Consider the following 57201-nt stretch of genomic DNA (forward strand, 5'->3'; position numbering starts at 1 on the left):
ATTTATCAGTAGCAACTAAATCTGGTCAAATTAAAACTGGTTCATTGAGCCGAAGTGAAAGAGTCGCGAAATATAATCAATTACTTCGTATTGAGGATGAGTTAGGCAGTCAAGCGACATATGCTGGACTTATTGGATTGGGACCTAGAGGAAGCTTTAAGAGTTGATTGTCACTATTTAAAGCTTTTTCTTCCTTGAAAATTATCTAATCGACTTTCGCTTCTCATCTTAAATTTTAATTTAATCCAGCTTATAGCTATTGGAAATCCAATACTTATTGGTATGAGAAATAGAAAAGGTCTACTAGTTGAAGCTAGTAAAGCTGAGGATATTGCAAGTGAGCCTAGAAGAACAGAATTACCTAATGATTGCTGAGCATTAATCATTCTTCTTAGTTGTCTATCTGATTCACCCATTCGCACCTGAAGTTGCAAGTCACCTTGCTCCAATCTTTCTAGATTTTCATCCAAGCGTTTTGGCAATCCAACAGCTTTACTGCCTATTTCAGTAACTTGTCTTCCTAATTCATTAAACAAGTCGTTAGAGTCTGGATTCTTTGAAGTCATAAGAGGTAGAAGGAAGGGTTTTGCTATTGCTATTAAGTTAAATTCAGGGTCTAAATATCTTCCAACTCCTTCAAAAGTTGATAATGCTCTAAAAACAAAAATCAACTCAATTGGAATTCTAAAGGGTTTTCCATAAGCCAGTTCAGATATATCTCCAGAGAGCTTTTCTATAATTTGAGAATCAAAAGGAGGTGTTAGGGCTTCGTTTAACATTATTCTTATTAATCTTCTAACTGGACCTATTTCCACATCTTTTTCTATTAGTCCAGCTATTTGTAGTTCTTTGACTAGTCCATTAACATCTCTCAACGCTGCGGCTTTGATCATTGAATTGAGCCTGCCTCTAATGCGCTCAGAGACAAAACCCATCATCCCAAAATCATAGTAAATAAGAGAACCGCCCTTAGAAACAGCTAGATTGCCGGGATGAGGATCAGCATGAAAAAAGCCATAATTAACCAACTGTTTTAAATAACTTGTGGCTCCAATCTTTGCGATTAAAGAAGTATCAACATCATTACTTTTAAGAGATTCAATATCATTTATCTTAATTCCTGGTAAATACTCCAAGCATAAAACTTTATTGGTACTCAAATCCCAAAAAACACTTGGAATTAAGATATCTGAGTCATCTATAAATTGTTGTTTAAATCTTGCAGCATATTGAGCTTCAATTCGAAAATCTAGCTCTCTGAGTAATACTCTTTTAGACTCCTTCGCAATGCCTACCCAGTCATTACCTCGACTTAAAGACTTTATCCTTTGAACTACTTTTGCAACTTGATTCATTACATCTAAGTCAAGCCTGAAAAATTTCTCTATGTCTGGCCTTTGGACTTTAAAAATAACATTTTTTTCATTGATTAATCTAGCTTTATGAACTTGAGCAAGCGAGGCTGAGCCAATTGGAGTCTTATCAATACTTATAATTTTTTGATACTTATCTCCAAGTTGCTTTTTTAATATTTGTTCAACTTTATCATATGCAAAAGGTGGAACTCTATCTTGTAAAGACATAAGCTCATTTACCCATGTAGAGGGAATAACATCAGCTCTTGCAGATAAAAGTTGTCCTAATTTTATAAATGCTGATCCTAAATTAACTAGCTCTTTTGTAAGCCACTTTGCTCTTAAAGTATTTCTTTTCTGTCTTCTTGTAGAGTTGTATCCTTTTAAATAAGTCCATTTTTTAGAATCAAACCATAAATAGAAAAGTAGACCTAATAATATTATCCAAATCCTAAGCCCTCTACCAAATCTTTGAAGTTGACTAGCTAGAAATATCAATTTTTCCCCTCAAGATCTTTATTAATATCAATAACCTTTGATCTGAGATTATCTATTTTTATTTGAATTGAATCTTCTTTAGTTAATTGTTCCTTAGAACTTTTTTCTTTTGATGCAGTAGTCTTTTTTTCTAGACGTTCAGATTCTTCAAAAACCTCTTCTTTAAAGCTAGACCACTCATTTTGGAGTTTTTGAGGTAATTCGTCAGCAATTTCAGTGAATTCTTGGGCAGATTTGAGCACCTTCTCAGTTATCCGAACTGCTATTCGGTTCATAGCTGCTTTTAGTAGTATTTCTGGGTCGCTCAATGTTTTAATTAATCCATTTACACTTTAGAAGATCTAGGGTTTTTTGTGTCTTCAGATTGAAACTGGATATATGCAGATTTGCTCTTAATCAATTAAATCTATTTAGAAGATTGTTTGTTATCACTCAACCTAGAAAATTTTCATTAGAGTTGAAGAATACAAACTTTTGATTTGATTTGGGGTTAAAGTTTAATCTATTAACTCAAGTGATTTCAAAACATCATTATCTCTTTTTGAAAGAGATCAAAACCTAACCAAGAGATTTTCCATTGGAAACCATTGAAACTGATGTTGTCATAGTTGGTGGTGGGCCTGCTGGTTGCAGTTGTGCGCTCTACACTTCCCGAGCAGACTTAAGAACAGTAATTCTCGATAAGAATCCCGATGTAGGTGCGCTAGCAATAACACATCAAATTGCCAATTATCCAGGAGTTTCTAGTGAAATGAGTGGCGAGGCCTTGTTGAAGTTGATGAGAGATCAAGCTACTCAGTATGGGGCTGATTATCGTAGAGCCCAGGTTTTTGGAATTGATGCTGGCGGCGACTGGAAAACTATTTACACTCCAGAGGGGACTTTTAAAGCAAAGGCACTTGTCGTTGCTAGTGGTGCAATGGGAAGGCCAGCATCATTTAAAGGTGAAGCTGAATTCCTTGGTAGAGGAGTCAGTTATTGTGCCACTTGTGATGGAGCTTTTTATAGAGATCGTGAAGTCGCTGTTGTTGGTATTAATAAAGAAGCCATTGAAGAAGCAAATGTTCTTACAAAATTTGCTTCCAAAGTCCATTGGATTACATCGAATGATCCAAAACCAGATGATCTTCACGCACAAGATCTTTTATCAAAACCTAATGTGAATCATTTGAGTAAGACGAGATTAATGCAGATTGAAGGCAATGATTCTGGGGTTACTGGTATTAAGGTGAAAAACCGATCAATTGATACTCATCAATATTTAGCTCTTGAAGGGGTTTTTGTTTATATGAGTGGATCTAAGCCTATTACAGATTTTCTTGGAGATCAGGTTGCTTTTAAGGAGGATGGAGGAGTTCTTGTAGATGACTTTATGTCGACAACAGTTGAAGGGGTTTGGGCTATAGGTGATATCAGAAATACACCTTTCAAGCAAGCTGTGGTTGCAGCATCTGATGGCTGTATAGCGGCTATGGCAATTGATAGATTTTTAAATAGTAGGAAATCAATTCGTGTTGATTGGGTTCACGCTTAGTTCGAGCACTAAGAAGTATTTTTTAAAGCGGGGTTGCTTCTGAAACATAGGCAAAACCTCCGTAGTAACTTAAAACAGTTTTTATGTTGTCTCGAATTTTATCAATTATCTCTTGCTCACAAAAAATAATTACATGAGCATTGGATCCAAATCCAGTAAATTCCATATCTTCAGTGACAACCCTTTCTGGTCCTCTTCCTGTTGCATGTTTCATAACAGTGTAACCAGGAACTTCAGCTTTTTCTAATGCAGAGAGAACGTCATCCAACTCCCTTTCGCTAAAGATTAAATCAAGTCTTTTCATAATATTCAGTTATCCAATTTGAGGAATCATTGTATTAACTAAGCCCATATAAACAGGTATTCCAAAAATTATGTTAAAAGGGAAAGTTAATCCAAGAGTTGTTGAAATGTAATAAGCAGGTTTAGCCTCAGGAACAGTCATTCTCATAGCGGTTGGTACAGCTAAGTATGAAGCACTAGCGCATAGAACTACAAATAAAAGAGCATTGCCTGGATCCAAATTTAGAAATCTAGCAACTACTGATCCTAGTACTGCATTAACTATTGGCATGAATATTGAAAACATTATGAGAAAGGCACCAGTCTTATTTAGTCGGGCGAGTCGTTGGGCAGCTACGATCCCCATGTCAAGAAGGAAAAAACATTCTGCGCCATAGAACAATTCAGCTGTGAATGGTTCCATTTTTTTTATGTCAGATGGATCAATAGCGGATGTTAAAAAACCAATTAGAAGGCTGCCAAGTAACAAATAGACAGAACCATTTAACATTGACTCATGAAGAATTGATCCCCATTTCATTTTCCTTTTGATAGGCCTATCTTTTTTGGGCGCCCCAAATTTGACTAATAGAAGACCAATGATTATTGCTGGAGATTCCATAAGTGCTAAAGCTGCAACCATAAAACCATCAAAAGGTATATTTTGACTTTCGAGAAAGCTTTCAGCAGTTATAAATGTCACTGCACTTATTGATCCATATGCTGCTGATATTGCTGCTGCATTAAAAACATCGAATTTAAATCTCAGTATTAAAAAGCAAATAAGTGGTATTAAAAGGGACATTACTATTGCTGCTATCACAGTTGGAAGAACTGGATAACCAAAGCTACTTTTTTGAAGCTCAATCCCTCCTCTGAAGCCTATAGCAAGCAAAAGATATAAAGAAAATAATTTTGGTAAAGGAGCAGGGATCTCAAAATCAGATTTTAATGCGTATGCAATTGCACCCAAAAAGAAAAATAATATTGGCGGGCTTAAAGCATTTTGGATGAAAAGGTTTTGTCCCATTTCTTGTTAGTTCTTAAAGCAAGCAATCAGAAGAAAATATTGATTATCAACCACTGAGGCTGTCAATTGCAGCTGAGAGGGCTTCTTTTCTTGTACCAATTACATCAACTCCAAATTTAGCCAGTCTGTCTTTTACTTTTCCTGTTGCACCAGCAACATATGCTTTTCTTGAGTTGTTTAGCGCTTCCTGAACCATATCTTCTATTGCGAGAGTTGCAGTAACTCCAAGCCTAGGAACATCAGTTATGTCAAGGATTAGAACTTTATAGTTTCTTACAAGCATCATTCTTTCAGTAATTCCTTTTGCTGCGCCAAAACTAAGTGGCCCTTTTAATCTGAAAAGCATTACTTCTCCAGCACAACGATCTAAAAGTGCTTTTTCATCTGAAGGGAGTTGTGCATTTGCTGCATTATTATTGGATGCTGAATTAAATGGGTTATCAGCTTCCATTCCCTCCAATTGAGTCTCTGTAATTGAATCAATAGTGAGCATATTGGCTATGAATACCCCAACTAGGACCGCCCATATCAAGTCCCAAAAAACTGTCATCAAGAGGACTCCATACATCACACTTGCAGTTTTCAGCGAAAGTCTATGAGCTCTTAATAAAAATCCCCAATCAATAATGTCTAAGCCAACTTTGATTAAAATTCCTGCAAGAAGAGCTGTAGGAATCTGAGCGGCTAGAGGACCAGCACCAAGTAAAACAAATAGTAATACAATTGAATGAACCATCCCTGAGATAGGAGTGGAACCTCCCGATTTGACATTTATTACTGTTCTCATGGTTGCACCAGCTCCAGGCAAACCCGTAAAAATACCTGCTACTGCATTTCCAATACCTTGTCCAATTAGTTCTCTATCAGAATTGTGCCTAGTTTGAGAAATATTATCTGCTACAAGAGATGTAAGAAGGGAGTCAATAGCACCAAGAACAGCAAGGACTAATCCAGCTTTAAGAATTATTGGGAAAAAATTATCAAAGCTTGGATCTGGGAGACTTAAAGAAAGACCACCTTCTGGTATTGCACCTATTCGGTCTATTGAACCATCGTCAAAAAGAAGTATTGATAAAGGAGTGACTATTAATAATGCTAAAAGAGGAGACGGGACCCATTGACTTATTTTGCGGGGAGTCAGAAACACTATCGCAAGTGTCATCACTGCAACTGCTATTGCAGCCCCATTTGGCTCGAAATTATTAACTAAAGTTGAAAGAGACTCTAATACTCCACCTCTAGTTGATATCCCAAGTAAAGGACCTAATTGAAGAGTAATTATGATGACTCCAATTCCAGACATGAAGCCTGAAACGACTGAGTATGGAACAAGTGTGATGTATTTACCAAGCCTTAGTAGACCAAATAAAATCTGAAACAATCCTCCAATGACAACCGCAGCCATTACTAAAGGAAGAATTTCGCCAGCAGATAAATCTCTGGGTACTCCTACAGCCGCCAAGCTAGCAACTACTCCAGCTACTGTTACGCTCATCGGTCCAGTTGGACCACTTACTTGAGCAGGAGTTCCACCAAATAATGCGGCGAGAAATCCAACTACGACTGCTCCGTAAAGGCCATAAATAGCGCCTCCAGGGCCAAGTGCAGCGTTACCAAACGCTAAAGCTAGTGGTAGGGCTACAACCGCAGCAGTTAAGCCGCCTAATACATCACCTCTAATATTTTTTAGGTGAAAGCCATTAATTAGCGCCAATCGACTCTCCTTACTTGATTTGACTTGAATAAGCCTATCTCTTCAAGGTTCCATTAAGTTCTGGGATCTCTACTTTTAAATACTTATATTGAATAAAAATCATTGAAAAGATTGATTTTTACTAAGAAGGCAGCGTGATTTTGATGGCATCAAATGGTTTTAAGGATTATTTCAAAATCCTTGGCGTTAGTAGAAATGCTACCGAAAAAGAAATTAAAAGTGCATTCAGGAAACTTGCTAGAAAATTTCATCCTGATTTACATCCACATGACGAGAGGGCTGAGTCCGAGTTCAAAGAAATAAATGAAGCTTATGAGATTCTTTCAGATTTGGATAAAAAAAAGTCTTATGAACAATTTTTAAATTATTGGTTCAAAAATAGAGACGGAAAGTCGAGAGATTTTTCTGGAGAAAATAATGATCAGCGCTTTGATGAGTATCTAAACTTTGATGATTTTTTGGGTGATTTAATTGAAAGATTTAGTGAGGTTGGTAAAGAAATTTACTCAAACATATCTTCAGATAATAATGCTCAATCATTAAATCTTGATGCTGATTTTAATTTGCAGATTAGTTTTCTAGAGGCTTTGAATGGAACAAAAAAGAATCTTTTAGTTAATGATGAACCTATCGAGGTGAAAATCCCAAAAGGAATTGAAACAGGATCAAAAATACGTATTAAAAACAAGGGTAATATTCAGTCCGGGAAAGGGAAAAGAGGAGATTTATTGATTGAAGTCAGTATTAAGTCTCATCCAATTTGGAAAGTGAAAGGTTTAGATGTGTATGCAGATTTACCTATCTCTTTAGATGAATTAGCTTTGGGAGCAAATATTTCGATTGCATCCCCCCAAGGAGATACATATTTATCAATACCTTCTGGAAGTTTACCTGATCAAAAATTGATATTAAAAGGTCAAGGATTACACAACTTAGATACCCAAGGAGATTTGTTTTTGACTCTAAAATTAAAGCTCCCTGAAAACTGGTCAGATGAGGAGTTGAGACTTCTTGAAAAGCTTAGATCTGTTCGAATAGATGAACCTCGTTTAAGTTGGTTCGATCAGGCTAGGACTTAAAGGAAGTAAAATGTAGTTATCTCTTATGTAGTTATCTCTATTGGTCAATATGGATCTTACTTATCGGCCCCGTCGTCTTCGTAGAACAAACTCTTTAAGAGATATGGTTAGAGAGCATAGTGTCTCTGCCTCTGACTTTATTTATCCTCTTTTTGTTCATGAAGGTTCAGATATTCAAGAAATTCCAGCTATGCCAGGTGCCTTTCGCTGGTCAATGGATGGCTTGGTTGATGAAGTTAAACGTGCGTGGGATTTAGGTATTAGATGTGTCGTGCTGTTCCCAAAAGTTCCAGACGAGCTAAAAACAGAAGATGGAGCTGAATGTTTTAATGAAAAAGGTTTAATACCAAGGGCTATTGAAAGATTGAAAGTTGAGATGCCTGAAATGTGTGTCATGACTGATGTCGCTTTAGATCCTTATTCTTGTGATGGTCATGATGGAATAGTTAGTAATCAAGGAATAATTTTGAATGATGAAACCGTTGATTATTTATGTAAACAAGCACTAGTCCAAGCACAATCTGGAGCAGATTTAATTGGACCTAGTGACATGATGGATGGAAGAGTGGGAGCTATAAGAGAAGCCTTAGATGATGAAGGTTTTGAACATGTAGGAATAATTAGTTATACCGCAAAATATTCGTCTGCCTATTACGGCCCTTTTAGAGAAGCTTTAGATTCTGCTCCTAGATCATTATCAAATAAACCTATCCCGAAAAATAAAAACACCTATCAGATGGATCCAGCCAATGCTAGAGAAGCCATAACAGAAGCTCAACTTGATGAACAAGAGGGATCGGACATCTTAATGGTTAAACCTGGTTTGGCTTACTTAGATATTATTTATCGCTTAAGGGAAGAATCAGAATTACCAATCGCTGCATATAACGTTAGTGGAGAATATTCAATGGTCAAAGCTGCTGCTCAAAAAGGATGGATTGATGAAAAGGCAATCGTTTTAGAAACTTTATTGAGTTTTAAAAGAGCTGGAGCAAATCTAATCCTTACGTATCATGCGTGTGATGCCGCAGGATGGTTAAAAGAACAATAGAGTTAGTTAAGAAAATCATTCAAAATTTCAATTTTCAATTAAAAGTAATGCCAGAAAAACAGTCAAACTTAAATATTGAAAGAGTTCATCGGCTCGGCCATGTAGCTATAAGAGTAGATGATGTTGATAGGGCTAAAAATTTTTACTTGAGTTTGGGCATGAAGCTTGTTTGGGATGATCCTGATTGGTGTTACTTAGAAACAGGAGACAATAAAGATGGCCTTGCTTTGCTTGGTCCGGGCTATAAAGCTGCTGGTCCGCATTTTGCATTTCATTTCACTAATAAAGATGAAATAGATAGAATTCATACTTCTCTAAAAAATCAAGGTGTAAAGGTTGGCGCTTTACATGATCATCGAGATGGAACTTCTTCTTTTTACTTGAAAGATACAGAAGGTAACTGGTTGGAAATGCTTTATCACCCATCGACAGGAATTCCAACAAACCAATAGAATTTAGGTAGACGAATGGGATTCACAATAAATCGTGATGATTCTGAAAAAACACAAATAATTCCAGAATCATTAGAGTTGCTTGAATGGCCAACTGTTTGTAGCCATTTGTCAACATTCGCAGTTACTCAACAAGGTCGTAATCAATGTAAAAGCTTTGATTTGCCATTAGAGATATCTCTTAGCCAAGAGCTATTGCTCCAAACGTTAGAAATTGGATCATTAGATATTTCTCTTGATGGAGGAATTTCTTTTGAAGGTGTTCATGATTTGGAAAATATTCTTTTGATATGCTCAAAAGGTGGTGTCGCAATAGGTGAGGATTTATTAAAAGTTGCTGATACTTTAAGAGCTGCTAGAAAATTACGAAAACTAATATTTGATCAATTTATACGTCCACGACTCTCTGCATTACTCAAAGATATTGCAACTTTGCCTGATTTGCAAAAACTCCTTGAATTTGGCCTGGATGAAGGTGGACGAATTGCAGATCGTGCTAGTCCAAAACTTTCTGAACTACGACGCTACAGGAATTCGGTACGTCTTCAAAGAAAAGATATTCTTCAAGATATTATCCGGAAACATGGTGGATTACTTCAAGATAATATTATTTCAGAAAGGTATGGAAGACCTGTTTTAGCATTTAAAGCTGGGAGTTCCGATAAGATTAAAGGAATGGTTCATGATAGTTCAGCTTCAGGAAATACGATTTATGTCGAGCCACAAGTTGTCATATCAATAGGGAATCGTTTAGCTAAAATAGATTCTGAAATCTCAGATGAAGAGAGGAGACTTTTAACTAATTGGAGTAAAGAGGTTGGTTTTAATGCAGATGTATTAGCTCATTTAGGAGAGATTCTTTTACAGATTGAGTTTGCATTGTCACGAGCACGTTACTCTAAATGGCTTAATGGAGTACCAGCAATTCTTGATGAAAAGGAAAATACACCATTTGAGATTAAAGATTTTCGTCATCCTTTATTAGTATGGAATGATTTTCATGAGAAAAAAAATACAGTAGTTCCAACTAGTTTTGATGTTTTATCTAATTTAAAAGTTGTTGCAATTACAGGTCCTAATACTGGAGGCAAAACAGTAGCGTTAAAAAGTATTGGTCTAGCAGTTTTAATGGCAAAAGCAGGAATACTTTTACCATGTACTGGTTCACCAAGATTACCTTGGTGTAAAAATGTTTTAGCTGATATTGGTGATGAGCAGTCTTTACAGCAAAATTTATCTACATTTAGTGGACATATTCTTCGTATAAGTCGAATACTCGATGCCATAGCTTCTTCCCCTGGTACGACTCTCGTTCTGTTAGATGAGGTTGGAGCAGGAACTGATCCCTCTGAAGGTACAGCTTTAGCTATGGCTCTATTAAAGATAATGGCGGATAGAGCACGATTAACTATTGCAACTACTCACTTTGGAGAATTAAAAGCCCTGAAATATAGTGATTCAAGATTTGAAAATGCTTCAGTTTCTTTTGATAGTGAAACAATAAAACCAACCTTTCATTTGCAATGGGGAATTCCTGGTAGGAGTAATGCAATTGAGATTTCAAAAAGACTTGGTCTTGATTCGGAAGTGATAAAACGTGCTCAAGAGTTTATTAATCCTGCAAGTGTTGATAATGTTAATCAAGTTATTAAAGGCCTAGAAAAACAACGTGAGCGGCAACAATCAGCAGCTGAAGATGCTGCTGCTTTATTAGCTAAAACTGAATTATTGCATGAAGAATTACTTAATAGTTGGCAGAAACAACGCCAACAATCGGAAGAGTTAAATGAACAAGGAAGGTTTAAATTGGAGTTATCAATTCGTGAAGGTCAAAAAGAAGTTAGACATTTAATAAAACGCTTGCGCGATCAAAATGCTAGTGGTGAGACAGCAAGAATTGCTGGTCAAAGATTACGGCAATTGGAAAAGGGATCTCGAGGCAATAAGCGAATCAAGCATGTTCAGAGTTGGGACCCAAAGATTGGGGACAAAGTTAGATTGACGTCTATTGATAAAGCAGGTGAAATAATTTCTTTTTCAGAAGATGGAATGCAATTAACAGTGCTATGCGGTGTATTTCGTAGCAAAGTCAGTTTAACTGAGGTAGAAAGTCTTGATGGTCAAAAGGCGGAAATAAATCCACTTGTGCAAGTAAAAACTTCGCAGGTAAAAAAGAATTTATCCTTAGTACGTACTAAAAAAAATACCTTAGATGTAAGAGGTTTAAGGGTGCATGAAGCCGAGGGGGTAATTGAAGAAAAATTGAGAAATTGTTCTGGAGCTTTGTGGGTTATTCATGGAATTGGTTCTGGAAAACTGAAAAAAGGTTTGAGGAAATGGTTGGGTTCACTCTCATATATTAAAAAAGTAGCCGATGCTGAACCTCATGATGGCGGACCTGGATGTAGTGTTGTATGGATGGTTGATTAAATTTAAGGTGAAAGTTATAAACAGTTTTTCAACTCTTTCATTTATCAAGGATCAATTTAAGAATTATTATTTATTTTATTGATCATATATAGTCCTAATGTAGTCCTAAATGCAATTTATTGATCAGGCCATTATTGATGTCAAAGCAGGTTCAGGTGGTGACGGTATCTCTGCTTTTAGAAGAGAAAAATATGTTCCAGCAGGTGGCCCTGCGGGAGGAGATGGAGGACAAGGAGGAAATGTTGTTTTAGAGGCTGATGATAATTTGCAAACTCTTTTGGATTTCAAATTTCAAAAATTAATTTCTGCTGAGAATGGTCAAAGGGGTGGTCCTAATAAATGCACTGGAGCATCAGGAAAAGATACTGTACTTAAAGTTCCATGCGGAACAGAAGTAAGACATCTCTCTACAAATATTATTTTTGGTGATTTAACTCACAAAGGCCAGCAACTTATTGTCGCGTTTGGTGGAAAGGGAGGTTTCGGTAACGCTCGCTATTTATCAAATAGCAATAGAGCCCCAGAAAAATTTACTGAAGGGGAAGATGGGGAAGCATGGTCATTTCAATTGGAATTGAAATTGCTAGCAGAAGTAGGAATTATTGGCTTGCCAAATGCAGGTAAAAGTACGTTGATTTCTGTACTTTCTTCAGCAAGGCCAAAGATTGCTGATTATCCATTTACAACTTTAATTCCTAATCTCGGAGTAGTAAGAAGACCATCAGGAGACGGAACAGTTTTTGCAGACATTCCTGGTTTAATTTCAGGAGCTTCAAAAGGTATTGGATTAGGACATGATTTTCTCAGACATATTGAAAGGACAAAGGTTTTGCTACATTTAATCGATTCAGCATCAAATGATCCGATAAATGATTTCAAAACTATTAATGAGGAATTAACGTCTTATGGCCATGGTTTAATTTCTAGACCTAGAATTTTTGTACTTAATAAAAAAGAATTATTAAACGAGAATGAAGTTAAAAAACTTTCAAATGAAATTGAGAAATTAATTGGAAAAAAGGTACATATAATTTCAGCAGTAACGAAATTTGGTCTGGATGGTTTGTTGAGTTCTATTTGGAACGAACTTGGATATTAATTGTCATGAGTGAATCATACCTACTTGTCTAAGAGTTAATTCTTGGTCATAACTAAATAGAGTCTTTAAAATTATGAATTTTTACAGTTGTTTTGATGGACAAGGAGAAATTATTGCTCGTTGCCAGACTGATCAAGATATTAACGTTCTGAGGAAAATGGGCAGACCAATAGTCGAGATACGCCAAATGAAAAACGAAGAGGCAGTCGTATGTTCTTTAACCGGAAGCCCTTCAGATTTTAATATGGATTATTAGTTGTTTAAGAAAAGGAGGGGGGAGCAATTGCCCCCCTCCTTTTCTTAAAATTAATCATCGTAGACCAAGCACTCTGGCTCATCAGGGTTAGCGTCGCAGAAAAGTTCAAGCGCGTTTGGATCATGCTTATCTTCGGGATGATGCTCTTTATATTCCTCGAGAGAATGAAGCTCATCTGTCAAATGCCTCACTTTAGGATCATTGCCTGAAGCCTTAGCAGTCTGGATCTCTGACTGATCCTTTTGAATATGCTCGTCGATGGATTTCATAGAGTCTTAAAGGAGCAAAATCTTTAACTAATACAAGATAATTATGTCGGGGGAATATTGCACGTGCATTGTGAATTTGGTTGGATTTCCTCACCATTTGCTGACATGTCATACTTCACATCACTTTTCGAGGAATTGTTCATGGATGAAATCCGCTTTTGCTAAATTGTTTCAATGTCTGGTGTATTTAGCTTTTTTTGACTTTCTAAAAAATCAAACACACTTTTGTCGCCTACGTCAGCTTCTGCTGGCAGGTCAAATTTTCTTATTCCCAACAATAATAAAAGAAAGGATGAAATAATTAGCAGAGCAAATGTAAATTTTTCATTCGTAAGTTGAGTCAAATGTCCAATAAAAGCTATTGGAATAAATGTTGTGATCCCTATTGCCTCTATTCTTCTAAAACAAAAAAACTCTTTAAAACCGATTCCTGTTAAAGATGCAAAAAGAGGTCCAACGAGAAATACCCACTTTGGATTTTCTTTAAGACCATAAATTACTTGTGTTAATCCAAAGTGATATAAAACAATGGCTAGGCCAATGCAACCAATTGCCCAAAAGAATTTAAGTGCTTGATGTAAAGGTCTCAAATATATGTGTATCCATTTAATACCTAAGCCAAGACTGATTACCAATCCAGCCAAATAAATCCATAATTTACTAGATCCATTGGTAAACCATTGGACCATGCCTAAAGAAAAAAATAAGCCACAAGAGAGAATAGACAATCGATAGAAGAGAACTTCTTTCTTGTCTTCTTTAGTTACTATAAAATCGCCATAAACTCCTTTAATAGGATTAGAGGATGAAAAGTAAGAATTTGTTTCTTTCATAGTTAATAATTAATTGTTGATAATTTTTGTAATATCCTCTCCTTTAGGGATAATACCACTTGGATTTAAAGGGAATAAAGCTCCAAAATAATCTTTCCTCCACGTCTCAACATCACATGTTTTTTTAATATTGTACATATTAAAAATCTTTTTCCTCCACTGAATTATATGTGGGAATGATTTAATTGATTGATTACTACATTTGAATAGTGGGTAATAAATTGATTCCCACCTGATAAGGGTAGGGAAAAGTCTTATATCAGCAATTGAAAGATTTTTTCCACAGAGCCAAGGCCCATTTGATTGAAGATGCTCTTCAATAATTTTTAGAGCTGAGAACAAATCTTTAGAAGCTTTTTCATAAGCTTTTTGATTCCTAGCAAATCCACATTTATAAACTCCATTATTAATGTTTTCTTGAATTAAATTTTGCCACTTAATTATTTGTTTTTGATATTTGCTTGGGTTCAGTTCTATTTCTACATCGGATATAGGCCAGTTGTTTAATATTTCTACAAGCTCTGCGCTTTCATTATTTATAAGTCTGAACTTTGAGTCCTGTTCATTACTTGGATCGAAAAGCATTGGTACTGTTGCTCTTCTCGATTGATAATTTCCGCATTTTCGGTAGAGCTCTTGAAGGGTTTTACACCCTTTTATTGGAGGATCTAATATCCATCTTCCTCCTGAATTATCTACTTTAGCAACGTGAAGATTGATTGATTTCTGTAACCCTTTTACCTCGTAAACCATCCATGCTCTATGGGCCCAAGGGCAGCTTTTGCCAATAATTAAACCTGGCATTTGATTTGAAGCTCTACTTTTTAAATCTTCCTTGGTCGGGATTTGAATTTGTTCTTGAATATTTATTGGCCTCTTGTAATTTCCAATAGAATCCGATGGCGCAAGACCATTCATTAGAATTGCCCACTCAAAACTCCAAATTTGTTTTGCAACTTTTACAAATATTGGTGGTATGGCCATGGATTTCTTTTTAGATTATTTTTATCTATTGATTATTGATTGATGATGCAGCTACAAGTACTTCTAGTGGCTGGCACGCATGGTAATGAAATAAATGGTATTTGGCTTTTTGATGAGTGGGATAAATCCCCATTATTAATTAATACTCACGGTATTAAAACTTTCAAGGTGATTGGAAATCCTGAGGCGAGAAAGGCTGGAAAAAGATATATACACCATGATTTGAATAGGAGTTTTCAAGAAGAATCATTCTTATCAATCAACTCTTCAAATTTTGAGAGAAGTAGAGCAAGTGAATTGGTGAATCTTTACGGAGAGAAAGGAAAAACCCCCTGCCAAATAGCATTGGATTTTCATACAACAACATCCTCCATGGGGAGTTGCTTAGTTGTTTATGGGAGAAGAGATGCAGATTTAGCTTTGGCTTCTTTAATTCAAAATAAATTAGGTTTACCAATATATCTTCACGAAACTGATCAAAAACAAACAGGGTTTTTAGTTGAATCTTGGCCTTGTGGGCTTGTTGTAGAGATTGGACCCATTGGTCAAGGCCTATTGAATTCGAGAATTATTTTGCAAACAAAATTGATTCTTGAGACTTTGATGGAACAAATTCATAAAGTTCAGAACTTAAATCCCTTTTACCCTGAGAAGCTGATAATTCATAGGCATATAAAAAGTATCGATTTTCCAAGAGACGAAGAGGGTAATATTATTGGACATGTGCATTCATTGAGGCAATCAAAGGATTGGCATGAATTAAAGAAAAATGATGAATTGTTTTATATGTTGAATGGAGAAACTATTAGGTTTGAAGAAGATGAACCCTGCATTCCTGTTTTCATAAATGAAGCAGCGTATGTAGAAAAAAATATTGCGATGAGCCTTACTAAAAGAGAATTATGGGATTTTGATAAAAAATGGAAACAATCATTGCTTGATCTCTTACATCAAAAGTAAGTTCTCTCACTCCAATAAACAGTCGCTCCTTGAGCCTCTAATTCATATTTTCTGTGTCGTGCATCACTCAGAGGAACTCTCTCTTCAAGCCTATGCCCATTAATCAGCCACTTGATTAGAACCAATTTACGACCTCAAAGGCTAAATCTTAAAAGAATCTTAAGGCCCTCTGAGTGCTCTTTGGGCACAACTTACTGATTCTCTTCATAAATTGTCCTACATATTGGCCACAGAAAGGATCATTCTCCTTTAATATCACGGCTGGCAGTCTAATTAACTGCTCTTATTTACTCGTCCCTTTAGGGACATACACATTCGTCCTCATGACCACCATTCAGCAGCAGCGTTCTTCGTTGCTCAAAGGTTGGCCACAATTCTGCGAGTGGGTTACTTCTACCAACAACCGTATCTATGTCGGTTGGTTCGGTGTATTGATGATCCCTTGTCTTCTTGCGGCAACAACTTGTTTTATCGTTGCATTTATCGCTGCTCCTCCAGTTGATATCGACGGTATCCGTGAGCCAGTAGCTGGTTCATTTATGTATGGAAACAACATCATTTCTGGTGCTGTTGTTCCTTCAAGTAACGCTATCGGCCTTCACTTCTACCCAATCTGGGAAGCAGCAACTCTTGATGAGTGGCTATATAACGGTGGCCCTTACCAGCTTGTAATCTTCCACTTCCTTATTGGTATCTCTGCATACATGGGACGTCAGTGGGAGCTTTCATACCGTTTAGGTATGCGCCCATGGATCTGTGTTGCTTACTCAGCTCCTGTATCAGCAGCTTTCGCTGTATTCCTTGTTTACCCATTCGGTCAGGGTTCATTCTCTGATGGTATGCCTCTAGGAATCTCTGGAACATTCAACTTCATGTTCGTTTTCCAGGCTGAGCACAACATCTTGATGCACCCATTCCATATGGCTGGTGTAGCAGGTATGTTCGGTGGTGCTTTGTTCTCTGCAATGCACGGTTCTTTGGTTACTTCATCACTTATCCGTGAGACCACAGGACTTGATTCACAGAACTACGGTTACAAGTTTGGACAAGAAGAAGAGACATACAACATCGTTGCAGCTCATGGCTACTTCGGTCGTTTGATCTTCCAATATGCAAGCTTCAACAACAGCCGTAGCCTTCACTTCTTCTTGGCTTCATGGCCAGTAATTTGTGTTTGGTTGACATCTATGGGCATCTGCACCATGGCGTTCAACTTGAACGGCTTCAACTTCAACCAATCTGTAGTTGATACTTCAGGAAAGGTTGTACCAACCTGGGGTGACGTACTTAACCGTGCAAACCTTGGAATGGAAGTAATGCACGAGCGTAATGCTCACAACTTCCCACTTGACCTAGCAGCTGCTGAGTCTACTTCTGTAGCTCTTGTTGCACCTGCAATCGGTTAAGTCTTTAACTTGATTTTTTTAAAGCCCTCTTCTTGAGGGCTTTTTTTTTGCTTTTTTGTTCTATGCATTGATTGATTGGTTTATTTTTTAGTAAGTATTGATTAACATTTTGTAGATAGGTTTATTCATGGGAAGTAGTTTCGGAAAACTTTTTAATATCAGCACCTTTGGCGAATCACATGGTGGCGGTGTTGGTGTGATTATTGATGGATGTCCACCAAGGTTGGAGCTTGATATAAATGAAATACAAAATGATCTCAATAGAAGAAGGCCAGGACAAAGCAAGATCACTACTCCAAGGAACGAAAGTGATGAAGTAGAAATTCTTAGTGGTCTTTTAGGGAACAAAACCTTAGGGACACCAATTGCCATGGTTGTAAGAAATAAAGATCATCGGCCTAAGGATTATTCTGAAATTAAAAAAACTTTTAGACCATCTCACGCTGATGCTACGTATCAGAAAAAATATGGAATTCAGGCTTCAAGTGGCGGAGGACGAGCATCAGCAAGAGAGACAATAGGTAGAGTTGCCGCTGGTTCTGTCGCAAAGCAACTCCTCACTCAGTCTTCTAATACGGTAATACTTGCTTGGGTAAAGAGAATTCACGATATTGAAGCCGAGATTCATCCCAGTGAAGTTACTTTTGATGAGATAGAGAAAAATATTGTTCGATGTCCCAATCAATCAGCTGCAGATTTAATGATTCAGAGAGTGGAGGCTTTTGGTAAAGAAGGAGACTCATGCGGCGGAGTAATAGAATGTGTGGTTCGAAATCCGCCAGTAGGTCTTGGCATGCCTGTTTTTGACAAGTTAGAAGCTGATTTGGCAAAAGCATTAATGTCTTTGCCTGCTACTAAAGGTTTTGAAGTAGGGTCTGGTTTCGGAGGTACTTATTTAAAGGGCAGCGAACATAATGATCCTTTTTTGCCATCGGATTCAAATCAATTGAAAACTGCTACTAATAATTCAGGGGGAATTCAAGGGGGTATAACTAATGGCGAGGATATAGTCCTTAGAGTTGGTTTTAAACCAACAGCAACGATTAGAAAAAGTCAGAAGACAATTGATGAGGATGGTAATGCAACAACTCTAAAAGCAACAGGAAGACATGACCCTTGTGTTTTACCAAGGGCAGTTCCTATGGTTGAAGCAATGGTTGCTTTGGTTTTGGCTGATCATTTACTTAGGCAAAATGGCCAATGTAATGCCTATCACTAAAATAATTAATTATTGGTTTTTAGAATGGATTATCAATAATCTTTAAGCCATTTCTCTAGATCTTTATCAGGTGTTTGATTTCGTAATTCTTTACCGATAACTAATGCATCGTATCCAATGTTTAGTAATTTTTTTAAATTTTTACTTTTAATTCCACCGGCACCAATAAAAAAAATATCTTTTTTTTTAAAGTCTTGTAGTTTTTTTATAAAGTTAATTCCTAATTTTGATACAGGATAGATCTTTATAATTTTATATCCTAGATTGATAGCTTGTTTCAAATTTTCAATATTAGATATTCCTGGAATGACTAATTGATTATATTTTATAGCTTTTAAATGAATTTCTCTATTGAAGTATGGACTCATAGAATAATTTACATCTAGTGAGCGAATTGCTTCTAAAGATTGTCTTGATGTAATTGATGCAACTCCAATGTTAATTGATTTGAATTTCTTTTTTATTTCTAATATCAAATTTATCCATTCTGGGTTTGAATCCCATCCTATTTCTATATTCTTTATACCATAATTAGAGAGTTTCTCTATTTTTAAAAATAAATTTACCCTTTTCTGTGAATTATTAAAAAAATTACTATCTAATCTAATTACAACTATAAGTGGCTGTATTCTAAGAGATTTTATTAGATTATTTTGCTTTTCTTCCAAAAGTTATATTTTAAAACTATGCATATTCAGCAACTTTAACTTCATGGCGAATTAACAAGTCCTGGAACTCTAGAGAATCTACGGTCTCGGTTTCCATTAGCATTGATGTTAACTCCTCAAGTACTTGACGGTTGTCATTTAGAGCTTTCTTAGCTCTTTCGTATGCAATTTCAACAAGAACTGAAACTTCTGAATCAATAGTTGCAGCTGTATCTTCAGAAAAATCTCTTTCTGCAGAGATATCTCGACCAAGGAACATTCCTCCTTGTGATCGACCTAGAGCTACTGGACCTAATTTATCACTCATGCCAAATTTAGTAATCATTTGCCTAGCAACTGAAGCTACTTGTTTTAGATCATTTGACGCTCCAGTAGTTACCTCATCTTCTCCGTAAATAATTTCTTCTGCCACTCTTCCTCCAAGGGCAACAGCCATTTGATTTTGTAGGTAAGACCTTGAGTACAGACCAGATTCCATTCTCTCTTCACTGGGCGTGAAAAAAGTTAAGCCTCCAGCCTGTCCTCTTGGAATGATTGAGATCTTTTGTACAGGGTCGTAATCTGGCATTACAGCACCAACTACGGCATGGCCAGCTTCATGATAGGCAACTAGCCTTTTACGCTTCTCACTAATAACTGTATCTTTCTTTTCGGGGCCAACCATAATTCTTTCAATTGCAGCTCCTATTTCGTCGTTGCTGACCTCTGTTAATTCTCTTCTGGCAGCTAATATAGCTGCTTCATTCAATAGATTTGCTAAATCTGCACCAGTAAAACCAGGAGTCCTTCTAGCTATTTGGTCAAGGTCAACTCCGTTTGAAAGAGTTTTACTTCTTGCATGAACTTTGAGTATTTGCAATCTACCTGAGTAATCGGGTCTATCTACTGTTACTTGCCTGTCAAATCTTCCTGGTCGCATTAGTGCAGAGTCGAGCACATCAGGCCTGTTTGTTGCAGCAACAATAATTATTCCTGAATTTCCTTCAAAGCCATCCATTTCAGTTAAGAGTTGGTTAAGTGTTTGTTCTCTCTCATCATTACCTCCGCCAAGGCCGGCCCCACGCTGGCGACCTACAGCATCAATTTCATCGATAAAAACTATACATGGAGCATTCTTTTTGGCTTGTTCAAAAAGATCTCTAACTCTGCTAGCACCAACTCCAACAAACATTTCTACAAACTCAGAACCAGATATAGAAAAGAAAGGAACTGAGGCTTCACCTGCTACGGCCTTTGCAAGCAAAGTTTTACCAGTACCAGGAGGGCCCACTAATAAAACACCTTTAGGAATTTTTGCCCCAACAGCTGTAAAGCGATCGGGATTTTTTAAGAAATCAACTACTTCAGTAAGTTCAAGTTTTGCACCTTCAATACCTGCTACATCTCCAAAAGTAATCTTCGTTTCTGGCTCCATTTGAAGTCTTGCTTTACTTTTCCCAAAACTCATTGCTGGATTCCCACCACCACCAGAGCCAGCTCTTCTGAATAGGAAAAACAGACCACCTAATAGGAGTATTGGGAAGATAAGGCTAGTAGCAGCTTGCTGAAGTGGATTTGCTTGAGTAGTTGGCTGTACGGCAATATCAACGTCATTATCAGTTAATAATTGAAGTAATTCTTGATCAGGAGCAAGATTAACTAAGGCTCTGTTTCCATCACTTTCAACTATTTGAGCTGTACCTTTGTCTGGAGATATAAGTACTCTGCTGACCTGTCTCTCTTGCACAGCTTCTATGAAGTCGCTATATCTAAGTGTCCTGGAGGCTTTTGTTGGACTTGGCTTATCGAAAAAAGCGCTTCCAACAAAAATAACAACCACGACGATTAGGACATAAAGACCAATGTTTCTCCAGCGTTTGTTCAAAGTTCTTCTACATCTTCAAAGAGTTTAATAGGATTAGGTCCAACTATGCGGCTCTAAGTACATCAACGACGCTTTTAAATGCAAACCATTCAGGAATTTCTTCTCCACTTCTGAGCATTTTCCTGAATTGAGTGCCGCTCAATTTTTTTATGTGTAATCCTTTTTCTTTTGCATAATCAGCTGTCACATAGCCTTCTTCCTCTGTAAATACAAGATTTAAAGATGGAACTGTTTGCATTTCTAATTCTTCGCAGCACTCGTTTGCAAAATTTTGAGCATCATATGGACCATAAAAATCTTCTCCGCTGAGAGATGACTTACAGCCAGCCATATCTCTTCCTATAATGAAATGAGTGCATCCATAATTCCTTCTAATAATCATGTGCTGCAGTGCCTCTCTTGGCCCAGCCATATGCATCGAATAAGGAAGATATGACCACCTGATCTTTGGATTGCTTACTTCAGAGGCAAGCCTTTCATAGGTTTGAAATCTTACTGATCCAGGGATGTCATCTTCTTGTGTTGGACCACAAGTTGGGTGAACAAGTACAACAGCATTTTGACTGACATTATTGGCTTCTAAAGCTCTTGTGAAAAGCTCATAATGGGCTCTATGAATTGGATTCCTGCACTGGAATGCCACTACATCTTCTCCAGAAGGAAGATTCTCTCTTACTTGAGCAGGAGTTTGGCAAGTAAAAACTCTTTTAGGTAATTTTAAGCCTTTTATAGAGCCCCCTAAATAATATTTTTTTCTCTCCATAGATATCATTCTTACTGCGGGATGCTCCAAAGAAGTTGTTCCGTAGCAAGATTTTGCTTCAATAATCTTGTCGGGTAACCATTTTTCTTGTATCTCAAAAATCGCAAGGTCTTCATTTTTATACTTAAGTAAAGCTATATCTCCTGGATTGATATCATCTCTATCTGTATCCATAACAATAGGTAAGCCAAAAAGTAAACCTGATTCGAGTCGATTCTCTTTAACAACTGAGTTGTAATTTGCTTCGCTCATAAATCCACTTAATGGAGAGAAAGCACCTATGAGTAAAAGTTCAATATCGCAAGCATTCCTATCTGAGCAATTTAATGTTTTATAAGAACCTTTTTTTAGACCCTCAACTTCTTTGGGAGATGACATTAGGTTTATAAGTTCGCCTCCATAAGGTTTGATCAAACCTTCAGAATTTTTATTAGCACTTTGCGGGATAATCATTTTCTCTTTTAGGAACCCGGCAAATTCTCCCAGACAAAGGGCCCATATTTTGAAATTGTTTTCTTAAAATTCAGCAAAAAAAGTGGGTGGGCTTTTTTAGCCCACCCACTTTCATTTTTTGAAGATGAATATTTAATCTTCTCTATTTATGCTTTGCGACCATAGAAGATCCCTTTGATTTTAATATCAACAGGATCTTTTGATCCAAGGTCGTTATCTGAAGGTTGGATAGCAACAAATTGGCCACCAAATTCTTCCGTGTCTGCATCAACAGCATCGACAGTAAGTGTTATTTCACCTTTACCGCCTAGATCATCTTTAACATTTTCTCTTGCGAGATCCTCATCATCACCCCCAAGAGCAATGAGAGCCTGAGCATATTCAACACCGGTTGATTTTGCACGACTCTTTGGATCAAGAAAGTCTGCAGATCTATAACTTGGAGTGGTTGTTGGACCTGAGAATTCAGCTCCAGGTTCAATCGATTTTCCTTTTTTAGATTCAGCTACCATTTCTTTAACAGAAAAGGCAAAAGGAAATTCCTCTCCGTTTGGAGCTAGAACCGTAATGAGGGAGAAATCAATACCACCTTTTTCAGTGAACTTTCCTCCAGAAAGATCTCCATAAACTTCATCAAGACTGGTATTGAAGCGAGGACTGATAATTTTTGCAATTGCAAAATCAGATTTATTTCGCTTGTTACCTTGAAGTTTTACTGAAACTTCTGTTGGCTGAAGGCATAAACTTTTGAACTGTCCATCAGCATTAATAGAACCCGATGAACCAGCTGGTAAAACAGTGCAAGCATCAGCTTGGCCAGTATTAACAACGTTGCCAAATCGAGCATTACCTTGTTCGCGCCCTTTTAAAGCTGCAGATGCGCTTGATGGGAGAGTTGTAAAGGTGAGACAAAAAGCCAGCATCAAAGCCAGCAGAGGACGAAATCGCATGAGAGGGCTAGATGACTGCGGTCGAAACCGCCCAATTAATTCAGTTGGGATATTACAGGTGTCAAATACTTCTTATCACAAGCATTTTGCAGCTCTATACAACCCGTAGCTTTTGCTTGATGAATTATGAGGCTCTTATTTCCTTTGAAACCCTTTCATATCAGGGCTTTATAGCGATTTACCTCTGATTTATGAAAAAAAACTAATAAGAAAAATAATTAAAATTTACGATTTAAAATTTTCAATTTCATCTAAAAGTTGATGGGATATTGAAAGTTTTGATGATAAAGCTAAGTTTTTGACCATTTTTTGTGGACCTAACAGAAAACCACTATTTAAGTTGTTATCAAATCCTTGCCCCTCTCTATCTATTGGGTTGGCCATAAGAAAGTCACAGCCTTTTGACAATCTTTTTTTCTCTCCCTTCGTCTTGATTTCATTATCGCTTCCAGTTTCAGCAGCAAAACCTAGGAAAATTTGATTTTTTAATTTTCTTTTGGTTTGATTTTTGATTAAGTCCGGAGTCATTTCAATTTTCTCAAAAATTGAATTTAAAAAAAGCTCTTTAGAGATTTTCTGTTGAATGGGACTATTGCTTTTGAAATCTGATACTGCTGCAGCCATAACAATTAACTGGGCAGAGGGTTGTAAATTTTCCATTTTTTCTCCCATTTCATTAGCGCTTCTAACTTGATAAGTATTTAGCCCTTCGAGAAGTTCTCTCTCAACCTTGATAGGTCCATGTACTAAATCGACTTCCGCTCCTCTTAACTTTGCCGCTTGAGCTATCAATACACCCATTCGACCACTGCTTCTATTTGTTAATTGTCTTGCTGCATCTAGATCTTCGACAGTAGGTCCAGCTGATACCAGCAACCTCATGTCTTTTAGATCCTTCGTTAGAAATTTATTTTTTTCTCGAAAAATAAAGGCACTTTCAGAAGCTAATTCAATAATATTTAAATTAGCCATCTTCCCTTCACCAATTGCGTCGCAAGCTAAAAGTCCATCAATAGGCTCTAGGCTAATAACTTGGTTTAAAGTTTTTATATGATTCCAATTCTTTTGCACTGATTGATTTGACCACATTGAAGTGTTCATGGCTGCAGCAATAATTATTTGTGATTGAGCAGCTAACAGAGTGCTTGCTAAAAGTCCATCTGCATTTCCATGGGTGAATTTTGATAAAGAAGTTGCACTCATTGGAGCAACAATAATCAGCTCTGCCCACTCAGCTAAAGCGATATGCAAAGGCTTTGTTTGATCATCCCGCCACTGATCTTTATCTTGATAACATTTATTTCTGCTCAAAGTGGATAAAGATAATGGACTAACTAATTTGGCAGCACTTTGCGTTATTACACATCTGACTTCTGCCCCAGTTTTAATTAGTCGACTAATTAAAATGGGTGCTTTTACAGCCGCAATACTTCCAGTTACTGCAACTAATATTTTTTTCCCTGATAAAGAAGTCTGATTATTCATGATTTATAGATTTTATATCAAATAGGCCTTTTAAAAGATGTTTCTCGAATTTAAAATAATATGGGTCTTACCTACTTGAAGAAAATTTGAGTTTTTATTTTGTGTTGTTTTGATTGAAAACATTTTCTTTGCTTTATATTACCTTTCATTTATGATTATTTTGGAAGCTTGATTAAAACTAAAGTTAATCTTTTATTTTTTATGCCTTCAAGAATGCAGAAAACAGTTTTATATAAATCATCTGCAAAAACCATTGAAAGATTGGCAAATTGGGCTCTTAACCCATGGAGGAGGTATTCAATGTTAGTAATAATTTTTTTGATTGGTTTTTTTATAGGAAGTTCTCTTGGTATGATTAATGGTGTACTTGCATTAATGGATCCAGTTGGAGCATTGATTACTTTAATATTTTTGGAGTTACTAATTAAAGCTAGATTTTTTTTCCTAAAGTCAAAAAAACCAATAATACTTATTAGAGTTTTTGATATGTTCAGGATTGGGATAGCTTATGGCTTATTCTCAGAAGGATTGAAACTTTTATAAATTAATTATATTTATTTAACCCTAGCAAATACAACAAAGCCATTCTGGTAGGAATTCCATTTTTAACTTGATTACTTATAAGATTTATTGAACTATCTTCCACTAATTGACTGCTTATTTCGACACCTCTATTTACTGGCCCTGGGTGGAGGACAGGAACTCTTTTATCACACCACTTTAAGCTTTGATGTGTAATTCCATACTGTTCATGATAGGTATCAAGATCGGTAAGCTTATTTTGCTTCATTCTCTCTTTCTGTAATCTCAGCGTCATTACAGCATCTGAATTTTTTAGTGCGCTTTTTAGTGATCTTTCTATGGAAACAGTACCTCGTTTTTTAATTGGATCATTTTTCTGACCTGGTGGAGGATTTAAGACAAAATCATTAAATTCATCAGGAAGCAGACTGGGAGGACCACAAAGTGTTACATCAGCTCCACACGCAGTAAGAGACCAAAGATTTGATCTAGCAACTCTAGAGTGAAGTACATCTCCAACTATGGTTATATTTTTTTTGAAAAGACTATTAGTTGATGGTTTTATTGGATCAAAAAAAGTTGCCAGAGTAAATAAATCTAATAACCCCTGACTTGGATGACTGTGATATCCATCACCAGCATTCAGAATGGATGTATTAATATTATTTATGTCTACGTAATTAGCCAAATCAGCAGGGACATTTGTTGACTCATGCCTTATTACTAAAATATCTGCACCCATTGAGATATAAGTGAGAATGGTGTCTAGAGGTGATTCCCCTTTGCTTATAGAACTTGCAGATACAGAAAAATTTTGAACATCAGCAGATAATCTTTTGGCTGCAATTTCAAAGCTAGAACGGGTTCTTGTACTTGGCTCGAAAAATAAGTTTGTTATTAATCTTCCTTGGAGTGCAGGAAGTTTTCTAGAACTTGATTTATGTACATCTTTAAATCTTGTGGTTAGTTCTATAACTGTTTTGTAATCATCTAAAGAAAATGTAGATAGATCAAGAATGTGATTATGTTTCCAGTTATTCATAATCCCTCAAAAGAGGATGGATGCCAACATTTATTTTTTGGAGGAGTTTTATCTCCTTTTACCCTTTTACTAATACTTCTACTACTTTCTAGATACCAACGCCAAGGTATGTCTTTAGCTTGAGATATGCCAATTCTAGTCGTTTGTTTGACTTTTCCCATCATTTTATAATCTCTCCCATCTGCTAGCCAGAAATCATTTTCAGGTGACAAAGGTAAATTGTTTTGAGTACAATTCAATCCAAATCTTTTCGCTAATAATCCTGGACCAGAAGCAATTCGCTCATCTTCACCTTCAATTGCTATAGATCTGAGAAGAACACCATTTGCCCAATTTTGCTTCCAGGTAACAATATTTACGCAATGATAAATACCATATGAAAGATATATGTAAAAATTACCAGGCTCGCCAAATAGGGTTTCGTTTCTTTTTGTTTTACCTGAGAAACCATGGCAAGAAGCTTCTTCTTGTGAATATGCTTCTGTTTCAACAATTACACCCGAAAGATATTTGTTTTTTGAAACACGCTTAATTAAAAAGCAGCCTATTAAATTGGGTGCTACCAAATGAGATGGTCTTGCAAAGAATTCTTTTTTAAGAATTGAGATTGTCTTACTCTTTATTTATAAAGTATATTACTTAGTTATATTGAACTCTTATAGATTCTCAGGTTCAGTTACTATTCTTGAAAAATTTCTAAAATAATCATGACTAAAATTTCTTCATCAGATGTTCGGAAGGTTGCTCAGTTGGCCCGTTTAGAATTGCCAGAAGACCAGATTGAAAAATATACAGCGCAGCTCGAAGAGATACTTTCCTATGTAGATCAATTGCAAGAAATAGATACTCAAAACATTCCACCAACAACAAGAGCTGTAGAAGTAGTTAATGCTATGAGAGAAGATTTAGTTGAAGTTAATCACTCAAGAGAGGATATTCTTAATCAAGCTCCTCATAGAGAAGGTGATTTTTTTAGAGTACCAAAAATACTTTAAAATTGTTTTTAACTACCTTTTACCCTCTGTTTTAATAATTGTTTGCTGAATTAACTTGATATATTTCTTTCTCCAACTATTTCTAGGTAATAGTTTTGCTATAGATCTCATCTTACTTTTTCTTTTTTTATGTCTTCTAATTCCAAGTAAAACGTCATATAGAAAATTTAGACTATCGTTTCTTGTTTCGAAAATACCCATCCTTTGAGGAGAACCTTTTTGATCTAGAAGTGGTCTTGTTGCTTCATAGGCTGGTTTATATTCAAACCATGGAATAGAGGGCCATAAATGATGCACTAAATGATAGTTTTGTCCCATTATTAGTAAGTTCATTAATTTACTAGGATAAACTCTTGCATTTTTCCATCTGTTTCTAGATTGAAAAGGTCTATGTGGTAAATAATCAAAAAATATTCCTAAAGTAACTCCAACCATCAATGCTGGTCCAAACCACAAATTATAAATAACATTCATAAAATTATATTTAATTCCTGCAATTATAATGCATATAAATATTCCTCTCTCAATTCCCCATTGCATTAATTCAAATTTTCTCCAGAGTTTTCTCTCAAAGAAAAAATATTCGTGATAAAAAAATCTTGGAGCAATTAACCAAACAGGACCAAAGGTGCTAACTATGTGATCAGGGTCATTTTTGGGATCGTTAACATACTTATGATGTTCTAGGTGAACTCTTGTAAATACAGGGAAACTAAAACCCAATAATATTGCTGCTCCATGCCCCATGAATTGATTGATCCATTTATTTGGATGAGCAGCATTGTGGCAGGCATCATGAATAACAGTGCCTTCCATATGAAGAGCTAGAAAAGATAATGCAACTAATATGGGCAATGGCCAGTTCGCCTGATACCACTGCCAGACACTAATTATTGCAAGAAAATACCCACCTAAGAAAAGCCCTAGAGTTACATTCAGAGGCTTGGGCGGGTCAAGATATTCCTGGATTTCGTTTTGCCAGTCGCGCAATGACTTAAGTTTTTTCGCTGCCTCTTTGTTTTTAGACCTCGATAAGCTCTGGGTCATTGCTTGATGTAATTGAAATTAGGTTGAACCTGTTCAGCTTAAGTAAAAAAATGCCCACCGGGAGACTTGAACTCCCACGACCGAAGTCACTGGTACCTAAAACCAGCGCGTCTACCAATTCCGCCAGGTGGGCCAGTGATACCAGTAGTTTTCACGAGCACTATATAATTATAATCTAGCGCGGTGCGAAATTGGCTCTTAAATTTAAGTACTTAAGTAGAAGATTATGTTTTGTGGATTTGTTTCAACTTGATTTATTGAGTTTTCTATTGATCTTTCTTTCATAACTCTTGTGTTTTTATTTATTCGATTACTTTTATATCTTTCATAACTCATAATAAAACTTACCTTTAAGAACTTCTTCTAGGCGCTTGTACTCAATGTGGATTTTTTAGATTTTCAATTTTTTCTAGAGCTCTTTGATGGCTATTTATAGACTGTTTTTGATTCTTGATCTTAAAAAGATTAATACAACTTTCATATTTATCATTGATGAATTTAGAATTCTCTTCTGACTTATGATTATTTTTTTGTCAGCCTTTACTTAGGCAAAAAAAACCTATTGATGACATATGTTTATTTCAATTTTTGGATACTTATTTCTTTTTGTTGGGATATTGATATTGGCTCTTCCTTTAATTCTTGTGGAATTAAGTAGGCCAAGAGACTGGTTAAAAGGTGGACTTTTTTTATTTTTAGGATTATTTCTTCTTGTGGAGAATGATCTTTTGAGAGGATCGATTAATTTATTTTCTATTTCTACTGTGCTTTTATATGGGTTAATGATTTCAGAAATAATTCAAAACAGATGGTATCAGTTAAGTTCTGAAGAAAAAAAGCGAATTGGATCTTTAGAAAGATGGCTTGAATCTTTTAAACAGCTTGGTCAAATTTTTACTCTGCTTGGGAAAGGCTTTTTTAACTTTTTTAAAAGCTTTAGAAGGCAATCTGAAAAACCTTTAACTCACAAGAAATGGGTTCATCCAGAGTTAAAAGACGAAATTAAAAAGAAAGAAGTTCACCAAGCTGATCCAAAAAATTCTAATAAGATCATTAATCAAAAATTAACTCAAAATGAAGAGACTTCTTGATAAGGTTAAAAGGCCTCAGGCGTTAATAATGATTATTGGATATCTTGCCAAGTGAATAAGGTCAATAAAGGATCACAAAAGGATGGTTCCTCTTACAAAGAAACTCTCAACCTTTTGCAAACTAATTTTGGGATGCGGGCCAATGCAACGCTTCGAGAGCCTGAGTTGCAAGAATTTTGGACTGAAAAAAAGATCGATTTCGATTTAGGTTTAAATAATTCAGGTGAAAGTTTTACTTTGCACGATGGCCCACCATATGCCAACGGGACTCTGCATATGGGGCATGCCCTTAACAAGGTATTGAAAGACATAATAAATAAATTTCAAATAATGCAAGGGAAAAAGGTTTGTTTCATACCAGGATGGGATTGCCATGGATTACCTATTGAATTGAAAGTTCTTCAAGCTTTAGATAAAGCTCAACGAGCTGAATTGACACCTATCAAGTTGAGAAAAAAAGCTGCTATCTATGCAAAAAAGCAAGTTTCTAATCAAATGGATGGGTTTAAACGATGGGGCATATGGGGGAATTGGGAAAAACCATATTTAACTTTAAATAAAGAATACGAAGCCTCTCAAGTTAAATTGTTTGGCGAGATGGTTTTCAAAGGATATATATATAGAGGTCTTAAGCCAGTTCATTGGAGTCCAAGTTCTCAAACTGCGCTGGCTGAGGCTGAATTAGAATATCCCACAGGTCATGTAAGTCAGAGTATTTATGTAGGATTTAAAGTTGATCAAATCCCAAAAATATTAACTCAAGAAATTTCTAATCAAGCTCCAGATCTGTTTAATTCTAAAGGCATATTAAACGAAGTTAAACTTGTCATTTGGACTACTACTCCATGGACAATACCTGCAAATGAGGCTATTTCTATTAATCAAAAATTAGATTATGTAATTGCTCAGGGCCCTGAAAAATCTCTAATAATAATTGCTAATGATCTTTTAGAGGAGGTATCTAATCGTGTCGGAATTGATTTTGAAAGAAGAGTATTAATCAAAGGATCTTTGCTAGATGGAATTGTCTATAAGCATCCATTGTTTGATAAGAATAGTCCTGTTGTTTTAGGAGGAGATTATATAACAACAGATTCAGGAACTGGACTAGTACATACTGCTCCTGGTCATGGCGTTGACGATTTTAATACTGGTAAAAAATATAATTTACCCATCTCTTGTCCCGTTGATGAAAAAGGATTTTTAACTAATGATGCTGGAAAGTATCAAGGATTAAATGTATTAAAAGAGGCAAATAATAGTATCATTAATGATCTTATGATCTCCGGGGCTCTTCTTAAGGAAATACCATATGAGCATAGATATCCTTATGATTGGAGAACTAAAAAACCAACAATTTTTAGAGCTACGGAGCAGTGGTTTGCTTCAGTTGAAGGATTTAGGGACAAGGCACTATCAGCGATAGAAGATGTTACTTGGCTGCCTGAATCTGGCAAAAATAGAATCGATTCTATGGTAAGAGAAAGAGGAGATTGGTGTATTTCTCGTCAAAGGACTTGGGGAGTCCCAATACCAGTGTTTTATGAAAAGAATGGTGAGGAAATTTTGCTGAATAAAGAAACTATTTCTCATATTGCTGATTTATTTATTACTCATGGAGCAGATATCTGGTGGGAGTATGAAGTATCCAAGCTTTTGCCTCCTTCTTATTCAAATGAGGCAGATAGATGGAAAAAAGGAACTGATACTATGGATGTTTGGTTTGACTCTGGATCTAGTTGGTCTTCAGTTATTTCTAAAGAAAATAATCTAAACTATCCAGCTGATTTATACCTGGAGGGCTCTGATCAGCATCGTGGTTGGTTTCAGTCTTCTTTATTAACATCAGTTGCAGTCAATGATCACGCTCCTTTCAAAAAGGTTCTTACTCACGGTTTTGCTTTAGATGAAAATGGTAGAAAAATGAGCAAATCTCTAGGAAATATTATTGATCCTTTGGTAATAATAAATGGTGGTTCAAATAAGAAATTAGATCCTGCATATGGAGCTGATGTTTTGAGACTTTGGGTTAGTTCTGTCGATTATTCTGCAGATGTTCCTATTGGATCAAATATTTTAAGGCAAATATCAGATGTTTATCGAAAGATAAGAAATACTTCTAGATATCTGTTAGGAAATATCTATGATTTTGACTATAAAAAAGATGCTATAGATATTTCACAATTGCCACTATTAGACAAATGGATGTTGAACAGAACAGCTGAAGTCATAGATGAAATAAGTGATGCATTCTCAAATTTTGAATTTTCTAAATTCTTTCAAACCATCCAGAATTTTTGTGTAGTAGATCTTTCTACTTTTTATTTAGATATTGCAAAAGATAGGTTATACGTAAGTTCTAAATCTGACTTTAGAAGAAGAAGTTGCCAGACAGTTTTATCATTGGTGGTTGAGACAATTTCTGGCTTGATTGCACCAGTTTTATGTCATATGGGGGAGGATATTTGGCAGAACATTCCATATCATACAGAAGAAATCTCAGTATTTCAAAGAGGTTGGCCTAAAGTATCTGAATCATGGAGAAATAAGACTCTTAATAGTCATATTATTGAACTTCGAAAACTAAGAACAGTTATCAATCGTATGTTGGAGACTTGTAGAAATAATCAAGAACTAGGTTCTTCTTTGGAAGCCTCAATTAGAGTTGATATATCTGATAAAAAAGTGAAAGCTGCTATCGAATGGTTATCTCAAAGCGAATCTAATAGCGTTGATGTTTTGAGAGATTGGTTTCTAGTATCATCTTTACAAATTGGTGGTGAGCCTTGGGCTGAAGTTTTAATGAGTGAGGATAATGATATCGCTTCAGTAGATATAGCAAAAGCTAGAGGATTTAAATGCGAAAGATGTTGGCATTACGAAGTTGAAATGAGTAAAAATAAAAAACATCCAAATATTTGTAATAGATGTGAAAAAGTAGTTTTAGATATTTAAATACAATATTTAATTATTTTCTAAAATTTACCAGCAAAACGACCATTTTGTGGAAATTGCATAATCAGCCATTGGAGCAAACCTATTAAATACAACATTAAAGCTAAATATGCAAAAAATGTAGCAAATGCTGTACTCCAATTACCATCTAAAAGAAATTTTATAATTATTTTGGTTGTAACATATGAGTTATATGGGATTTCTCGCCAAGTATTGCAATAGTTACCATTTATTGAATTCAAACACCTCCAGCTAAATATATGCAGTCCAGTATTTAAAATACCCCAAAAAGTTAAAGTCCACCGCCAAATATTTGTTGTCAATGAAATTGGCTTGTAAATAAACATCTCTTCAATTTCTTCATTGAGATCAACCCAAAACCAAATAGAGATAACCATCAGTATTGGTGCGATTAACGATATTGTTTGTCCTAATTGGCTTTCAACACTAAGAAATAAAAGACTAATGACGTAAAGACTAGAAACTTTCCAGTAAATTGATAAAAGTCTATCAATAGAGCTTTCATTTGCAATTTTCGCCCAAATCAGTAGAAATAACGGGAGTCCAAATGCGAAGGTGCCAGCCACTCGATATGAAAGCCAAACTAGAGCTTGGAATTGAGGTTCAGTCAAGAAAAAAATCTTATTCATATGTATTATCAGTCTTTATCTATTCTTTTCATCATTATTCTTAATTATTAAAGAGTTTTTTTTATATTTTTATAAAAAGCGTCAGCAAAAAGTTTAATCTCTTAAATATTTTATTGATTATTAGCAACAAATAAATAAAAATCAATTAATCATAAACTCTAATTCAAAATATATAAATCCTTTCTTCCTGATACTTTTTTCAGAAATTTCAAATCAACTTGCTAGAATAAGAATTTGATTTATTAATATTAGGTTTCATTCTGTGAGACAGCATGTAAATCCTCTAAGCCAATTCTTTCAGCTACCTTTATCACTTCCTAGTAAGTCCATTCTTTTCAAGAACTCTCATCATCCAATACATTTAGATATTGGTTCTGCTAAGGGCGAATTTCTAATTGAATTAGCATCAAAATATCCAAAGTGGAATTTTTTAGGGCTGGAGATAAGAGAACCTCTTGTTATTACATCTGAAAGAAAAAGAAAAAAACTAGAATTGCAAAATTTAAGATTCCTATATTGTAATGTAAATATTAGCCTAGAAGCATGGTTATCAGATTTAGATAATGATCAATTAAAAAGAGTTTCAATACAATTTCCAGACCCTTGGTTTAAAAGAAAACATATCAAAAGGAGAGTTTTAAAAGAAACACTTCTTAATTCTATTGCTAAATACATTAGTAATGAAGGTGAACTATTTATTCAAAGCGATATATTTAAACTGATTGAATCTATGATTAATATTATTGATAAGAGTAGTTATTTTGATAAACAAAATTTAAATGGATTAAAATGGCTTAATAAGAATCCTTATGAAGTCTATACAGATCGAGAACTATACGTTCTTAAGAAGAATTTACCAGTGTATAGAGTAATGTATCTGAGAAATAGCAAATTTTTCATCGATTAATTAAATTTATAGTTACTTTTAGGATGTTTTTTAAATCAACATTTTTGTATATAATTGATTGTATAAATAATGGTTCCTGATGACCGATACAAGTAAAACGGATGAAGAATTCAGTATTTTCCAAAAATATTTTTTAGTTTTTTTAAGTATTGTTTTGGTTATTTCGTTAATCTTTTTACGAAATGGTTTTCAAGCAAATGCAATGCTTGACCAGTTGGCAAAAAATTCCCTTACACCTGAAATAGCACTATCCAATGGAAAACCTACAGTGTTTGAGTTTTATGCTGATTGGTGTGAGGCGTGTAAAACAATGGCTCCTGATATGATTGATGTCAAAGAACAAAACCTTAATAAAGTAAATGTTGTTTTGCTTAATGTTGATAATGCAAGGTGGGTTGATTTGATTGATAAATATGATGTAAATGGCATTCCTCAGTTGACTTTTTTTAATGATTTAGGCGAATTGAAAGGGTTTTCATTAGGAGTTAGAAAATATAGCGAACTTAATGACATTTTCTCTGCTTTGATTAATAATTCAGAATTACCATCCTTTATTAAAATATCAGCTAATTCAAGTGATTTGATTTCTCAAAATTCTTCTAATAAAGATTATTTAAATAATCTTATTACATCTGGAACACCAAGAGATCATAGTTAGTGTAGCCAATTTAAAGCTGATGAAACTATTGGATATTCTTGTGTAAAAATTTTTTTGCATTCTTTTGCTATTTCCATATGCTCTTTTTGAGTACCATGACCAGTTCTTAGACTTATATAATGAATCCAGGATCGGCAAGACCCTGTCATATAAATTCTGGTTGGTGTTGCAAGTGGAAGAACAAATCTTGCACATTCTTTAGCAATTCCAGCTTCTAGCATTTCTTCATAAAGCTGCTTATTTAAATTGAATTGGTTCTTAATTTTTTTATTAAATTGCATAATAATTTCTTCTGACAAGTCTGAAATAGAATTTTGTCTATTTTTTTGATCTTGTCTTCTTAATTCAGGTATGGGAATTTCTCCTAACTCTCTGCTGTCTGCATAACGCTGAGAGAATTCTTGAAAAGTAAATGATCGATGTCTTAATACTTGTGCAGCAATTCCACGTGTAGTTTCAATTTGTAATGTCATGTACGCTTGCTCAAATACACTCCAGTGTTCATTTTTTATGCAATATCCTATTAACTTAGTGAAATCATTATTTTCTTGATTCTTTGGATTACTAACCCTGGCAATGTAGGCCATGCTTTTTTCAGCATCAGGCGTAGAAGTTATTAATTTAACAAGACCCATATTTAAACTTTTGCTAGGGTAACTTTCTCTGGTTGATGTTGATATTTACCTTGTCTATCACTATAAGTTGTCTCACAAGGATCACCTTCAAAGAAAAGCAATTGACAAATTCCTTCATCAGCATAAATTCTACAATCAGCTCCGGAACTATTACTAAATTCAAGAGTTAGATGACCTTCCCAACTGGCTTCAGCAGGAGTTGTATTTACGATTATTCCTAGGCGTGCGTATGTGCTTTTACCAAGACAAATAACAGTAATATTTGGCGGCACCTTCATTTTTTCTAATGCAACACCAAGGCCGTAAGAGTGAGCAGGCAAAATGAAAAACTTTCCATCATTGTCTTCTTGCAAATCTGTCGGTTCTAAATTTGCTGGATTAAACCTTTTCGGATTCATTACTGTTCCAGGAACATGCCTAAAAATTAAAAACTCTTTTGAAGATAGACGCAAATCATACCCATATGATGAGCATCCAAAGCTTAAAACAGGAGATCTTTTTGATTCAGGTTCAAGATGTCTTATTAGTTTTCCCTGAAATGGATCCAGCATTCCCATAGAAGCCTGTTCTGAAATCCAACGGTCGTTCTTTAACATTTAATTGCAGCGTAATTCAGTGATTTGATCAGCCATTTCAATTACTTTAGGAGGAATGGATGGTCCTGTAAGAATAATATCTGTGGACGATGGACGATTATTTATCATAGAAATTAATTCATTTTCTTCAATGAAACCAAGGCTAATGGCAATTCCTATTTCATCAAGTACGAGTTTATCTAATTTTTTTTCAATTAAACGTGTTTTACAATATTCCCATAGTTCTTTAATGGCTTTTTCTTCTTGTTTTTTTCTAAAAGAAACATCTTCGTTCGGTAACTGCTCAGGCAGGCAAGTTTCAATTGCAGGCCTTAGCCACTCCAGTCGGCCGCAAAGATTTATCACTCCATCTGGACCTTGATTGACTCCTCCTCTCAAAAATTGAGAAATTAAAACTTTGCTCCCCAACCCTGCAGATCGTAAAGCTTCGCTCATAACAACAGAAAAGCTACCTCTGAAAGTAGAAGTATGTATTTGCACTTGCCCCTCTGTCTTTACTAGCTGTAGAGGCTTTCTCTCAGGGACAGGCCACAGCGAAGGCTCTTTATACGGCGATGAACCTCTCTGTTGAGCATTAATGCTAACCGGTGCATTCATCTCAAATTTGTTAATGATGTCTTACTAACAATCTAGCGGTATAAAATTTCTAATCAACCAAATGAACACTATCTGTGGTGTATGGAATCAAAAATGTTTGGCTATTAAAATCCTTAAGATTCTTTTAGAGTTCAAAACATATATGAAAATTGATTTTTGAATATTTTTCAAAGTTGTTTCGGTGTTAGATCTTGAAAAGATAGAATTTCAAGTAAGAAAGAGGATTAATTGCGAACTAAGGATCAAAAAAGTCGCGATGGCTACATATCGTTTTTTCTCAACTTATTAAGGTTCTTTGAACAATGATTAAAATATGGTCACCTCATATCGTGGCTTTACCCGTTTCAACCAACAAAGAAATAGCCAGATGGCTGTTAATTCATCATCATCATCAACTTCTTTGCCGCAAAACAAAACTCTGTTAGATGTAATTAAATCTCTTGATGGAGTTTCTACTGAAATCGTAGATAGGTCAAAAACAATTTTTTTCCCTGGTGATCCTGCAGAAAGGGTTTATTTAATTAGACGAGGTGCTGTTCGTTTGAGTAGGGTTTATGAAACAGGTGAAGAAATCACTGTTGCATTACTAAGAGAAAATAGTTTATTTGGAGTTCTATCTCTACTGACAGGGCATAGGTCAGATCGTTTTTATCATGCTGTTGCATTCACTCGTGTTGAACTTGTTGCTGCTCCAGCCACATCAGTGAGAAATGCAATTGAGGCAGATGCTTCAGTTGGATTACTTTTACTTCAAGGACTATCAAGTCGAGTACTTCAAACTGAAACAATGATTGAAACCTTGACTCACAGAGATATGTCGTCTCGTCTTGCAAGCTTTTTATTAGTTCTTTGCAGAGACTTTGGGGTACCTGGAGAAAAAGGAGTAACAATTGATTTAAGACTTTCTCATCAAGCTATTGCTGAGGCAATAGGTTCTACTCGCGTAACGATCACAAGATTACTTGGTGAGTTGAAAAGCTCTTCTTTGTTGGCAATAGATAGAAAAAAAATAACTATCTTTGATCCAATTGCCTTAGCAAAAAGATTTAATTGAAGTCCAAAACATACTAATGTTTAGGAGGTTTAATTAATTCTTCTTCTTTAGCTCTGTGACAGGCTGGCTGCTAATTCTTTCACTATTAATCCTAGGTGGAATACTTTCTACTTTGGGAGATCGACTAGGCACTAGAGTTGGTAAGGCTCGCTTAAGTATTTTCAAGTTAAGACCAAAAAGCACAGCTGTTTTAATAACTGTTTTCACAGGAAGTATTATTAGCGCCATTTCATTTGCAATTATGGTTGCATTTAATAGCGAGTTGCGTGTTGGATTATTTCAATTAGATGATATTCGAGAAAAGATTACAGAGAAGGAAGAAGAGTTAAAAAAATTAGAAAAAAACTTATATGCTTTAAGGAGTGGAGATGTAGTAATAAGTAGTGGCCAAGCTCTTGTAACTAAGACTATTCAAATAGAAAGAAATAATGATATAAAAAAAGAAATAGAAAGTATACTTCAGCAAGCTAATTTTTATGCATTTAACTTAGCTAAAACAAATCAATCAAAATATCGCCGGATCTTGCTGGTTCGTAAAGATCATATTGAAAATCTTGAAAAAATAATAGCTGATAAAAGAAGTTGGGTAATTAGTATTAGATCAGCAGGAAATATACTTAGAGGTGAGAATTATGTTTATGCTTTTCCTGAAGTTACATTAAATAAAAATATTACGGAAAAAGGAGAAGTTATTGCTAGGGAAAATATTTCCATAGCAATAACTGATTCTGAATCAATAAGAAGAAAAATCAAACTCTTGTTATCTTCCACATTAGCTGAAGTTAAAAGAAGAGGATCTTTAAGCTCTGAGTTGAAAATTAATGCTAATCAAATTACAAGTTTAGGTAAAAATCTAGCGGCTAAAAAAACAGGAGATTATCAGATTATTGCAAAAGCTATTAATAATAGTCAAAGTGCGGATAAGGTTGCAATATCATTGGAGTTAGAATCCTTAGAAAAAATTGTAAGGAATAAAAATTAATGAGTATATACTTATCTATTGATCCTGGAAATGAAAAATGCGGCTTATTATTAGCTGATATGAACTCAGGAAATGTTATAGAAGCGGGAATATCTTCATTAAATAATTTTTCTGATATTGTTTCTTTGTGGAGTAAAGATTATAAGATTTTTAATGTAATAATTGGTGACGGTACAAATTGTAAGTATATAGAAAATATATTAAAACAAAAAAATATTCTTAATTTTATTTATGTTAATGAGAGGGGGTCAACATTAAGAGCTCGATTTAGATATTGGGAAATTTGGCCTCCAAATTATTTTATTCGCTGGCTTCCAAAAGAATTACTTTTTCCTCCTGAAAATCTTGATGCAGTTGTAGCATTAATCTTGTTAGAAGATTTTTTAAAATATACTTTTATTTGGCCTAAAAAATTAAATATTAAAATTTGGCTCTAACTGTAAAAATGTAATCTCCACCAGACTCAAGTTTATAGTCTGTTTTCACTAAATAGCGTTCTAATGCATCTTTTATTAGTGCCCTTCCAAGAGGTGGTTCTACAAAAAGTTCACCCCGATTAAAAGCCCAGATAAAATTCCATTCAAAATCTCCAGCTCGAACTATTCCTTCAACTTTTTTTTGATTAAAGCACTGCTTATGTATCTGTAGATATGCAGTAGTTAAAGGTTTTTTATACATTTTACTAAAGTTTGGAATTTTCTGACTGATAAGAATTGAGCCGAGTAGTTATTCTTTCCCAATTATTAGATGTGATTGATTCAATACAACTTAGTATTTCTTGAATGATTAAATTTAACACTATAAATTCTTCATTTGAAAATCTACCTAAAACGTGAGAAACAGTTTTAGACTTCCTCTCTTGTTGAACTTTACTTGGGGGGCCTATCCCAATTTTTAATCGCTTAAACTCATCAGTACCAAGATGGCTGATAATGCTTTTTAGTCCATTATGACCTCCAGAACTCCCTTTAGAGCGTACCCTTATTTTCCCCAGAGGAAGATCCATATCATCTGCTAAGACTATTAGTTGATGATTTTGAAAATTAAACCAATCCTTTGCTGCTCTAATAGATTTTCCACTTTCATTCATATATGTGCTAGGCATTAAAAGTCTTTTTTTACTCGTACCTGATCCATATTCGCAAGTTCTTCCATAAAGTTTTTTATTTTCTCTGAAGTTGCAATTATTTTTTCTAGCGAGTTCCTCCAAGACCATAAATCCTACATTATGTCTTGTTTTATTGTATTCAGCCCCAGGATTTCCTAGCCCAACTATTAACTTTAAATCGCCTAACAACATGCCAATAAAAAAGAATCATTTTTGATTCTAGTAATGAGTTATATCTAATTAGTTTTGAAGGAATTAATTTTCTTTGTCCACAATGTTTTCATTTGAAGACTCGTCTTCAGCCATTGCATTTTTGATTTCACGTTCAAACTCAGTTGAGGCGCTTTGGAGGCCTTTGAGAGTTTTGCCAATCGTTCGCCCAAGTTCTGGAAGACGTTTTGGTCCAAAAATAACAAGTGCTAATCCAGCAATAACAGCTATTTCTGGCAAACCAACCCCAAAAATATTCATGGGCGAAACTTAACTATTCAGAATTTAATCAATTCAGCCATTCCAGTCGACTGAAAAACCTTGTAGAAGAAGTGATTGGTTATAAATTTGAAGCATAATCACTAAAAATACTAGTAATAAAACTCCTATGAAGGCCATTACTGGTACTGCTCCCCAACCTGGTACAACCTTTCCTTGTCCAGAATTGCCGATAGATTTCAGCAAAGATCCAAGTGCTGTTTTTTGTCCCATGTCGTTTTTCTAAGCTCAGATTTGTATGAGTCCAAATATTGTATGAGAACTTGTCCAAAAGAAGAAGAGACTGTAGAAACTTGTGATGGAATGTTCTAAAAAGTGATGATATTTGAGAGATTTCTTCTGAAATTGGACAAAACTCTACGAAAATTACAAATTCTATTAACAAAAAAGTGAAGGATTTTTAGAGCTTGAATAAAAAAAAATGGATCTTTCTATAAATAATCCCTGATTTCATTGGTTTTTTAAGCTTTCTCCAAGGATGAATTTTTTTCTTGTTTCCAAACGTCTGTAACACCTTTGGTTTTCTGATTGGACTTATTGACTTCATAGGATTAGGTTTAATGCCTAATTAGTTGGTTCGTATTCATGCTTGCCCTCAAGATTTCCGTCTATACGGTCGTCTTTTTCTTTGTCGGGATCTTTTTGTTTGGTTTCTTGGCAAGTGATCCAACAAGGACACCAAATAGAAAGGATTTAGAAAGTCCTCAGGACTAATAATGACACGCTAATTACTGGACTAAAAAAACTCCTGTAATTGCTTTATTAAGTATCATCCATTCGTGGCTTAACTAAATTGGCGGCGAATGGCAAATATCGATTGGTTTTAAGCCTTGGATTTCTTGGGCTTAGTTCCTTACTGTCGTTATTCGAGAATGCGATAGGGAAGGAAAATTTTTTTGAAGGTCCTTATAAGACTAAACAATATAACTTTTCCGTTGGTTCTCTAGTTGATAGCTCTAAAAAAATATCTTTAGAAAATATAACTGCAAAAAAGAAAGAAAATATATTTTTAACCTTGAAAATTTTTTCAGATAAACAATATGATTACGATCAAAATATGTTTCTGGCTGAGGGGAATGTAAAGGCTCTAATAAATGGGGGGTTATTAAGATCGGACTCATTAAGCTACGACAAATCAACTGGTATTTTATCTGCTGAAGGCAATATTAGATTCAGCAAAGGAGGGCAATATTTTAGAGCTAAACAATTTAATTATAATCTTTTAAAGAAAGAGGGAATCATTAAAAACACATATGGGATTTTAGATTTGAAAAATGTAATAGATGATTTAAATATTGATAATGGTTTAAATCAAAATCAAGCTAATAATAAAGAAATAAATACTTATGATGATGGAATAGAATTTGCTTTTGGAAGTATTAAATTACCACAAAATAAAGTAACTAGATCTAATAAATCAATTGGTTCAATTAATAATTGGAGATTTAAATCTAATTTAATAAATATTAAGGAGAGTGGTTGGGAATCTAATAGAATTATTTTTACGAATGATCCATTTGATCCTCATCAAATCTCTTTTGAGGGAATAGATGTTATCGCAGAAGAAGAAGATGATAAATTACTTATTACTAGTTCTAAAACTAATTTAATTCTTGAGAATAGAACAAAGATTTTTTTAGGTAAAAGAATGTTTGGAGATAAAAAGAAAAAGAGAAGTAAATTTCAATTTATATTCGATGGTAAAGATCGTGATGGATTAGTTTTGGTAAGAAGAAGTAATACCAAAAAATTAAATAATAATATAGAACTTCACTTTCAACCTCAGTTTTTAATTAACAGAGCTATTTTAGGTAAAACTTATAGTTATAAAAATAGTAAAAATAAAAATATTAATTTCTCTGATTTATTTGGTTTAAATTTAAATCTAAAAGGAAGTGATGTGAATTGGAATTTTGAAAGTCTTAATGATTTAAGTACATTTAACTCTTCTAGGTTTTGGAGTTCTGTAAGGAATTCAAATACTTTAAAAAGGTATTTTAGAATGCCTATTTTAGAAGACTCAAGTTTTAATATCTTTAGTACTTATAGATCTAGAGCTTGGAATGGAACAATTGGTGAAACTGAGATTAAATCTGCATATGGAGGCTTTATTGAAAAGACAAAGTTTTTTACAACTGGTGATGTGAAAAATAACTTAAATATTCGAATAGGAACAGCTAAATACGAAGCAGAAAAATTCGAAAAAAGTGAAATGATTAGTCTTTGGCGTTCTAGTGCTTTTGTTTCTTTAGATAGTGAATATCAAATATGGGAGAGTAATCTAAAAAATATTCATCAAAAGCAATCAACATCTTTATCTCCTATCCTGATTAAACCTGAATTAGTTTTAAAAACTAATGTTAATTCAGCTTATTTTAAATATGAGGATGCTAGTGATCAAGGCTTTCTTAAGCTTAGTCTTGGTCCTGAAATTAGACTTGGAAATTTAGAGAGAGATTTTCTAGATTATACAAAATTTTCAGTTATGCCCGGTGTGAAAATTAAATTTGGAAACAGTCCATTTAAGTTTGACAATGCAATAGATTTGAAAACACTAAATATAAGTTTAATGCAACAAATATATGGACCTTTAATGGTTGATTTCATTTCTAATTTAAATATTGACAATAGTTCCAAAAGTTATGGAGAATATTATGATACAAAGTTAGGCCTTTTATGGCATAAAAGAGCATACGAGTGGGGAATTTACTATCATCCTAATAATGATGCAGGAGGTTTATATTTTCGTATAAATGGATTTAAATTTGGTAATTCTGTAAACGAAGTATTTTAGAATTCTTTTTTGAAATTATTTAGATAAGGTAGATGATTGACTGTATTTTTGACTTTTTCTTCTGCATCTAATAGTTGAGAAGTTGCATCCCATTTCCCTGAAAAAAGCATCTTGTAGGCCCCGCTATCAAGATAGAGTTTGAAAATTTCTTTTTGATTAGAAATTGAAAGTCCCTGAAGATTAAAATCCCAAATTTGATCAGAGTTTTCATTAATAGAGGTTTGTAATTTAGTAATTTCTTGTTTTGAAGCCGTCATGCAAGGTATGCCAAGTGCAAGACAATTACCAAAGAAAATTTCAGCGAAGCTCTCTCCTATAATTAATCTAATACCCCATCTCATAAGAGCTTGTGGGGCATGTTCGCGACTTGAACCACAGCCAAAATTATCATTAACAACAAGAATATTGGCTCCTTTATTTTGTTCGAGATCAAAGGGATGATTCCCTTTGAGCTCTTCTCTGTCATCTGCGAAGACTTGTTCTCCTAACGCAGAAAAACTGACACATTTGAGAAATCTTGCAGGAATAATTCTGTCAGTATCAATATCATCGCCTTGAATTACCAAGCCTCTACCCTTAATTGCTTTGATTTCACCTTTTGGGAATTCCTGTTTCATTGATCGAAAAAGTTATTTGTAGTTTTATTCTTGGAGTAATTTTCTTACATCAGTAACCTTCCCATTGATTGCAGCAGCAGCAACCATGGCTGGACTCATCAATAAGGTTCTTCCATTTGCAGAACCTTGCCTCCCTTTAAAATTCCGATTACTTGAGCTGGCACTTATTTGTCTTCCTTCTAACTTGTCTGGATTCATTGCAAGGCACATTGAACAGCCTGGTTCTCTCCATTCAAAACCTGCGTTTAGGAATATTTGATCTATCCCTTTTTGCTTGGCCTCTTTAGCAACCTTTTGAGAACCAGGTACAACAAAAGCTCTAATTCCAGCAGATACTTTCCGACCTTTTACAATTTTTGATGCTTCCTGGAGATCACTTAATCTTCCATTCGTACAGCTACCTATAAAGCAAACATCAATTGATATTCCTTCTATAGGTTGCTCAGCTTCCAGATTCATATATTTGCATGCATCTTTAGCTATTTGTTGTTCATTTTTTGGTAGTTCTTCTGGATTTGGGATTTTTTCTTTGATTGAAATACCTTGACCCGGAGTTATCCCCCAAGTAACTGTGGGTTCTATAGATGATCCATCCAATTGAATCTCATCATCAAATATGGCTTCTGAATCACTTGCTAAACTTTTCCACCAACTAATAGCGTTATCCCATTCTTGACCATTAGGAGAACATTCTTTCCCTTTAAGATATTCAAAAGTAGTTTCATCTGGATTGATATATCCACATCTTGCACCCCCTTCAATAGCCATATTGCAAATAGTCATTCTTCCTTCCATTGAAAGTTTTTCTATAGCAGGACCAGCAAATTCATAGGCAAATCCCACCCCTCCTTTGACTCCAAGCAAACGGATGATATGAAGAATGAGGTCTTTGGCATAAACTCCCTTTTGTAATGAGCCATCTACCCATATTCTTCTTACTTTTAATTTTTTCATCGCCAAACTTTGACTTGCTAAAACATCTCGAACTTGACTCGTTCCAATGCCAAATGCAATTGCTCCAAATGCTCCATGCGTTGAGGTATGTGAATCTCCGCAAGCCACAGTCATCCCAGGTTGGGTTAGACCTAATTCGGGAGCCATAACATGAACTACTCCTTGAGAATTGCTTCCAATCCCATGAAATTTTATTCCATGAGTTTTGCAGTTTTTTTCTAAAGTGGTCAGCATTTCCTCTGCGAGAGGATCACTCAAAGGACGCTGCTGATTTATTGTTGGAACTATATGATCGACAGTTGCAACAGTTAGATTAGGAAATTTTACTTCAAGATTTTTTTCATCAAGAGCTGAAAAAGCTTGAGGACTTGTAACTTCGTGAATTAAATGAAGACCAACAAAAAGTTGCGTTGATCCTCCAGGTAGTTCTTTTACCTGATGGAAGTTCCAAACTTTGTCGTAGAGGGTTCCAGAACTCAACTTTCAAATCCAACAATTAGGACTTAATTGTCCATGATTATAGATAAACGTAATCTATCAAGAGCATTTAAAACGCTTAATTTTTGAATATCTTCTCTTGTCTTATTAGATCCAAATCTTTCCTCCCATGTGATGAGAGTCCCTGGACCCTTAATACAAAAGTTGACTAGACCAACTGGTTTTAATTCACTTCCTCCAGTAGGCCCTGCAATTCCACTGACAGATATTGCCCAGTTAACTTTGAATTTTTTTTGGACCCCTTCTGCCATTGATTCAACTACTTGCGTTGAGACTGCTCCATAGGTATTAATTAATTCCTCAGGGACGCCTAATATTCTTTGCTTGATAGAATTGTTGTATGCGATGACGCCTCCATAGAAAATTTTTGAAGATCCAGGAATTTTTGTAAGTTTAGAACCTATTCCACCTCCGGTGCATGATTCTGCAACAGCAATTGTCTCTTTTCTTTTCAGTAATAATTTAAATACTAATTCTTCAAGAGTTACGTTATCTACCCCAAAGCATTTTAACCCAGTGATTTGAGTCAGCTCTTTTTCAATAGGTTTTATCAATTTATTAGTCACTTCTAAGTTATCTCCTCTTGCTGTGATTCTTACCTTTACTTCTCCGGTGCTTGCATAAGTTGCAATAGTAGGGTTTTCTGCTTTGAGTAAATGTGTAATTTTGTCAGCTAATAATGATTCACTTATACCCGCGAAATGTAAAACTTTGCTAGATATAATTTTTTTCGAGAAATTATTATTAATTAACCATTTTTTTGCTTCGTTAATCCACATTTCTTTTAGTTCACTTGGAACCCCAGGGAAAGTAAGAATTGTAAAATTATCCTTTGGATTCCATATGATTCCAGGCGCTGTGCCTGATGTATTGTTTATTATTTTAGAACCTTTTGGGACTAAGGCTTGCTTCTTTTGACTTTGAGAAAGCTTGCGATCCTTATTTCTTAATTTGTTTTTCAAGCCAATCAAAATATCATTTCTTTGTTCTAGTGGGGTGTTAAAAGCTTCAGCAATTACCTGCGTTGTTATATCATCAGGTGTGGGTCCAAGACCACCAGTTGTTATTAGAATTTCAGATCGATTAGATGCCTCAAGTATTGCTTCTTTTAATCTTTCATGGTTATCTCCGATAACGGTTTGTCTGAAATGTGGAATACCTAAAACTGCTAGTTGTTCGGCTATCCATTGAGAATTAGTATTAACAATGTTGCCTAAAAGTAGTTCACTTCCAATGCATAAAACCTCTGCTCCAAAATTATTTTTATTGTTAAGGTTGATTTCTTTAAATGTTTTCACTATATAAAGGAAACTTATTGCAAAGTTCACATACTTTTTTGATTGATTCTTCCTTTATTTTTTCATCGTTAGGGTTAAGTAGTCTATCTGCAATGATATTTCCAACATCCTCAAAGGCTTGTTCATCAAACCCCCTAGTCGTAAGAGCTGCTGAACCTAGCCTTAGCCCACTAGTAACAAATGGAGATTCGGGGTCAAAAGGTACAGTGTTTTTGTTTGCGGTTATTTTGATATCACTAACCAACTGATCAGCAACCTTCCCTGTCATGCCAATACTTCTAAGGTCAAGAAGAACAATATGATTATCAGTCCCTTTGCTGACAATGGAAATACCTCTTCTTTGAAGTTGATTAGAGAGAACTTGTGCATTTGAGATGACTCTTTGGCTGTAGAGCTTGAATGTGGATTCAGAAGCTTCTTTGAATGCCACAGCCTTCGCGGCTATTACATGTTCTAAAGGACCTCCTTGGGTGCCTGGAAATACTGCCTTATCAATCTTTCTCCCAAGCTCTTCATCTTTTGAGAGGATTAGCCCCCCTCTTGGCCCTCTAAGAGTTTTGTGAGTGGTTGTTGTAACAACATCACAATATGGTACTGGACTTGGGTGAAGACCACTTGCCACTAAACCGGCAATGTGAGCAATATCAGCTAATAAATAAGCCTTTACTTCATCAGCTATTAATCTAAAAGCTTGGAAGTCAATTTTGCGTGGATACGCAGAGAATCCACAAATAATTAGTTTGGGTTGATTCTCAATTGCTTTTTTTCTGATTGCATCCATATCGAGTATTTCGGTCGTTTTATTAACTTCGTAATGGCATGTTTTAAACCATTTGCCACTTACATTTACAGGGGAACCATGCGTGAGGTGACCTCCATGGGATAGGTCCATCCCCATGATTGTGTCACCAGGCTTAAGAAGGCTTAGAAAAACTGCAAAGTTAGCTTGCGCTCCGCTGTGTGGTTGGACATTTGCCCAGTTGGCGCCAAAAAGGTTTTTTGCTCTCTCTATTGCTAACTGCTCAATTCCATCAATGTATTCACACCCTCCGTAATAACGTTTGTTGGGGAGACCTTCAGCATATTTATTTGTTAGGACTGATCCCTGCGCTTCCATTACTGCCTTTGAAGCGAAATTCTCACTTGCAATAAGTTCTAAATGAGTTTCTTGTCTTGATAATTCATTGTTTATTAATTTCGCAATACTTGGATCACTTTCCATCAAAGAAGATTTAATAGTCACTTTATTCTTTTATTTATGACCTGATAGTAGGCATATGTTTAGTCTAATGAGAAAAAACTTTCTCTTATTTTCGAGTTATATAAGGATTTACAAATTTTTTAAACGCGCCTGGAGAGATTCGAACTCCCGACCCTCTGATCCGTAGTCAGATGCTCTAATCCGCTGAGCTACAGGCGCCTAAAAAAACAATATCAGATTGTCTCCCAAAGAATAGGAAAATATGTTTGTATCTATGCCTCAAAATTCATTGAATTGCGATATTGAGACTTAAAAAGTTATTTTTGTATTAATTTTTTTTTGAGATAGTAACCAATCTCTATATAAGCTCGATGTTAATAGAAAAAACTATGTTTTAATGTCCAATTCTATCGATTCTTCGCAAATTAATGAGCTAGCGCTTTCAATAGCTGACAGATTATTTATCCAAGTTGGAAATTGGAACCTTTACCTAGGGGATGCAGGCCTTGCAAAGGACTTGGCCATTGAATGTCAGGCTAATTTTGTACAAGGTGCAAATTTTGCAGCTAAAAAAGGTCTGGAAGCGATTCAAGTAAAACTTGGCGGAGGTAAAACGATTTTGCCATTGTCAAAATTAATTCCACCAAATCAATTTTTTGACCTTGAGGAGATTTTAGAACCCTATTGCAGATAAGATTTGATCAATTGCTTTGTTATCCTTGCTAATCATTCAGGTGACTAATGCTAGAGAGGTTGTAAGGCAGCGAATTGGTCGATTAGGAGAGAGACTTATAGGTAAAGTTGCTGATGCTGATTCTCAGGTTGAAAAGGAATTAATGAAAGAGATGGAAATAGCTTTTCAAGAGTTTGGTATTGAAGCAAGAATTCTCTCAGTCAGTGGAGTGAAAACTGATGATATGAACTGTTTAGAAATCCCACTTAAAGTTAGATCAGAAAAAGATGTTTTTCTTAAAGACGAATAAATTTCTCTTTTAAAAACTTATTTAAGCTTCCAACATTATCAACTTTAAGAATAATTGCTAGAAAATAGAATATAATAAAACTAATTCCAGATGACATTATTATTTTAAATAATAAATTAAAGAAACTATCGGGTAAATATATTATTTTAAAAATAAAAAATGAACTAATACCAGAAATTAAACCAATTAAAATAATTCTAAGATTTTGAGATACTATGGTTGATAATTTCAGGTTATCTAATTTGTTGTTTAATTTGAATAGTAAAAGCATGCAAGCAAGTAAATTAACAAATGTAGTTGAATGAACTAAACCATTTACGCCTAAATTAATTGGAGATAGTTCTCCCCATGGACTTATTCCACCTATAAAAAACCAGTCAAAAAATAAATTTAATAATATTGCTATAATTGATATTTTAAATGGTGTCTTTGAATCTTCAATACCATAAAATACTCTAACTAATAGATCTCTTAAAAGATAAAAAGGCATGCCTATTCCATATGCAATTAATAGTTGACTGACAACATCTATGGCATTTTTATTAAATGAACCTCTTCCATAGATTAATATTACTATTGGGACAGATAGTGAAATAAATATCGAACCTAGAAATACCATCGAAGAAGTCGAAATAATTAATCCTTGATGTATTTTCTTGATCAATTTTAAATGATTTTCTCGAGCTCTTAAACTTACAAAAACCGGTAATAGTGGAATTAAAATAGAATTTGATATGATCCCCAGAGGAGCCTGAACTAAAAAGTTTGCGTAACTTAAAGCAGCTGCAGCTCCAACTATTTTTGATGCAAAGAATAAATCAGTAAGAACATTGATTTGCATCATTCCTGAAGCAAGGGAGGCAGGGGCAATCATTCTCCATGCTCTTTTAACTTCTGAATATTTTGTTTGTATTGAAAAATTTATAGTAAATATTCCTTTTTTAATGAGAAAAGGTATTTGAATTAAATATTGAGATAGAGCTCCTATAAATGTTGCCTTTGCGAGAATAATTCCCCCTCTCAAATTTAGTTCATATATATCAGCAGAAGTTTCTTTGTTTATCCAAAAATTTGATACATAAATTATAATTATTAGACTTGAAAGTAATGGAGATATAGATGGAATTAAAAATTCTTTTTTTACATTTAGAGATCCAAAACCTACACCTATTAGTCCAGATAAGAATATTATTGGAGACATTATTTTTAATTGGATGGATGCTATTTCTTTGATTTCTGGGCTTAAACTAGGTCCAACTAAATTAATCAATAGATCAGATGAAAAGAAAATAAAAAAACTTATTATTAATAGTATTACAGATACAATATTATTGATTGAACTTATAAATAAACTACTATCAACTTTTTTTTTATTTGCTAATAGTGTAACCATTGAGTTATGCAATGGCCCGTTAATGCCTCCTAAAAGAACTAAAAAAAATCCAGGTATAATATAAGCATAATTATATGCATCATATGCACCACTTATTCCGAAAGCAGCAGCAATGACTAATTGTCTTGCCAGCCCTCCAAATTTGCTTAATAAAGTTCCAACGCTTACGACGAAAGCAATTTCTTTGATTGTTTTCGTCATGTTAGATTTGAAAATAAAGAATTTTAATTGATTAAATTATTCTGCTTTTTAATAGGATTGCAATTAAGTGATTGACATTGGAAAAACTATTATTGAGTTTCCACCCTTAAGAGAGGGAATCTTAATCACGCGATATAAGAGATTTTTGGCAGATGTTGAGTTAGATAATGGAGAAATTGTTACAGCCCATTGTGCAAACACAGGGCCGATGAAGGGGATTCTCTGGCCTGGGGGCCGAGTCAGGCTTAAGTACTCTCCTTCTCCTAAACGTAAATTAGATTGGTCTTGGGAGCAAGCTGAGGTGCCAAGTCATAATGAGGAAGGAAAATGCTGGGTTGGAATAAATACATCTTTACCTAATAAATTGATTAGAAATTTAATTGAGGCAAATGGTTTAGAGAACCAATTTGGTTCAATATTAACTATCAAGACTGAGGTGGTTTATGGCATGGAAGGTAAAAGTAGAATTGACCTCTTGCTTAAACCAAAAACTCACAATATTGATAAAAGAGAGATATACGTAGAAGTTAAAAATACGACTTGGTGTGAAAAATCTCTGGCTTTGTTTCCTGATACTGTTACAACCAGGGGTCAAAAACATTTGAGGGAACTAATGAGTATTTGTACTAAATCAAGAGCAGTATTGATTCCTTGTATTAGTAGAAGCGATATGGAAATTTTTGCACCTTGTGATTTAGCAGATCCTACATATGGGAAATTATTTCGAGAGGCAATATCCAGAGGAGTAGAGGTTATTCCATGTGCATTTGGTTTCTTTTTAGACCACATCACTTGGGAAGGTGTTAAACCTTTTAAGGCCTCACAAAGTTAAAATAATCATAAAAGGTTGGTGTAGATCTATTGAAGCTAGTTAAGCTAGTTTTAATTATGACTTTTGATTATTAGGGCTTATATCAATTTGGAAAGTGAATCAATTCATTAGGAAAATGTGTCAATAACAACAAATATCTTTTAGCAAACTCTTTTTTTGTATCAACACCTACATCTTGTCAGTATCAGTTTCATTCATATTCATAAGTGTATAAATTTTGGATTAACTATCCAATTCTTTTTTTTTTCGAAGTAAGCATCATTTATGACCACTGCTTTGCAATCGCCTCCAAGGCGAAGTACTTCTCGTCTTCAAGACGCAAGTCTTTTAAACGGACCAATGCTTCTTCTCAGAAGCATTAAAGGTTTTAGAAGAAGTCAATCTTGGGCATGGCTAGCATCTGTCCCATTGGCACTATTGGGATTGGGTGTATTCACTTTTTCAGCTAGAGCTGAGGTTGCACTTTCAGATTTAACTGGACCTCAAGCTGCAGCATTCTTGGCAGATAACCTCTGGTTATTTATAGCCACAATCCTCGTTATTTTTATGAATGCAGGATTTGCAATGGTTGAAGCTGGTATGTGTCGCCAAAAAAATGCCGTCAACATACTCGCTAAAAATTTATTTGTTTTTTCTCTTGCTGTTACTGCCTATTGGGTTATTGGATATTCCCTAATGTATGGCGGTTCAGTTATTGATGGTTGGCTTTATTTCCAAGGCCTATTTGTTGATCCTGATCCTTCAGGTGCGTTAGAATGCGCCGCTGCTGGGGATACAGGTTGTCTTGTCCCTGCAGTGGATTTCCTTTTCCAATCTGCCTTTGCTGGTACTGCTGCAACCATCGTTTCTGGATTAGTTGCCGAGAGAGTCAAATTTGGTGAATTTGTCGTTTTCTCTATCGTTCTAACTGCTTTCATATACCCAATTGCAGGTAGCTGGCAATGGAATGGTGGTTGGCTTGCTGAACTTGGCTTTATTGATTTCGCTGGTTCATCTATCGTTCACTCTGTTGGAGGATGGGCAGGCCTTGTTGGAGCAATGCTTCTTGGGCCTCGTATAGGCAAATTTGTTGATGGCAAAGCGCAAGCTATGCCTGGTCATAATATGGCTATTGCAACTTTAGGAGCACTAATTCTTTGGATTGGTTGGTATGGATTTAATCCTGGCTCGGAACTAGCAATGGATCAATATGTTGCCTATGTAGCTGTAACAACAACATTGGCAGCAGCTGGTGGTGCAATTGCAGCGACAGTTCTATCTACTATCACATCTGGAAAGCCTGATCTAACCATGATCATCAATGGTATCCTCGCTGGTTTAGTAAGTATTACTGCTGGTTGCGGTAATATGACTTTTGCCGGATCTTGGTTGGCTGGAGCAGTTGGCGGATTAATCGTTGTACTTGCTGTAGCGGCTTTAGATTCTGCTGGAATTGATGATCCAGTTGGTGCTTTCTCTGTTCACGGAGTTTGCGGTGTTTGGGGAACAGTTGTTATCGGCCTTTGGGGCGTTGATGGCATGGATCCAGGTGCTGCAGGAATTGGCCTTCTCAATGGAGGAGGAATTAGCCAATTCTTCATACAAGCATTAGGTGCAGCTGCTTATGGCATATGGACTGTTGTGACATGTTGGATAGCTTGGCAAATTATTGGTGGTTTCTTTGGTGGCATCAGAGTTAGCGAAGCTGAGGAGATTCAAGGTCTCGACATTGGCGAGCATGGAATGGAGGCTTATCCTGACTTTGCTTCTAGCTAGTTTCCTTGTTTAGTTCTCTAACATTAAGCTTGAAAAAGCCCGGAATATATCTGGGCTTTTTTATTGTGGTTTAATAGTTAGAGAGTCCTATCAATTTGTTTAAAACTATTTAATTGAAATGGATACTCAAGCATTCAAGCAAACTCTTCATAAATCAGATCGATATAACAGGAGGGGATTTGGCTCTGCGAATAAGCGAGCTCAAGCACTGGCAGAGGCTTATCAAAGTGGATTGATTGGATCAATTAGAGATAATGGAAATGAATTGGAGCATGGTCGACTCAAAGTTAAAATTGCAGAGGCGTTTGGATTTTGTTGGGGAGTAGAAAGAGCTGTGGCAATGGCTTATGAGACTAGAAAGCATTATCCGAATGAAAAAATATGGATTACAAATGAAATTATTCATAATCCTTCTGTAAATGATCAGCTTAGGAAAATGGATGTACTTTTTATTACTGAGGAGAAAGGTATCAAAGATTTTTCAGGTGTAAAAGATGGAGACGTTGTAATACTTCCTGCATTTGGTGCAACCGTTCAAGATATGAAAATGCTTCACGATAGAGGCTGTCATATTATTGATACCACTTGTCCATGGGTTTCAAAAGTTTGGCATACAGTTGAGAAGCATAAAAAACATACATTTACCTCCATCATTCATGGAAAATACAAACATGAAGAAACCCTAGCCACTAGCTCCTTCGCTGGAACTTATTTAGTTGTATTTGATCTAGATGAAGCTAATTATGTAGCTGATTACATTCTTGGCAAAGGAAATAGAGAGGAATTCTTAAAGCGTTTTGCTAAAGCATCTTCAGCAGGCTTTGACCCAGATAAGGATTTAAAAAGAATTGGGGTTGCTAATCAAACAACAATGCTTAAAAGTGAAACAGAAGAGATAGGGAAATTATTTGAAAAAACGATGCTTAAACAATACGGTCCTGCTGAGTTAAATGAACACTTTTTAGCTTTTAATACGATTTGCGATGCTACTGAAGAAAGGCAAGGAGCAATGTTTTCTCTTGTTGATGAACCACTTGACCTGATGGTTGTTATTGGCGGCTATAACTCTTCAAACACTACACATCTTCAAGAAATAGCCGTTAGTAGAGGTATTCGTTCTTTTCACATTGATACTCCTGAGAGAATTGGAGAAGAGACAAATACTATTACTCATATGCCACTTGAAGGCGAATTAATTACTGAGAAGGAATTTCTTCCAGCAGGCAATATAAAAGTAGGAATCACATCTGGTGCCTCTACTCCAGATCGAGTAGTAGAGCATGTTATTCATAAGCTTATGAGAATAAGTGAAAAAGATTAATTAGGATAAGACACAATTTTGACCAAGTTTCTCGTAGGATAGGTTATCAATATTTGTTGAAGATGTCTCAACCTACAAACTCTAATATTAAAGATTCTGACTCTCAAAAGGTTGAAGTCGTTGTTCAGAGTCCAGAAGGAGAAGTAAATATTTTTGGAGAGCTATCAATATTAATTCTTAGAGTGAGTTTTAGTTTGTTGATGGTTCATCATGGATTGGAAAAATTAAATGATCCTGGAGGATTTGCTGAATTTGTTGTTGGTAAATATTTCAGCTTTCTGCCTGGCGATCCTGTGATTTGGACATATATGGCTGCAGTAACTCAAATACTTTGTCCAATTGGACTTGCAACAGGAGTCTTAGCAAGATTGTCTTCCTTAGGTTTGTTATCAACTATGATTTTTGCTTTGTATTTTCACTTTATAGATACTGGCTTAGAGGGATTCCCTTTCGCTGTTGTTGAAAATCACAATTACATTTTTGAATTGTCAGCTATTTATGCAGCTATATCATTTTACTTTTTGTGTGCAGGCCCTGGAAGGCTTTCACTTTTTAGAAAATCAAATAAAATCACCTATTATCCAAAAGGAACATAAGTAAAATTTTTAAATTCAAAATTTTTTTAAATGAATATTAATGTAAAAAGTGTCTTTTACCAGTGAGCACCATTTTTATACCTAATTCATTACATGCCTCAATTGAGTCTTTGTCCCTGATACTTCCGCCTGGTTGAATAATTGAACTGATACCATAGTCAGCTGCCATTTTCACAGTGTCGTCGAACGGAAAGAAACCATCACTAGCCAATACAGCTCCTTTTGTTTTATTCCCAGCAGCTTCTAATGCAAGTTTTGCTGAACCTACTCTATTCATTTGACCAGCTCCAATTCCTAAACTTTGTTCATTAGAAGCAACCGCTATTGCATTTGATCGTATATGTTTGACAATTTTCCAAGCAAAAGATAAGTCATTTATCTCGGATTCAGTAGGAATTAGTTTAGTAACATTTTTCCATTCTTTTTGATCTATGTATGGTTGATCTAAATCTTGAACTAATAAACCACCAAGTATGCTTCTTATATGATTTTTAGGGGCTTTTTGAATAGATTCAGCTTTTAGTTCTAAAAGTCTTAGATTTTTCTTTCTTGAGAGTATTTCTTTAGCATGATTATCAAAATACGGAGCAACAATACATTCAATAAATATATTTTCAAGTTCTTTCGCAGCAGTTTCATCAACGGGGCAATTAATGGCAATAATTCCGCCAAAAGCGCTTACTCTATCTCCATCTAATGCTCTTTTGATAGCTAAATAAGGAGAATCTCCTATTGCAACTCCACAAGGATTCGTATGTTTAATTACTACTGCCGCTTTTTTATATGTATTACTTTTAAAAGTATTTTCATACCCAAATTCAAGGAGAGTAGATAATGCCGCCTCCAGATCTAGTAGATTATTTGTACTTAATTCTTTTCCTTGTAATTGAGTTGCTCCACTCCATCCTGTTCCTGGCTCTCCATACCAAGTTGCCTTTTGATGTGGATTTTCACCATACCTAAGTTCTTGCTTTAATGGTAAACTTTGAAGCCAAAAAGTTTTTTGTGAATTAATTTTGTTGGCAATCCATTTGCTTATTGTCAGGTCATAAATGGCAGTATGTTCAAAAGCTTTTTGCGAATAGTATTTTCTTAATTCACTAGTTATTTTTTTTGATTTGTATGCATCTAATAAGTCTGAATATTGATTCGGATTTGTTAGAACCAGTACATCTTGATGGTTTTTTGCTGCAGCTCTGATCATTGTTGGACCACCGATATCAATATTTTCTATAGCCTCGTCCCATGAAACATTTTCTTTTGAAATGGTTTGTTCGAATGGATATAAGTTAACAACAACCAAATCTATTAGGTCGATGTTTTGTTTATTTAAATCATCTATATGAGTTTGCTTATCTCTTCTAGCCAATATTCCTCCATGAATTTTGGGATTAAGTGTTTTCACTCTTCCCTCAAGAATTTCTGGAAATCCTGTGTAATCAGCTACTCGGGTTACAGGTATATTTTCACTCTCAATTAATTTTGCAGTCCCTCCACTTGAGATAATTTTGAAGCCAAAGTCATTAACCAAGGCTTTAGCTAATGGAATTAAACCGGTTTTGTCTGAGACACTTAGGAGAGCTATGGGTGACATTTTATTGTTTGAAATCGATTCTTCTCGATAACCTACGCATCAAAGAACAATATTGCATTAATGATGACTGAACTAATCTCATTAAATTCTGAATCCGCAACAAATAGATTAGTTTTACTTCATGGTTGGGGGGCTGATGCTCAAGATTTAATACCAGTTGGCAAATGTTTAATAGAGGATTTTAAAGATCGTTTTGAAATAGTTTCCTTTTCTGCTCCTCAACCCCATCCAGGTGGATTTGGTAGGCAATGGTACCCTTTATACCCACATGATTGGGAACAAGTTCCCAATGCAGTATTAGATCTAGAAAGGCGAATAAATAATCTTTGCTATAAAAAGATACCTCTAAATAAAACATTACTATTGGGCTTTTCACAAGGCGGAGCAATGGCGCTAGAGCTTGCTACTCGAAATAAATTTGAAGGTGTCTTTCTACTGAGCTCTTATCCACATCCAACATGGCAACCTTTACAAGAAATGCCACCAGTTTTTCTTTGTCACGGTAATAATGACCAAGTCGTCCCTAAAGAAGCTTCCAAGAAAAGCTTTGATCTTTTGACGAAAAAAGGAATTAAATCGGAATTATATTTTTTTGAGGGAGGCCATGAAATAAACAATGATTTAATTGATCATTGCCGTCGAATAATTAAACAAAAATTCCTAAGCTAAACAAAAGCGTACTCGTACTCTTCGATTTCTTCCCAGTCATCAGCTGTAAGCTCTAAACCTGCAAAAATCTTATCTTCTCCAAGAAATTCAACAATAACTCTTAGAGAAGGAAAAAGAAAATGATTTTCTTCGGCATATTGGGCACTAAAGAGGCCTTTCTCTCCCCAAAAGAAGCGATCAGTAGTGTGCTCGTTTCGACGTACATTGAGTATTGCTGGGGCATATAAACCCTCTTCTGCAATAAATCGTCTGGCTGCAGTTACAGGTTTATGCTGACCTGTTCCTAAATGAAAGATAGGAACATGAGACATAACACGCTGACCTGCGAGTCTTCGTCTGCTAATTCTTTTACGCTTCTTAGACATGAAAAAACTACCTTTAATTTAGTGAGAGAGAGTTAGAGGTTTCGATGCTGTATGAGCTCTGGCTGAAGCTAGAGTTTTTTGAAGAAAATTAGAATTTAAACTGTTCTGGAAGCTATTTCTCAAATAATTAAAAGTTGACTACAGAGGTTACCCATCAATCTCTGCCGT

Annotated in this window: 61 protein-coding genes and 2 tRNA genes (1 of these 63 only partly in view); 29 read left to right on the plus strand and 34 right to left on the minus strand. The window is 35.2% G+C overall.

Translation table 11 applies throughout. The features are described 5' to 3' along the window. On the plus strand, window positions 1-167 hold the 3' end of the coding sequence (eno, locus tag AC6EJB_RS09280) for a phosphopyruvate hydratase (protein ID WP_498491154.1). It extends 1135 nt beyond the left edge of the window; only the last 167 of its 1302 coding nucleotides appear in the window; its start codon lies off the left edge, out of view; the stop codon is at window positions 165-167. 6 nt (window positions 168-173) lie between these two features. Here eno and AC6EJB_RS09285 read toward each other — a convergent pair whose 3' ends face one another. Together AC6EJB_RS09285 and AC6EJB_RS09290 are read right to left on the minus strand one after the other, a co-directional pair. After that, window positions 174-1853, minus strand: coding sequence for an ABC1 kinase family protein (locus AC6EJB_RS09285; RefSeq protein ID WP_498491155.1), 1680 nt, complete (start codon window positions 1851-1853; stop codon window positions 174-176). Beyond that, entirely contained in the window at window positions 1850-2161 is a 312-nt protein-coding gene (locus tag AC6EJB_RS09290; RefSeq protein ID WP_498491156.1) for a hypothetical protein, read from the minus strand. Before AC6EJB_RS09290 ends, AC6EJB_RS09285 begins: the two co-directional genes overlap by 4 nt. 269 nt (window positions 2162-2430) lie before the next feature. Between AC6EJB_RS09290 and AC6EJB_RS09295 the strand changes: the two genes are divergently transcribed. Continuing rightward, window positions 2431-3387 carry an NAD(P)/FAD-dependent oxidoreductase gene (locus AC6EJB_RS09295; protein ID WP_498491158.1) on the plus strand — a complete coding sequence of 319 codons (957 nt, stop codon included), beginning with the start codon at window positions 2431-2433 and terminating at the stop codon, window positions 3385-3387. A gap of 22 nt (window positions 3388-3409) precedes the next feature. Here the strand turns inward: AC6EJB_RS09295 and AC6EJB_RS09300 are convergent, their stop codons facing one another. From AC6EJB_RS09300 to AC6EJB_RS09310, 3 genes are read right to left on the minus strand one after another with little or no spacing between them, the layout of a single operon-like run. Further along, on the minus strand, window positions 3410-3691 hold the full coding sequence (locus tag AC6EJB_RS09300; RefSeq protein ID WP_498491160.1) for a P-II family nitrogen regulator: 282 nt from the start codon (window positions 3689-3691) through the stop codon (window positions 3410-3412). A 9-nt stretch (window positions 3692-3700) separates the two neighbouring features. Continuing rightward, complete coding sequence (locus AC6EJB_RS09305; protein ID WP_498491161.1) at window positions 3701-4699, minus strand: sodium-dependent bicarbonate transport family permease; 999 nt, start codon at window positions 4697-4699, stop codon at window positions 3701-3703. Between the two features lie 46 nt (window positions 4700-4745). Next, window positions 4746-6413, minus strand: coding sequence for a SulP family inorganic anion transporter (locus AC6EJB_RS09310; RefSeq protein WP_498491162.1), 1668 nt, complete (start codon window positions 6411-6413; stop codon window positions 4746-4748). Window positions 6414-6556: 143 nt separating this feature from the next. On the opposite strand from AC6EJB_RS09310, the gene AC6EJB_RS09315 reads away from it, so the two are divergent. The 6 genes from AC6EJB_RS09315 (at window position 6557) to AC6EJB_RS09340 (ending at window position 12780) form a co-directional block, all read left to right on the plus strand. After that, window positions 6557-7492 (plus strand): DnaJ C-terminal domain-containing protein, encoded by a 936-nt coding sequence (locus AC6EJB_RS09315; protein ID WP_498491164.1) that lies wholly within the window; start codon window positions 6557-6559, stop codon window positions 7490-7492. A 49-nt stretch (window positions 7493-7541) separates the two neighbouring features. Continuing rightward, window positions 7542-8543, plus strand: a complete 1002-nt coding sequence (gene hemB, locus AC6EJB_RS09320; protein WP_498491165.1) for a porphobilinogen synthase — start codon at window positions 7542-7544, stop codon at window positions 8541-8543. A 47-nt stretch (window positions 8544-8590) separates the two neighbouring features. Then, on the plus strand, window positions 8591-8995 hold the full coding sequence (locus tag AC6EJB_RS09325) for a VOC family protein (RefSeq protein ID WP_498491166.1): 405 nt from the start codon (window positions 8591-8593) through the stop codon (window positions 8993-8995). Between the two features lie 15 nt (window positions 8996-9010). Beyond that, a complete protein-coding gene (locus AC6EJB_RS09330; protein ID WP_498491167.1) occupies window positions 9011-11425 on the plus strand; it encodes an endonuclease MutS2 in 2415 nt (804 codons plus the stop codon). 109 nt (window positions 11426-11534) lie between these two features. Then, complete coding sequence (cgtA, locus tag AC6EJB_RS09335; protein WP_498491168.1) at window positions 11535-12524, plus strand: Obg family GTPase CgtA; 990 nt, start codon at window positions 11535-11537, stop codon at window positions 12522-12524. A gap of 73 nt (window positions 12525-12597) precedes the next feature. Further along, window positions 12598-12780 carry a hypothetical protein gene (locus tag AC6EJB_RS09340; RefSeq protein WP_498491169.1) on the plus strand — a complete coding sequence of 61 codons (183 nt, stop codon included), beginning with the start codon at window positions 12598-12600 and terminating at the stop codon, window positions 12778-12780. Window positions 12781-12830: 50 nt separating this feature from the next. Here AC6EJB_RS09340 and AC6EJB_RS09345 read toward each other — a convergent pair whose 3' ends face one another. From AC6EJB_RS09345 to AC6EJB_RS09355, 3 genes are all read right to left on the minus strand, one after another. Continuing rightward, the gene (locus AC6EJB_RS09345; protein WP_498491170.1) at window positions 12831-13049 is read right to left on the minus strand and encodes a CP12 domain-containing protein; all 219 of its coding nucleotides are present in this window, start codon (window positions 13047-13049) and stop codon (window positions 12831-12833) included. A 161-nt stretch (window positions 13050-13210) separates the two neighbouring features. Next, the gene (locus AC6EJB_RS09350) at window positions 13211-13882 is read right to left on the minus strand and encodes a DUF2301 domain-containing membrane protein (RefSeq protein ID WP_498491171.1); all 672 of its coding nucleotides are present in this window, start codon (window positions 13880-13882) and stop codon (window positions 13211-13213) included. A 9-nt stretch (window positions 13883-13891) separates the two neighbouring features. Beyond that, window positions 13892-14866 carry a glutathione S-transferase family protein gene (locus AC6EJB_RS09355; protein WP_498491172.1) on the minus strand — a complete coding sequence of 325 codons (975 nt, stop codon included), beginning with the start codon at window positions 14864-14866 and terminating at the stop codon, window positions 13892-13894. A 42-nt stretch (window positions 14867-14908) separates the two neighbouring features. Here AC6EJB_RS09355 and AC6EJB_RS09360 point away from each other — a divergent pair, with 42 nt between their 5' ends. Next, a complete protein-coding gene (locus tag AC6EJB_RS09360) occupies window positions 14909-15826 on the plus strand; it encodes an aspartoacylase (protein WP_498491174.1) in 918 nt (305 codons plus the stop codon). On the opposite strand, the gene AC6EJB_RS09365 is transcribed toward AC6EJB_RS09360, so the two are convergent. Further along, window positions 15817-15951 carry a YWSERL motif small protein gene (locus AC6EJB_RS09365; RefSeq protein WP_498491175.1) on the minus strand — a complete coding sequence of 45 codons (135 nt, stop codon included), beginning with the start codon at window positions 15949-15951 and terminating at the stop codon, window positions 15817-15819. The two genes, AC6EJB_RS09360 and AC6EJB_RS09365, sit on opposite strands and share 10 nt — an antisense overlap. Before the next feature lie 198 nt (window positions 15952-16149). Here AC6EJB_RS09365 and psbA point away from each other — a divergent pair, with 198 nt between their 5' ends. Beyond that, window positions 16150-17232 carry a photosystem II q(b) protein gene (psbA, locus tag AC6EJB_RS09370; protein WP_011294225.1) on the plus strand — a complete coding sequence of 361 codons (1083 nt, stop codon included), beginning with the start codon at window positions 16150-16152 and terminating at the stop codon, window positions 17230-17232. Window positions 17233-17359: 127 nt separating this feature from the next. After that, window positions 17360-18451 carry a chorismate synthase gene (gene aroC / locus AC6EJB_RS09375; RefSeq protein ID WP_498491176.1) on the plus strand — a complete coding sequence of 364 codons (1092 nt, stop codon included), beginning with the start codon at window positions 17360-17362 and terminating at the stop codon, window positions 18449-18451. 32 nt (window positions 18452-18483) lie between these two features. On the opposite strand, the gene AC6EJB_RS09380 is transcribed toward aroC, so the two are convergent. The 5 genes from AC6EJB_RS09380 to coaBC all read right to left on the minus strand — a co-directional run bounded on the left by AC6EJB_RS09380 (window position 18484) and on the right by coaBC (window position 24634). Next, window positions 18484-19119, minus strand: a complete 636-nt coding sequence (locus tag AC6EJB_RS09380; protein ID WP_498491177.1) for a bifunctional 4-hydroxy-2-oxoglutarate aldolase/2-dehydro-3-deoxy-phosphogluconate aldolase — start codon at window positions 19117-19119, stop codon at window positions 18484-18486. 16 nt (window positions 19120-19135) lie between these two features. After that, window positions 19136-20983, minus strand: coding sequence for an ATP-dependent zinc metalloprotease FtsH (gene ftsH / locus AC6EJB_RS09385; protein ID WP_498491178.1), 1848 nt, complete (start codon window positions 20981-20983; stop codon window positions 19136-19138). Window positions 20984-21026: 43 nt separating this feature from the next. Next, a complete protein-coding gene (sat, locus tag AC6EJB_RS09390; RefSeq protein ID WP_498491180.1) occupies window positions 21027-22199 on the minus strand; it encodes a sulfate adenylyltransferase in 1173 nt (390 codons plus the stop codon). Window positions 22200-22345: 146 nt separating this feature from the next. Then, complete coding sequence (locus AC6EJB_RS09395; RefSeq protein ID WP_498491181.1) at window positions 22346-23149, minus strand: photosystem II manganese-stabilizing polypeptide; 804 nt, start codon at window positions 23147-23149, stop codon at window positions 22346-22348. Window positions 23150-23374: 225 nt separating this feature from the next. After that, window positions 23375-24634: a bifunctional phosphopantothenoylcysteine decarboxylase/phosphopantothenate--cysteine ligase CoaBC gene (coaBC, locus tag AC6EJB_RS09400; protein WP_498491183.1), complete on the minus strand. Its 1260-nt coding sequence runs from the start codon at window positions 24632-24634 to the stop codon at window positions 23375-23377. A gap of 213 nt (window positions 24635-24847) precedes the next feature. Between coaBC and AC6EJB_RS09405 the strand changes: the two genes are divergently transcribed. Continuing rightward, window positions 24848-25177, plus strand: a complete 330-nt coding sequence (locus AC6EJB_RS09405; RefSeq protein ID WP_498491184.1) for a DUF565 domain-containing protein — start codon at window positions 24848-24850, stop codon at window positions 25175-25177. A gap of 1 nt (window position 25178) precedes the next feature. On the opposite strand, the gene AC6EJB_RS09410 is transcribed toward AC6EJB_RS09405, so the two are convergent. Continuing rightward, complete coding sequence (locus AC6EJB_RS09410) at window positions 25179-26198, minus strand: aspartate carbamoyltransferase catalytic subunit (protein ID WP_498491185.1); 1020 nt, start codon at window positions 26196-26198, stop codon at window positions 25179-25181. Beyond that, window positions 26195-26821 carry a DNA-3-methyladenine glycosylase gene (locus AC6EJB_RS09415; RefSeq protein ID WP_498493024.1) on the minus strand — a complete coding sequence of 209 codons (627 nt, stop codon included), beginning with the start codon at window positions 26819-26821 and terminating at the stop codon, window positions 26195-26197. The genes AC6EJB_RS09410 and AC6EJB_RS09415 overlap by 4 nt, the downstream gene beginning before the upstream one ends. A gap of 84 nt (window positions 26822-26905) precedes the next feature. On the opposite strand from AC6EJB_RS09415, the gene gatC reads away from it, so the two are divergent. After that, complete coding sequence (gatC, locus tag AC6EJB_RS09420; protein ID WP_498491186.1) at window positions 26906-27193, plus strand: Asp-tRNA(Asn)/Glu-tRNA(Gln) amidotransferase subunit GatC; 288 nt, start codon at window positions 26906-26908, stop codon at window positions 27191-27193. 12 nt (window positions 27194-27205) lie between these two features. Here the strand turns inward: gatC and crtR are convergent, their stop codons facing one another. Further along, window positions 27206-28240 carry a beta-carotene hydroxylase gene (gene crtR / locus AC6EJB_RS09425; RefSeq protein ID WP_498491188.1) on the minus strand — a complete coding sequence of 345 codons (1035 nt, stop codon included), beginning with the start codon at window positions 28238-28240 and terminating at the stop codon, window positions 27206-27208. Window positions 28241-28291: 51 nt separating this feature from the next. Continuing rightward, window positions 28292-28373 (minus strand) — tRNA-Leu (locus AC6EJB_RS09430). Between the two features lie 439 nt (window positions 28374-28812). Between AC6EJB_RS09430 and AC6EJB_RS09435 the strand changes: the two genes are divergently transcribed. Together AC6EJB_RS09435 and ileS are read left to right on the plus strand one after the other, a co-directional pair. Next, window positions 28813-29331 carry a hypothetical protein gene (locus AC6EJB_RS09435; protein WP_498491189.1) on the plus strand — a complete coding sequence of 173 codons (519 nt, stop codon included), beginning with the start codon at window positions 28813-28815 and terminating at the stop codon, window positions 29329-29331. A gap of 51 nt (window positions 29332-29382) precedes the next feature. After that, on the plus strand, window positions 29383-32286 hold the full coding sequence (gene ileS, locus AC6EJB_RS09440; RefSeq protein ID WP_498491190.1) for an isoleucine--tRNA ligase: 2904 nt from the start codon (window positions 29383-29385) through the stop codon (window positions 32284-32286). Window positions 32287-32306: 20 nt separating this feature from the next. Here ileS and AC6EJB_RS09445 read toward each other — a convergent pair whose 3' ends face one another. Beyond that, window positions 32307-32918 carry a DUF3177 family protein gene (locus tag AC6EJB_RS09445; protein ID WP_498491192.1) on the minus strand — a complete coding sequence of 204 codons (612 nt, stop codon included), beginning with the start codon at window positions 32916-32918 and terminating at the stop codon, window positions 32307-32309. A gap of 280 nt (window positions 32919-33198) precedes the next feature. Between AC6EJB_RS09445 and trmB the strand changes: the two genes are divergently transcribed. Together trmB and AC6EJB_RS09455 are read left to right on the plus strand one after the other, a co-directional pair. Further along, a complete protein-coding gene (gene trmB / locus AC6EJB_RS09450; protein WP_498491193.1) occupies window positions 33199-33843 on the plus strand; it encodes a tRNA (guanosine(46)-N7)-methyltransferase TrmB in 645 nt (214 codons plus the stop codon). Between the two features lie 79 nt (window positions 33844-33922). Beyond that, window positions 33923-34501 (plus strand): thioredoxin domain-containing protein, encoded by a 579-nt coding sequence (locus AC6EJB_RS09455; RefSeq protein WP_498491195.1) that lies wholly within the window; start codon window positions 33923-33925, stop codon window positions 34499-34501. Here the strand turns inward: AC6EJB_RS09455 and thyX are convergent. The 3 genes from thyX to AC6EJB_RS09470 are packed head-to-tail and all read right to left on the minus strand — an operon-like array spanning window position 34498 to window position 36329. After that, window positions 34498-35136, minus strand: coding sequence for an FAD-dependent thymidylate synthase (gene thyX / locus AC6EJB_RS09460; protein WP_498491196.1), 639 nt, complete (start codon window positions 35134-35136; stop codon window positions 34498-34500). The two genes, AC6EJB_RS09455 and thyX, sit on opposite strands and share 4 nt — an antisense overlap. A 2-nt stretch (window positions 35137-35138) precedes the next feature. Next, a complete protein-coding gene (gene dcd / locus AC6EJB_RS09465; RefSeq protein ID WP_498491198.1) occupies window positions 35139-35732 on the minus strand; it encodes a dCTP deaminase in 594 nt (197 codons plus the stop codon). Further along, window positions 35733-36329 (minus strand): cob(I)yrinic acid a,c-diamide adenosyltransferase, encoded by a 597-nt coding sequence (locus tag AC6EJB_RS09470; protein ID WP_498491199.1) that lies wholly within the window; start codon window positions 36327-36329, stop codon window positions 35733-35735. A gap of 313 nt (window positions 36330-36642) precedes the next feature. Between AC6EJB_RS09470 and ntcA the strand changes: the two genes are divergently transcribed. Genes ntcA through AC6EJB_RS09485 form a run of 3 tightly spaced genes read left to right on the plus strand, consistent with a single transcriptional unit; the run spans window position 36643 to window position 38802 of the window. After that, window positions 36643-37383, plus strand: a complete 741-nt coding sequence (gene ntcA, locus AC6EJB_RS09475; protein WP_498491201.1) for a global nitrogen regulator NtcA — start codon at window positions 36643-36645, stop codon at window positions 37381-37383. Window positions 37384-37438: 55 nt separating this feature from the next. Beyond that, entirely contained in the window at window positions 37439-38365 is a 927-nt protein-coding gene (locus AC6EJB_RS09480) for a DUF3084 domain-containing protein (RefSeq protein ID WP_498491202.1), read from the plus strand. Then, window positions 38365-38802, plus strand: a complete 438-nt coding sequence (locus AC6EJB_RS09485) for a RuvC family protein (protein WP_498491203.1) — start codon at window positions 38365-38367, stop codon at window positions 38800-38802. The genes AC6EJB_RS09480 and AC6EJB_RS09485 overlap by 1 nt, the downstream gene beginning before the upstream one ends. On the opposite strand, the gene AC6EJB_RS09490 is transcribed toward AC6EJB_RS09485, so the two are convergent. The 4 genes from AC6EJB_RS09490 to psbH form a co-directional block, all read right to left on the minus strand. Next, window positions 38786-39043, minus strand: coding sequence for a DUF3146 family protein (locus AC6EJB_RS09490; RefSeq protein ID WP_498491204.1), 258 nt, complete (start codon window positions 39041-39043; stop codon window positions 38786-38788). The two genes, AC6EJB_RS09485 and AC6EJB_RS09490, sit on opposite strands and share 17 nt — an antisense overlap. Window positions 39044-39047: 4 nt before the next feature. Beyond that, on the minus strand, window positions 39048-39665 hold the full coding sequence (gene pth, locus AC6EJB_RS09495) for an aminoacyl-tRNA hydrolase (RefSeq protein ID WP_498491205.1): 618 nt from the start codon (window positions 39663-39665) through the stop codon (window positions 39048-39050). Window positions 39666-39728: 63 nt separating this feature from the next. Further along, window positions 39729-39944 carry a TatA/E family twin arginine-targeting protein translocase gene (locus AC6EJB_RS09500; protein WP_498491206.1) on the minus strand — a complete coding sequence of 72 codons (216 nt, stop codon included), beginning with the start codon at window positions 39942-39944 and terminating at the stop codon, window positions 39729-39731. Window positions 39945-39977: 33 nt separating this feature from the next. Next, complete coding sequence (psbH, locus tag AC6EJB_RS09505) at window positions 39978-40175, minus strand: photosystem II reaction center phosphoprotein PsbH (protein ID WP_011294251.1); 198 nt, start codon at window positions 40173-40175, stop codon at window positions 39978-39980. A gap of 372 nt (window positions 40176-40547) precedes the next feature. On the opposite strand from psbH, the gene AC6EJB_RS09510 reads away from it, so the two are divergent. Continuing rightward, a complete protein-coding gene (locus AC6EJB_RS09510) occupies window positions 40548-40676 on the plus strand; it encodes a photosystem II reaction center protein I (protein WP_011294252.1) in 129 nt (42 codons plus the stop codon). A 79-nt stretch (window positions 40677-40755) separates the two neighbouring features. Further along, complete coding sequence (locus tag AC6EJB_RS09515) at window positions 40756-42756, plus strand: DUF3769 domain-containing protein (protein ID WP_498491208.1); 2001 nt, start codon at window positions 40756-40758, stop codon at window positions 42754-42756. On the opposite strand, the gene AC6EJB_RS09520 is transcribed toward AC6EJB_RS09515, so the two are convergent. From AC6EJB_RS09520 to AC6EJB_RS09540, 5 genes are all read right to left on the minus strand, one after another. Beyond that, window positions 42753-43373 carry a 3-isopropylmalate dehydratase small subunit gene (locus AC6EJB_RS09520; protein WP_498491210.1) on the minus strand — a complete coding sequence of 207 codons (621 nt, stop codon included), beginning with the start codon at window positions 43371-43373 and terminating at the stop codon, window positions 42753-42755. The genes AC6EJB_RS09515 and AC6EJB_RS09520 overlap by 4 nt on opposite strands. Window positions 43374-43397: 24 nt before the next feature. Beyond that, the gene (gene leuC, locus AC6EJB_RS09525) at window positions 43398-44807 is read right to left on the minus strand and encodes a 3-isopropylmalate dehydratase large subunit (protein WP_498491212.1); all 1410 of its coding nucleotides are present in this window, start codon (window positions 44805-44807) and stop codon (window positions 43398-43400) included. 23 nt (window positions 44808-44830) lie between these two features. After that, window positions 44831-46123 (minus strand): competence/damage-inducible protein A, encoded by a 1293-nt coding sequence (locus AC6EJB_RS09530; RefSeq protein ID WP_498491213.1) that lies wholly within the window; start codon window positions 46121-46123, stop codon window positions 44831-44833. Continuing rightward, complete coding sequence (glyA, locus tag AC6EJB_RS09535) at window positions 46110-47345, minus strand: serine hydroxymethyltransferase (protein ID WP_498493026.1); 1236 nt, start codon at window positions 47343-47345, stop codon at window positions 46110-46112. Before glyA ends, AC6EJB_RS09530 begins: the two co-directional genes overlap by 14 nt. A 124-nt stretch (window positions 47346-47469) precedes the next feature. Further along, window positions 47470-47543, minus strand: a tRNA-Arg gene (locus tag AC6EJB_RS09540). A 178-nt stretch (window positions 47544-47721) separates the two neighbouring features. Here AC6EJB_RS09540 and AC6EJB_RS09545 point away from each other — a divergent pair. Both AC6EJB_RS09545 and AC6EJB_RS09550 read left to right on the plus strand, forming a co-directional pair. After that, window positions 47722-48018 (plus strand): DUF3181 family protein, encoded by a 297-nt coding sequence (locus tag AC6EJB_RS09545; RefSeq protein WP_498491214.1) that lies wholly within the window; start codon window positions 47722-47724, stop codon window positions 48016-48018. Window positions 48019-48043: 25 nt separating this feature from the next. Then, entirely contained in the window at window positions 48044-48307 is a 264-nt protein-coding gene (locus tag AC6EJB_RS09550) for a cytochrome-c oxidase (protein WP_498493028.1), read from the plus strand. On the opposite strand, the gene murJ is transcribed toward AC6EJB_RS09550, so the two are convergent. Then, window positions 48294-49901: a murein biosynthesis integral membrane protein MurJ gene (gene murJ, locus AC6EJB_RS09555; RefSeq protein WP_498491215.1), complete on the minus strand. Its 1608-nt coding sequence runs from the start codon at window positions 49899-49901 to the stop codon at window positions 48294-48296. The two genes, AC6EJB_RS09550 and murJ, sit on opposite strands and share 14 nt — an antisense overlap. Before the next feature lie 67 nt (window positions 49902-49968). Between murJ and sfsA the strand changes: the two genes are divergently transcribed. From sfsA to AC6EJB_RS09575, 4 genes are all read left to right on the plus strand, one after another. Further along, the gene (sfsA, locus tag AC6EJB_RS09560) at window positions 49969-50733 is read left to right on the plus strand and encodes a DNA/RNA nuclease SfsA (RefSeq protein WP_498491217.1); all 765 of its coding nucleotides are present in this window, start codon (window positions 49969-49971) and stop codon (window positions 50731-50733) included. Window positions 50734-50997: 264 nt separating this feature from the next. Further along, window positions 50998-52488: an ammonium transporter gene (locus AC6EJB_RS09565; RefSeq protein ID WP_498491219.1), complete on the plus strand. Its 1491-nt coding sequence runs from the start codon at window positions 50998-51000 to the stop codon at window positions 52486-52488. A gap of 118 nt (window positions 52489-52606) precedes the next feature. After that, window positions 52607-53809, plus strand: a complete 1203-nt coding sequence (locus AC6EJB_RS09570) for a 4-hydroxy-3-methylbut-2-enyl diphosphate reductase (RefSeq protein WP_498491221.1) — start codon at window positions 52607-52609, stop codon at window positions 53807-53809. 62 nt (window positions 53810-53871) lie between these two features. Next, on the plus strand, window positions 53872-54405 hold the full coding sequence (locus AC6EJB_RS09575; RefSeq protein ID WP_498491222.1) for a DoxX family protein: 534 nt from the start codon (window positions 53872-53874) through the stop codon (window positions 54403-54405). A gap of 37 nt (window positions 54406-54442) precedes the next feature. Here the strand turns inward: AC6EJB_RS09575 and purH are convergent, their stop codons facing one another. Beyond that, complete coding sequence (gene purH / locus AC6EJB_RS09580; protein ID WP_498491224.1) at window positions 54443-55999, minus strand: bifunctional phosphoribosylaminoimidazolecarboxamide formyltransferase/IMP cyclohydrolase; 1557 nt, start codon at window positions 55997-55999, stop codon at window positions 54443-54445. 60 nt (window positions 56000-56059) lie between these two features. On the opposite strand from purH, the gene AC6EJB_RS09585 reads away from it, so the two are divergent. Next, window positions 56060-56668, plus strand: coding sequence for an alpha/beta hydrolase (locus AC6EJB_RS09585; protein ID WP_498491226.1), 609 nt, complete (start codon window positions 56060-56062; stop codon window positions 56666-56668). On the opposite strand, the gene AC6EJB_RS09590 is transcribed toward AC6EJB_RS09585, so the two are convergent. Continuing rightward, window positions 56665-57033 (minus strand): DUF3155 domain-containing protein, encoded by a 369-nt coding sequence (locus tag AC6EJB_RS09590; RefSeq protein WP_011294267.1) that lies wholly within the window; start codon window positions 57031-57033, stop codon window positions 56665-56667. The two genes, AC6EJB_RS09585 and AC6EJB_RS09590, sit on opposite strands and share 4 nt — an antisense overlap. Window positions 57034-57201: the final 168 nt, after the last annotated feature.

The sequence above is a fragment of the Prochlorococcus sp. G4PB17 genome (assembly GCF_059772445.1).

Bases quoted from the DNA above. Each gene is read 5' to 3' on its own strand.
- AC6EJB_RS09300 (WP_498491160.1), bottom strand. From the start codon at position 3,691: ATGAAAAGACTTGATTTAATCTTTAGCGAAAGGGAGTTGGATGACGTT.
- AC6EJB_RS09305 (WP_498491161.1), bottom strand. From the start codon at position 4,699: ATGGGACAAAACCTTTTCATCCAAAATGCTTTAAGCCCGCCAATATTA.
- AC6EJB_RS09315 (WP_498491164.1), top strand. From the start codon at position 6,557: ATGGCATCAAATGGTTTTAAGGATTATTTCAAAATCCTTGGCGTTAGT.
- hemB (WP_498491165.1), top strand. From the start codon at position 7,542: ATGGATCTTACTTATCGGCCCCGTCGTCTTCGTAGAACAAACTCTTTA.
- AC6EJB_RS09325 (WP_498491166.1), top strand. From the start codon at position 8,591: ATGCCAGAAAAACAGTCAAACTTAAATATTGAAAGAGTTCATCGGCTC.
- AC6EJB_RS09330 (WP_498491167.1), top strand. From the start codon at position 9,011: ATGGGATTCACAATAAATCGTGATGATTCTGAAAAAACACAAATAATT.
- cgtA (WP_498491168.1), top strand. From the start codon at position 11,535: ATGCAATTTATTGATCAGGCCATTATTGATGTCAAAGCAGGTTCAGGT.
- AC6EJB_RS09340 (WP_498491169.1), top strand. From the start codon at position 12,598: ATGAATTTTTACAGTTGTTTTGATGGACAAGGAGAAATTATTGCTCGT.
- AC6EJB_RS09345 (WP_498491170.1), bottom strand. From the start codon at position 13,049: ATGAAATCCATCGACGAGCATATTCAAAAGGATCAGTCAGAGATCCAG.
- AC6EJB_RS09350 (WP_498491171.1), bottom strand. From the start codon at position 13,882: ATGAAAGAAACAAATTCTTACTTTTCATCCTCTAATCCTATTAAAGGA.
- AC6EJB_RS09355 (WP_498491172.1), bottom strand. From the start codon at position 14,866: ATGGCCATACCACCAATATTTGTAAAAGTTGCAAAACAAATTTGGAGT.
- AC6EJB_RS09360 (WP_498491174.1), top strand. From the start codon at position 14,909: ATGATGCAGCTACAAGTACTTCTAGTGGCTGGCACGCATGGTAATGAA.
- psbA (WP_011294225.1), top strand. From the start codon at position 16,150: ATGACCACCATTCAGCAGCAGCGTTCTTCGTTGCTCAAAGGTTGGCCA.
- aroC (WP_498491176.1), top strand. From the start codon at position 17,360: ATGGGAAGTAGTTTCGGAAAACTTTTTAATATCAGCACCTTTGGCGAA.
- sat (WP_498491180.1), bottom strand. From the start codon at position 22,199: ATGATTATCCCGCAAAGTGCTAATAAAAATTCTGAAGGTTTGATCAAA.
- AC6EJB_RS09395 (WP_498491181.1), bottom strand. From the start codon at position 23,149: ATGCGATTTCGTCCTCTGCTGGCTTTGATGCTGGCTTTTTGTCTCACC.
- coaBC (WP_498491183.1), bottom strand. From the start codon at position 24,634: ATGAATAATCAGACTTCTTTATCAGGGAAAAAAATATTAGTTGCAGTA.
- AC6EJB_RS09405 (WP_498491184.1), top strand. From the start codon at position 24,848: ATGCAGAAAACAGTTTTATATAAATCATCTGCAAAAACCATTGAAAGA.
- AC6EJB_RS09410 (WP_498491185.1), bottom strand. From the start codon at position 26,198: ATGAATAACTGGAAACATAATCACATTCTTGATCTATCTACATTTTCT.
- gatC (WP_498491186.1), top strand. From the start codon at position 26,906: ATGACTAAAATTTCTTCATCAGATGTTCGGAAGGTTGCTCAGTTGGCC.
- crtR (WP_498491188.1), bottom strand. From the start codon at position 28,240: ATGACCCAGAGCTTATCGAGGTCTAAAAACAAAGAGGCAGCGAAAAAA.
- AC6EJB_RS09435 (WP_498491189.1), top strand. From the start codon at position 28,813: ATGTTTATTTCAATTTTTGGATACTTATTTCTTTTTGTTGGGATATTG.
- AC6EJB_RS09455 (WP_498491195.1), top strand. From the start codon at position 33,923: ATGACCGATACAAGTAAAACGGATGAAGAATTCAGTATTTTCCAAAAA.
- thyX (WP_498491196.1), bottom strand. From the start codon at position 35,136: ATGGGTCTTGTTAAATTAATAACTTCTACGCCTGATGCTGAAAAAAGC.
- dcd (WP_498491198.1), bottom strand. From the start codon at position 35,732: ATGTTAAAGAACGACCGTTGGATTTCAGAACAGGCTTCTATGGGAATG.
- AC6EJB_RS09470 (WP_498491199.1), bottom strand. From the start codon at position 36,329: ATGAATGCACCGGTTAGCATTAATGCTCAACAGAGAGGTTCATCGCCG.
- ntcA (WP_498491201.1), top strand. From the start codon at position 36,643: ATGGTCACCTCATATCGTGGCTTTACCCGTTTCAACCAACAAAGAAAT.
- AC6EJB_RS09485 (WP_498491203.1), top strand. From the start codon at position 38,365: ATGAGTATATACTTATCTATTGATCCTGGAAATGAAAAATGCGGCTTA.
- AC6EJB_RS09490 (WP_498491204.1), bottom strand. From the start codon at position 39,043: ATGTATAAAAAACCTTTAACTACTGCATATCTACAGATACATAAGCAG.
- pth (WP_498491205.1), bottom strand. From the start codon at position 39,665: ATGTTGTTAGGCGATTTAAAGTTAATAGTTGGGCTAGGAAATCCTGGG.
- AC6EJB_RS09500 (WP_498491206.1), bottom strand. From the start codon at position 39,944: ATGAATATTTTTGGGGTTGGTTTGCCAGAAATAGCTGTTATTGCTGGA.
- psbH (WP_011294251.1), bottom strand. From the start codon at position 40,175: ATGGGACAAAAAACAGCACTTGGATCTTTGCTGAAATCTATCGGCAAT.
- AC6EJB_RS09510 (WP_011294252.1), top strand. From the start codon at position 40,548: ATGCTTGCCCTCAAGATTTCCGTCTATACGGTCGTCTTTTTCTTTGTC.
- AC6EJB_RS09520 (WP_498491210.1), bottom strand. From the start codon at position 43,373: ATGAAACAGGAATTCCCAAAAGGTGAAATCAAAGCAATTAAGGGTAGA.
- glyA (WP_498493026.1), bottom strand. From the start codon at position 47,345: ATGGAAAGTGATCCAAGTATTGCGAAATTAATAAACAATGAATTATCA.
- AC6EJB_RS09545 (WP_498491214.1), top strand. From the start codon at position 47,722: ATGTCCAATTCTATCGATTCTTCGCAAATTAATGAGCTAGCGCTTTCA.
- murJ (WP_498491215.1), bottom strand. From the start codon at position 49,901: ATGACGAAAACAATCAAAGAAATTGCTTTCGTCGTAAGCGTTGGAACT.
- AC6EJB_RS09565 (WP_498491219.1), top strand. From the start codon at position 50,998: ATGACCACTGCTTTGCAATCGCCTCCAAGGCGAAGTACTTCTCGTCTT.
- AC6EJB_RS09570 (WP_498491221.1), top strand. From the start codon at position 52,607: ATGGATACTCAAGCATTCAAGCAAACTCTTCATAAATCAGATCGATAT.
- AC6EJB_RS09575 (WP_498491222.1), top strand. From the start codon at position 53,872: ATGTCTCAACCTACAAACTCTAATATTAAAGATTCTGACTCTCAAAAG.
- purH (WP_498491224.1), bottom strand. From the start codon at position 55,999: ATGTCACCCATAGCTCTCCTAAGTGTCTCAGACAAAACCGGTTTAATT.
- AC6EJB_RS09585 (WP_498491226.1), top strand. From the start codon at position 56,060: ATGATGACTGAACTAATCTCATTAAATTCTGAATCCGCAACAAATAGA.
- AC6EJB_RS09590 (WP_011294267.1), bottom strand. From the start codon at position 57,033: ATGTCTAAGAAGCGTAAAAGAATTAGCAGACGAAGACTCGCAGGTCAG.